General features: G+C 75.0%; 54 protein-coding genes and 1 riboswitch (1 of these 55 only partly in view). Of the genes, 31 read left to right on the top strand and 23 right to left on the bottom strand.

Annotation, left to right across the window (positions count from 1 at the left end; translation table 11 throughout):
- From ACFQ6N_RS16595 to ACFQ6N_RS16585, 3 genes are all read left to right on the top strand, one after another.
- A protein-coding gene (locus ACFQ6N_RS16595; RefSeq protein WP_380649708.1) for a pseudouridine synthase crosses the window boundary here: on the top strand, positions 1-761 show its 3' portion. The gene continues 244 nt to the left of window position 1, outside the view; the window shows 761 of its 1,005 coding nt (coding positions 245-1,005); its start codon lies off the left edge, out of view; it ends in the stop codon at positions 759-761.
- 71 nt (positions 762-832) lie between these two features.
- Positions 833-1,672, top strand: a complete 840-nt coding sequence (locus tag ACFQ6N_RS16590) for an SDR family oxidoreductase (protein ID WP_380649707.1) — start codon at positions 833-835, stop codon at positions 1,670-1,672.
- Entirely contained in the window at positions 1,669-2,736 is a 1,068-nt protein-coding gene (locus tag ACFQ6N_RS16585) for an S-adenosylmethionine:tRNA ribosyltransferase-isomerase (protein ID WP_380649706.1), read from the top strand. The genes ACFQ6N_RS16590 and ACFQ6N_RS16585 overlap by 4 nt, the downstream gene beginning before the upstream one ends.
- Before the next feature lie 9 nt (positions 2,737-2,745).
- Here ACFQ6N_RS16585 and ACFQ6N_RS16580 read toward each other — a convergent pair whose 3' ends face one another.
- From ACFQ6N_RS16580 to ACFQ6N_RS16555, 6 genes are all read right to left on the bottom strand, one after another.
- The gene (locus tag ACFQ6N_RS16580; protein ID WP_380649705.1) at positions 2,746-6,429 is read right to left on the bottom strand and encodes a SpoIIE family protein phosphatase; all 3,684 of its coding nucleotides are present in this window, start codon (positions 6,427-6,429) and stop codon (positions 2,746-2,748) included.
- Positions 6,430-6,509: 80 nt separating this feature from the next.
- The gene (locus ACFQ6N_RS16575) at positions 6,510-6,992 is read right to left on the bottom strand and encodes an Imm21 family immunity protein (protein ID WP_380649704.1); all 483 of its coding nucleotides are present in this window, start codon (positions 6,990-6,992) and stop codon (positions 6,510-6,512) included.
- A 174-nt stretch (positions 6,993-7,166) separates the two neighbouring features.
- A complete protein-coding gene (locus tag ACFQ6N_RS16570; RefSeq protein ID WP_380649703.1) occupies positions 7,167-8,378 on the bottom strand; it encodes an alpha/beta hydrolase family protein in 1,212 nt (403 codons plus the stop codon).
- Positions 8,379-8,463: 85 nt separating this feature from the next.
- On the bottom strand, positions 8,464-9,279 hold the full coding sequence (locus ACFQ6N_RS16565) for a hypothetical protein (protein WP_380649702.1): 816 nt from the start codon (positions 9,277-9,279) through the stop codon (positions 8,464-8,466).
- A 268-nt stretch (positions 9,280-9,547) separates the two neighbouring features.
- Positions 9,548-10,612: a serine hydrolase domain-containing protein gene (locus ACFQ6N_RS16560; RefSeq protein WP_380649701.1), complete on the bottom strand. Its 1,065-nt coding sequence runs from the start codon at positions 10,610-10,612 to the stop codon at positions 9,548-9,550.
- Between the two features lie 158 nt (positions 10,613-10,770).
- On the bottom strand, positions 10,771-11,184 hold the full coding sequence (locus ACFQ6N_RS16555) for an HIT family protein (protein WP_380649700.1): 414 nt from the start codon (positions 11,182-11,184) through the stop codon (positions 10,771-10,773).
- A gap of 183 nt (positions 11,185-11,367) precedes the next feature.
- Between ACFQ6N_RS16555 and ACFQ6N_RS16550 the strand changes: the two genes are divergently transcribed.
- Positions 11,368-11,556 (top strand): YegP family protein, encoded by a 189-nt coding sequence (locus tag ACFQ6N_RS16550; RefSeq protein WP_380649699.1) that lies wholly within the window; start codon positions 11,368-11,370, stop codon positions 11,554-11,556.
- Between the two features lie 162 nt (positions 11,557-11,718).
- On the opposite strand, the gene ACFQ6N_RS16545 is transcribed toward ACFQ6N_RS16550, so the two are convergent.
- On the bottom strand, positions 11,719-12,414 hold the full coding sequence (locus ACFQ6N_RS16545) for an MSMEG_1061 family FMN-dependent PPOX-type flavoprotein (RefSeq protein WP_380649698.1): 696 nt from the start codon (positions 12,412-12,414) through the stop codon (positions 11,719-11,721).
- 179 nt (positions 12,415-12,593) lie between these two features.
- Between ACFQ6N_RS16545 and ACFQ6N_RS16540 the strand changes: the two genes are divergently transcribed.
- Positions 12,594-12,908: an antibiotic biosynthesis monooxygenase family protein gene (locus ACFQ6N_RS16540; RefSeq protein WP_380649696.1), complete on the top strand. Its 315-nt coding sequence runs from the start codon at positions 12,594-12,596 to the stop codon at positions 12,906-12,908.
- A gap of 80 nt (positions 12,909-12,988) precedes the next feature.
- Here ACFQ6N_RS16540 and ACFQ6N_RS16535 read toward each other — a convergent pair whose 3' ends face one another.
- A complete protein-coding gene (locus ACFQ6N_RS16535) occupies positions 12,989-13,237 on the bottom strand; it encodes an SCO4226 family nickel-binding protein (protein ID WP_380649694.1) in 249 nt (82 codons plus the stop codon).
- Positions 13,238-13,520: 283 nt separating this feature from the next.
- Positions 13,521-13,648, top strand: a riboswitch (FMN riboswitch).
- Between the two features lie 218 nt (positions 13,649-13,866).
- Between ACFQ6N_RS16535 and ACFQ6N_RS16530 the strand changes: the two genes are divergently transcribed.
- The 10 genes from ACFQ6N_RS16530 (at position 13,867) to ACFQ6N_RS16485 (ending at position 22,798) form a co-directional block, all read left to right on the top strand.
- On the top strand, positions 13,867-14,586 hold the full coding sequence (locus ACFQ6N_RS16530) for a riboflavin synthase (protein ID WP_380649693.1): 720 nt from the start codon (positions 13,867-13,869) through the stop codon (positions 14,584-14,586).
- Entirely contained in the window at positions 14,583-15,230 is a 648-nt protein-coding gene (locus tag ACFQ6N_RS16525) for a nicotinamide riboside transporter PnuC (RefSeq protein WP_380649692.1), read from the top strand. Before ACFQ6N_RS16530 ends, ACFQ6N_RS16525 begins: the two co-directional genes overlap by 4 nt.
- Positions 15,227-16,498, top strand: a complete 1,272-nt coding sequence (locus tag ACFQ6N_RS16520; protein WP_380649691.1) for a bifunctional 3,4-dihydroxy-2-butanone-4-phosphate synthase/GTP cyclohydrolase II — start codon at positions 15,227-15,229, stop codon at positions 16,496-16,498. The genes ACFQ6N_RS16525 and ACFQ6N_RS16520 overlap by 4 nt, the downstream gene beginning before the upstream one ends.
- A gap of 78 nt (positions 16,499-16,576) precedes the next feature.
- Complete coding sequence (ribH, locus tag ACFQ6N_RS16515) at positions 16,577-17,050, top strand: 6,7-dimethyl-8-ribityllumazine synthase (RefSeq protein WP_380649690.1); 474 nt, start codon at positions 16,577-16,579, stop codon at positions 17,048-17,050.
- A 154-nt stretch (positions 17,051-17,204) separates the two neighbouring features.
- Positions 17,205-17,477, top strand: a complete 273-nt coding sequence (locus tag ACFQ6N_RS16510; RefSeq protein WP_280685086.1) for a phosphoribosyl-ATP diphosphatase — start codon at positions 17,205-17,207, stop codon at positions 17,475-17,477.
- A gap of 112 nt (positions 17,478-17,589) precedes the next feature.
- Positions 17,590-18,438: an ATP phosphoribosyltransferase gene (gene hisG, locus ACFQ6N_RS16505; protein ID WP_380649688.1), complete on the top strand. Its 849-nt coding sequence runs from the start codon at positions 17,590-17,592 to the stop codon at positions 18,436-18,438.
- Positions 18,439-18,610: 172 nt separating this feature from the next.
- A complete protein-coding gene (locus ACFQ6N_RS16500) occupies positions 18,611-19,051 on the top strand; it encodes a PH domain-containing protein (RefSeq protein ID WP_380649687.1) in 441 nt (146 codons plus the stop codon).
- 261 nt (positions 19,052-19,312) lie between these two features.
- A complete protein-coding gene (locus tag ACFQ6N_RS16495; RefSeq protein WP_380649685.1) occupies positions 19,313-20,656 on the top strand; it encodes a hemolysin family protein in 1,344 nt (447 codons plus the stop codon).
- Entirely contained in the window at positions 20,653-21,699 is a 1,047-nt protein-coding gene (locus ACFQ6N_RS16490) for a hemolysin family protein (protein WP_380649684.1), read from the top strand. Before ACFQ6N_RS16495 ends, ACFQ6N_RS16490 begins: the two co-directional genes overlap by 4 nt.
- 112 nt (positions 21,700-21,811) lie before the next feature.
- The gene (locus ACFQ6N_RS16485) at positions 21,812-22,798 is read left to right on the top strand and encodes an NAD-dependent epimerase/dehydratase family protein (RefSeq protein ID WP_380649683.1); all 987 of its coding nucleotides are present in this window, start codon (positions 21,812-21,814) and stop codon (positions 22,796-22,798) included.
- A 70-nt stretch (positions 22,799-22,868) separates the two neighbouring features.
- On the opposite strand, the gene ACFQ6N_RS16480 is transcribed toward ACFQ6N_RS16485, so the two are convergent.
- Together ACFQ6N_RS16480 and ACFQ6N_RS16475 are read right to left on the bottom strand one after the other, a co-directional pair.
- Positions 22,869-24,956: an AAA family ATPase gene (locus tag ACFQ6N_RS16480; RefSeq protein WP_380649720.1), complete on the bottom strand. Its 2,088-nt coding sequence runs from the start codon at positions 24,954-24,956 to the stop codon at positions 22,869-22,871.
- 390 nt (positions 24,957-25,346) lie between these two features.
- Complete coding sequence (locus ACFQ6N_RS16475) at positions 25,347-26,003, bottom strand: uridine kinase (protein ID WP_380649682.1); 657 nt, start codon at positions 26,001-26,003, stop codon at positions 25,347-25,349.
- 210 nt (positions 26,004-26,213) lie between these two features.
- Here ACFQ6N_RS16475 and ACFQ6N_RS16470 point away from each other — a divergent pair, with 210 nt between their 5' ends.
- Positions 26,214-27,374, top strand: coding sequence for an acyl-CoA dehydrogenase family protein (locus ACFQ6N_RS16470; RefSeq protein ID WP_380649681.1), 1,161 nt, complete (start codon positions 26,214-26,216; stop codon positions 27,372-27,374).
- Positions 27,375-27,487: 113 nt separating this feature from the next.
- Here the strand turns inward: ACFQ6N_RS16470 and ACFQ6N_RS16465 are convergent, their stop codons facing one another.
- Positions 27,488-27,991, bottom strand: coding sequence for a hypothetical protein (locus ACFQ6N_RS16465; protein WP_380649680.1), 504 nt, complete (start codon positions 27,989-27,991; stop codon positions 27,488-27,490).
- Between the two features lie 227 nt (positions 27,992-28,218).
- On the opposite strand from ACFQ6N_RS16465, the gene ACFQ6N_RS16460 reads away from it, so the two are divergent.
- From ACFQ6N_RS16460 to fxsA, 5 genes are all read left to right on the top strand, one after another.
- On the top strand, positions 28,219-28,659 hold the full coding sequence (locus ACFQ6N_RS16460) for an Lrp/AsnC family transcriptional regulator (protein ID WP_350524989.1): 441 nt from the start codon (positions 28,219-28,221) through the stop codon (positions 28,657-28,659).
- A 31-nt stretch (positions 28,660-28,690) separates the two neighbouring features.
- Positions 28,691-30,331 carry an amidohydrolase gene (locus ACFQ6N_RS16455; protein WP_380649679.1) on the top strand — a complete coding sequence of 547 codons (1,641 nt, stop codon included), beginning with the start codon at positions 28,691-28,693 and terminating at the stop codon, positions 30,329-30,331.
- Between the two features lie 61 nt (positions 30,332-30,392).
- The gene (locus ACFQ6N_RS16450) at positions 30,393-30,851 is read left to right on the top strand and encodes an N-acetyltransferase (protein ID WP_380649678.1); all 459 of its coding nucleotides are present in this window, start codon (positions 30,393-30,395) and stop codon (positions 30,849-30,851) included.
- Positions 30,852-30,978: 127 nt separating this feature from the next.
- A complete protein-coding gene (gene lnt / locus ACFQ6N_RS16445) occupies positions 30,979-32,619 on the top strand; it encodes an apolipoprotein N-acyltransferase (protein WP_380649719.1) in 1,641 nt (546 codons plus the stop codon).
- A 55-nt stretch (positions 32,620-32,674) separates the two neighbouring features.
- Positions 32,675-33,253 (top strand): FxsA family membrane protein, encoded by a 579-nt coding sequence (gene fxsA, locus ACFQ6N_RS16440; RefSeq protein WP_380649676.1) that lies wholly within the window; start codon positions 32,675-32,677, stop codon positions 33,251-33,253.
- Between the two features lie 201 nt (positions 33,254-33,454).
- On the opposite strand, the gene ACFQ6N_RS16435 is transcribed toward fxsA, so the two are convergent.
- The 3 genes from ACFQ6N_RS16435 to ACFQ6N_RS16425 all read right to left on the bottom strand — a co-directional run bounded on the left by ACFQ6N_RS16435 (position 33,455) and on the right by ACFQ6N_RS16425 (position 36,045).
- A complete protein-coding gene (locus ACFQ6N_RS16435; RefSeq protein ID WP_380649675.1) occupies positions 33,455-33,829 on the bottom strand; it encodes an RNA polymerase-binding protein RbpA in 375 nt (124 codons plus the stop codon).
- 297 nt (positions 33,830-34,126) lie between these two features.
- Complete coding sequence (locus ACFQ6N_RS16430; RefSeq protein ID WP_380649674.1) at positions 34,127-35,731, bottom strand: hypothetical protein; 1,605 nt, start codon at positions 35,729-35,731, stop codon at positions 34,127-34,129.
- Positions 35,732-35,850: 119 nt separating this feature from the next.
- Positions 35,851-36,045, bottom strand: coding sequence for a hypothetical protein (locus ACFQ6N_RS16425; protein ID WP_148646425.1), 195 nt, complete (start codon positions 36,043-36,045; stop codon positions 35,851-35,853).
- Positions 36,046-36,441: 396 nt separating this feature from the next.
- On the opposite strand from ACFQ6N_RS16425, the gene ACFQ6N_RS16420 reads away from it, so the two are divergent.
- The 4 genes from ACFQ6N_RS16420 (at position 36,442) to ACFQ6N_RS16405 (ending at position 39,147) form a co-directional block, all read left to right on the top strand.
- Positions 36,442-36,858 carry an ankyrin repeat domain-containing protein gene (locus ACFQ6N_RS16420; protein ID WP_380649672.1) on the top strand — a complete coding sequence of 139 codons (417 nt, stop codon included), beginning with the start codon at positions 36,442-36,444 and terminating at the stop codon, positions 36,856-36,858.
- Between the two features lie 23 nt (positions 36,859-36,881).
- Complete coding sequence (locus tag ACFQ6N_RS16415; RefSeq protein WP_380649671.1) at positions 36,882-37,412, top strand: GNAT family N-acetyltransferase; 531 nt, start codon at positions 36,882-36,884, stop codon at positions 37,410-37,412.
- A 56-nt stretch (positions 37,413-37,468) separates the two neighbouring features.
- The gene (locus ACFQ6N_RS16410) at positions 37,469-38,542 is read left to right on the top strand and encodes a serine hydrolase domain-containing protein (RefSeq protein WP_380649670.1); all 1,074 of its coding nucleotides are present in this window, start codon (positions 37,469-37,471) and stop codon (positions 38,540-38,542) included.
- A gap of 104 nt (positions 38,543-38,646) precedes the next feature.
- Positions 38,647-39,147, top strand: a complete 501-nt coding sequence (locus ACFQ6N_RS16405; RefSeq protein WP_380649669.1) for an NUDIX domain-containing protein — start codon at positions 38,647-38,649, stop codon at positions 39,145-39,147.
- Between the two features lie 7 nt (positions 39,148-39,154).
- On the opposite strand, the gene ACFQ6N_RS16400 is transcribed toward ACFQ6N_RS16405, so the two are convergent.
- From ACFQ6N_RS16400 to ACFQ6N_RS16390, 3 genes are all read right to left on the bottom strand, one after another.
- A complete protein-coding gene (locus tag ACFQ6N_RS16400) occupies positions 39,155-39,805 on the bottom strand; it encodes a vitamin K epoxide reductase family protein (protein WP_380649667.1) in 651 nt (216 codons plus the stop codon).
- A gap of 125 nt (positions 39,806-39,930) precedes the next feature.
- The gene (locus ACFQ6N_RS16395; protein WP_380649666.1) at positions 39,931-40,746 is read right to left on the bottom strand and encodes a DsbA family protein; all 816 of its coding nucleotides are present in this window, start codon (positions 40,744-40,746) and stop codon (positions 39,931-39,933) included.
- Positions 40,747-40,916: 170 nt separating this feature from the next.
- On the bottom strand, positions 40,917-41,591 hold the full coding sequence (locus ACFQ6N_RS16390) for a hypothetical protein (protein WP_380649665.1): 675 nt from the start codon (positions 41,589-41,591) through the stop codon (positions 40,917-40,919).
- A gap of 145 nt (positions 41,592-41,736) precedes the next feature.
- On the opposite strand from ACFQ6N_RS16390, the gene ACFQ6N_RS16385 reads away from it, so the two are divergent.
- Positions 41,737-42,615, top strand: a complete 879-nt coding sequence (locus tag ACFQ6N_RS16385) for a CHAD domain-containing protein (RefSeq protein WP_380649664.1) — start codon at positions 41,737-41,739, stop codon at positions 42,613-42,615.
- Between the two features lie 50 nt (positions 42,616-42,665).
- Here ACFQ6N_RS16385 and ACFQ6N_RS16380 read toward each other — a convergent pair whose 3' ends face one another.
- Positions 42,666-43,514, bottom strand: a complete 849-nt coding sequence (locus ACFQ6N_RS16380) for a helix-turn-helix transcriptional regulator (RefSeq protein WP_380649663.1) — start codon at positions 43,512-43,514, stop codon at positions 42,666-42,668.
- 118 nt (positions 43,515-43,632) lie between these two features.
- Here ACFQ6N_RS16380 and ACFQ6N_RS16375 point away from each other — a divergent pair, with 118 nt between their 5' ends.
- On the top strand, positions 43,633-44,406 hold the full coding sequence (locus ACFQ6N_RS16375; RefSeq protein ID WP_380649661.1) for an SDR family NAD(P)-dependent oxidoreductase: 774 nt from the start codon (positions 43,633-43,635) through the stop codon (positions 44,404-44,406).
- A 7-nt stretch (positions 44,407-44,413) separates the two neighbouring features.
- On the opposite strand, the gene ACFQ6N_RS16370 is transcribed toward ACFQ6N_RS16375, so the two are convergent.
- Positions 44,414-45,202, bottom strand: coding sequence for a uracil-DNA glycosylase (locus ACFQ6N_RS16370; RefSeq protein ID WP_380649660.1), 789 nt, complete (start codon positions 45,200-45,202; stop codon positions 44,414-44,416).
- A 164-nt stretch (positions 45,203-45,366) separates the two neighbouring features.
- Between ACFQ6N_RS16370 and ACFQ6N_RS16365 the strand changes: the two genes are divergently transcribed.
- Together ACFQ6N_RS16365 and ACFQ6N_RS16360 are read left to right on the top strand one after the other, a co-directional pair.
- Positions 45,367-46,401 carry a slipin family protein gene (locus ACFQ6N_RS16365; RefSeq protein ID WP_380649659.1) on the top strand — a complete coding sequence of 345 codons (1,035 nt, stop codon included), beginning with the start codon at positions 45,367-45,369 and terminating at the stop codon, positions 46,399-46,401.
- Positions 46,402-46,477: 76 nt separating this feature from the next.
- A complete protein-coding gene (locus ACFQ6N_RS16360; protein WP_380649658.1) occupies positions 46,478-46,927 on the top strand; it encodes a CBS domain-containing protein in 450 nt (149 codons plus the stop codon).
- Between the two features lie 106 nt (positions 46,928-47,033).
- On the opposite strand, the gene ACFQ6N_RS16355 is transcribed toward ACFQ6N_RS16360, so the two are convergent.
- Complete coding sequence (locus ACFQ6N_RS16355; RefSeq protein ID WP_380649657.1) at positions 47,034-47,657, bottom strand: TetR/AcrR family transcriptional regulator; 624 nt, start codon at positions 47,655-47,657, stop codon at positions 47,034-47,036.
- A gap of 86 nt (positions 47,658-47,743) precedes the next feature.
- On the opposite strand from ACFQ6N_RS16355, the gene ACFQ6N_RS16350 reads away from it, so the two are divergent.
- Together ACFQ6N_RS16350 and ACFQ6N_RS16345 are read left to right on the top strand one after the other, a co-directional pair.
- Positions 47,744-48,256, top strand: coding sequence for a DUF1453 domain-containing protein (locus tag ACFQ6N_RS16350; protein WP_380649655.1), 513 nt, complete (start codon positions 47,744-47,746; stop codon positions 48,254-48,256).
- A 57-nt stretch (positions 48,257-48,313) separates the two neighbouring features.
- Complete coding sequence (locus ACFQ6N_RS16345) at positions 48,314-48,820, top strand: hypothetical protein (RefSeq protein WP_380649654.1); 507 nt, start codon at positions 48,314-48,316, stop codon at positions 48,818-48,820.
- Positions 48,821-48,873: 53 nt separating this feature from the next.
- Here ACFQ6N_RS16345 and ACFQ6N_RS16340 read toward each other — a convergent pair whose 3' ends face one another.
- The 3 genes from ACFQ6N_RS16340 to ACFQ6N_RS16330 form a co-directional block, all read right to left on the bottom strand.
- Positions 48,874-51,801: an FAD-binding and (Fe-S)-binding domain-containing protein gene (locus tag ACFQ6N_RS16340; RefSeq protein ID WP_380649653.1), complete on the bottom strand. Its 2,928-nt coding sequence runs from the start codon at positions 51,799-51,801 to the stop codon at positions 48,874-48,876.
- Positions 51,802-51,980: 179 nt separating this feature from the next.
- Complete coding sequence (locus ACFQ6N_RS16335) at positions 51,981-52,985, bottom strand: glycosyltransferase family 2 protein (RefSeq protein WP_380649651.1); 1,005 nt, start codon at positions 52,983-52,985, stop codon at positions 51,981-51,983.
- A gap of 248 nt (positions 52,986-53,233) precedes the next feature.
- A complete protein-coding gene (locus ACFQ6N_RS16330; protein WP_380649650.1) occupies positions 53,234-53,902 on the bottom strand; it encodes a transglycosylase SLT domain-containing protein in 669 nt (222 codons plus the stop codon).
- Positions 53,903-53,978: the final 76 nt, after the last annotated feature.

Here is a 53,978-nt window from a genome sequence, read left to right as displayed (position 1 = left end):
GCGACCTGCCGGACGAGGTGCCGGTCCCGTTCGAGCTGGTCGTGCTGCACCGGGACGAGCACCTGGTGGTCGTGGACAAGCCGCACTTCCTGGCCACCACCCCACGCGGCAGGCACGTCACCGAGACGGCGCTCTCCCGGCTGCGGCACGTCCTCGACCTGCCCGCGCTCAGCCCCGCCCACCGCCTGGACCGGCTCACCGCCGGCCTGGCCATGTTCGTCGTGCGCCCCGAGGACCGCGGCGCCTACCAGGGGCTGTTCCACGACCGCCTGGTCCGCAAGGAGTACCAGGCGGTCGCCCGGTACGACCCCGGGCTGAGCCTGCCGCGCACCGTGCGCAGCCACATCGTCAAGGAGCGCGGGGTGATCGCCGCGCAGGAGATCGAGGCGCCGCCGAACAGTGAGAGCCGGATCGACCTGCTGGAGCACCGGGACGGGCTCGGCCGCTACCGGCTGCGCCCGCTCACCGGACGCACCCACCAGCTGCGGCTGCACATGAGCGGCCTCGGACTGCCGATCCTCGGTGACCCGGTGTACCCGGTGGTGCTGCCCGAGCCGGCCCCGGACGACTTCCGCGGCCCGCTGCAACTGCTGGCCTCCGTGGTCGAGTTCACCGATCCGCTGACCGGCCGCGAACGCCGCTTCGAGACCCGCCGCACCCTGACCGCCTGGACCGACCCGCAGGCCTGGGCCGCCGGCCCGGACGGCGGTCCGGGCACTGGCCCGGGCACCGAGTCCGCCCGGGTCGGTCCGGCGGTCTAAGCCCAACGTCCGACCCGGTCCCGGTTCCGGTGGCCGATCCGCCGCCCGCCCGGCGGCGGGATCGTTGCAGCATGAACGCAGCACAGCGAACCACAGCACCGCACGCCGCCCCCGTCGCCCTGGTCACCGGCGCCTCCCGGGGCCTGGGCCTGGCCCTCGCGCACGCCCTCGCCGCCGACGGCTGGCGGCTGGTGATCACCGCCCGGGGCGCCGCCGCCCTCGCCGCCGCCGAGGCCGACCTGGCCGCCGTCACCGAGGTCGTCGCCCTGCCCGGCACCGTCGTCGACGACGACCACCGCGCCCATCTGGCCGAGGCCGCCGAGCGCCTCGGCGGCGTGAGCCTGCTGGTCAACAACGCCGGTACGCTCAACGGCGCCCCGGCGTCCGGGTCCGAGCCGCTGCCCCGGCTGGCCGACTTCCCGCTGCCGGACCTGCTGGAGACCTTCGAGGTCAACGCCCTCGCCCCGATCGCCCTCACCCAGCTGGTCCTGCCCCAGCTGCGCGGGCACGCGGGCGCCGTCCTCAACATCAGCTCCGACGCGGCCGTGGTGCCCTACGCGGGCTGGGGCGGTTACGGCGCCAGCAAGGCCGCGCTGGACCACGCCACCGCCGTACTGGCCCGGGAGGAACCGGAGTTGCGGGTCTGGGCGGTCGACCCGGGCAGCATGCGCACCACCATGCTCCAGGAGGCCGAGCCGGGGGAGGACCTGTCCGGGGAGTCGCTGCCCGAGGAGGTGGCGCCGCTCCTGCTCGGCCTGCTCCGCGACCGCACCCCGTCCGGCCGCTACCGGGCCGAGGACCTGGCCGCCGGGGCTCCGGCCGCCGAAGGCCTGACCGTCGGGGAGCTGACCGCCGAGGAGCTGACCGTCGGCGGCCCGGCAGTCCCGACCGTGCCCGGGGGTGGGCGGTGACCGCCCTCGCCGAGCTCGGCCTCGACCTCGCCGTTCCGCCCGAACTCTCCGCCCGCGCACCGGCGGAGACGCGCGGCACGGCCCGGGACGGCGTCCGGATGCTGGTCGGCCGACGGGCCGGCGGCGGTGTCGAGCACCGCCGCTTCACCGACCTGCCCGAGGTGCTGCGCCCGGGCGACCTGCTGGTGGTCAACAACTCGGCCACCCTCCCCGCCGCCCTGTCCGGCCGGCTGCCCGACGGCACGCCCGTCGCGCTGCACCTGTCCTCCGCGCAGCCGGACCGGCACGGCGCCCACCTGGTCGAGCTGCGCCGGATGGTGCCGGGGGAGGCGGCGGCGTACTACCCGCCGGACCGCACCCCGGCCCGCGCGGGACTGCGGGTCGAGCTGCCGGCGGGCGGCGCGGCGGTGCTCACCGCCGCCTTCACCGCCCGCCTCTGGTACGCCGAACTCGCCCTGCCCTCGGAGCTGTTGGCGTACCTGGCGCGGTACGGCCGGGCGATCCGGTACGGCTACGTGGACCGCGAGTGGCCGATCGAGGCCTATCAGACGGTCTTCGCGACCGTCCCCGGCAGCAGTGAGATGCCCAGCGCGGCCCGCCCGTTCAGCGCGGAGGTGGTGGCCCGGCTGGCCGGCCGGGGCGTGCTGGTCGCGCCGATCACCCTGCACACCGGGGTGGCCTCGCCGGAGGCGCACGAGGCCCCGTACGCGGAGCGCTTCCGCGTCCCCGCCGCCACCGCCCGGCTGGCCGGCCACGTCCGGGCCGACGGCGGCCGGGTGATCGCCGTCGGCACCACCGTGGTCCGCGCCCTGGAGTCGGCCGCCGCGCCGGACGGCACCCTCCGGGAGGCCGACGGCTGGACGGAGCTGGTGGTCACCCCCGAGCGCGGCGTGCGCGCCGTCGACGGACTGCTCACCGGTTGGCACGAGCCCCGGGCCTCCCACCTCCTGATGCTCGCCGCCGTGGCCGGCCGGCCCCTGCTCGCCGCCTGCTACCAGGCCGCCGTCCGGCACCGCTACCTGTGGCACGAGTTCGGCGACGTCAACCTCCTCCTCCCGGACTGAGCGGGGCGTTCAGGCCGCCGGTGCGGCGCCCGGGGGGAGCTCCAGCTCGAACCAGACCACCTTGCCGTCGCCGGTCCGGCGACTGCCCCAGCGGTGCGCGAGTTCGTTGACCAGGTGGATGCCGCGCCCGCCCTCGTCCTCGGCGCGGGCCCGGCGGATCCGGGGGGCCTCGTCCTCCTGGTCGGCGACCTCGACGGTGAGCACCCGGTTGCAGAACAGCCGTAGCTGGGTGGGGGATCCGGCGTGCACCAGGGCGTTGGTGATCAGCTCGCTGGTGAGCAGTTCGGCCCAGTCGGCGAGCGCGCCGAGCCCCCAGGCCTCCAGGGTCTCGCGGGTGAAGCGGCGCGAGTGCGCGACCATCGCGCGGTCGCCGGTGAGCGGCAGGGTGGCGATCCGGTCGGCGCCCCGCGGGCGGACCTGCGCCATGATGACGGCGATGTCGTCCTCGCTGGTGCGGCCGGTGAGCCGGGCCAGGACGGCGTCGCAGGTCTGTTCCAGGGACTGGGCCCGGTCGGCGACCGTGCGGCGGAGCAACTCCAGCCCCTCGTCCAGGTCATGGCCCCGGCGCTCGACCAGGCCGTCGGTGTAGAGCGTCAGGATGCCCTCCTCGGGGAGGGTGAACTCCGCGCTCTCGAAGGGGACTCCGCCGACGCCGAGCGGTATGCCGGTCGGCAGCTCGACCAGGTGGGCCCGCCCCTGGGTGTCCGCGACGACGGGTGGCAGGTGGCCGGCGCTGGCGGCGGTGCAGTGCCGGTCGACGGGGTCGTACACCACGCAGACGCAGGTGGCGAACTGGCCCTCGCCGACGGTCGTGGTGGCCTCGTCCAGCCGGTACAGGACCCGCGCCGGATCCAGCTCCAGGGTGATCAGCGTCCTTGCGGCGGTACGGAGTTGGCCCATGGTCGCGGCGGCCCGGATGCCGTGGCCCATCACGTCCCCGACGATCAGGGCGACCCGCCCGGAGGACAGCGGGACGACGTCGAACCAGTCGCCGCCGACCTCGCTGACCACGCTGCTGGGCAGGTAGCGGTAGGCGATCTCCAGGCCCAGGGTGCGGTGCACCTCCTGCGGCAGCAGGCTGCGCTGCAGGGTGAGCGCGGTGTCCCGCTCACGGCGGTAGAGCCGCCCGTTGTCGATCGCGAGGGCGGTGCGGGCGGCCAGTTCCTCGGCCAGCGAGCGGTCCGCCGGGCCGAACGGCACCGGGTTGCGGGTGCGGACGAACTCCGCGCCGCCCAGCACCTGTCCGCGCGCCACCAGCGGCACCATCAGGTAGGAGTGCACCCCGGCCGCCAGCCCCGGCTGCACCCGGTCGGGGGAGGCGACGATCCGGCGCAGGTCCTCCTCGGTCACCTCGGAGACCAGGATCGAGCGCCGGGTGCGCAGGCTCTGCGCGTACAGCCGGGCGGACTGCGAGGTCTCGCCGACCTGGTCGGCGGCCCCCGTCATGCTGCCGTCCGGGGCCGTCTCGCCGACCGCCACCGCCCGCATCAGCACCCGCCCCTCCGCGGGCACGGGCCCCGGCTCCTCGCCGCTGAGCACCGCCTCGCGCAGGTCCACGGTGACGAAGTCGGCGAAACGGGGGATCACCACCTCCACCAACTCCTGCGCGGTGCGGTGCAGATCGAGCGTGGTGCCGATCCGGTTGCTGGCCTCGTTGAGCAGCGACAGCCGCTGCTGGGCGGCCCAGGCCTCGTCCAGTGCCCGCTGCCGGGCGGCGGCCGCGTCGCGCTCGCGGGTGAACAGCAGCGCGTTGTCGATGGAGACGGCGGCCCGCACCGCCAACTCCCCGGCCAGCGCCAGGTCGTCGTCCTCGTACGGCCGCTCGACCAGGGTGCGGTAGAAGCCGGCGACACCGACCGGGGTGCCGCGCGCGATCAGCGGGACCACCATGAACGAGCGCACGTTCTGCTCCCGGACGGCGGCGGTGCGCACCGGGTCCTCGGCGAACCAGGCCATGCCCTGCTCGTCCATCCGCGGCACCAGCACCGGCTTGCGGTGGGCCAGGCTCCACGCGTACGGCGAACCGGGCCGGAAGCGGTGCAGGTTGCCGGTGCGGGCGATCGGCGCCAGCGTCGAGCCGTGCACCGAGTGGAAGGCCATCCGCCGCAGCAGCGCCGAACCGTCGGCCGGTGCGCGGGCCTCGCGCTCGCCGCGGACCAGGTCCTCCAGCACCTCGACCACCACCGTGTCGGCCAGCCTGGGCGTCGCCACCTCGGCCAACTCCTGGGCGGTCTGGGCGAGATCGAGCGTGGTGCCGATCCGGGTGGAGGCCACGTTGACCAGCGCCAGGCGCTCCTGCGCGGCCTTCGCCTCGCGCAGCGCCTGCTGGCGGGCGAGCACGGTCTGGTGCTGGCGCAGGTACAGCCGGGCGTTGTCGATCGCGACGGCGGCCCGCGAGGACAGCTCGTCGCCGAGCGTGATGTCGGCCTCCGCGAAGGACTCGCGCTCCCCGCGCCGGGAGTACACCACCATCCCGAGCGTGGTGCCGCGCGCCACCAGCGGGGTGATCCGCACCGAGCGCGGCCGGTCGCCGAGGTAGGCCTGGCGGCGGCTCTCGTTGATGCCCTCGCTCAGCATCGGCAGCTCCCAGGACGGCACCACCACCGTCCGCCCGGCGCTCAGCGCGCGGGCGTACGGCGAGTCCGGCGGCAGCTCGTAGACGGCGTCCATCGGCAGCGCCTCGGCCGGGTACAGCGGGTCGGCGGTGGCCAGCGCCAGGCGTCGCACCAGCTGCGGGGAGCCCGGGGCGGGCGGCTCGACGTTGCGGCCGGCCACCAGCGCCTCCAGCGCGAACACCCCGCTGATGTCGGCGACCCTGGGGACCATCGCGTCCGCCAGCTCCCGGGCGGTCTGCCGCAGGTCCAGCGTGGTGCCGATGGACGCGGTCGCGTCGACCAGCAGGGCCAGCCGCTCCTGGGCCCGCGCGGCCCGGGCGTCGGCCCGGAAGCGTTCGGTGATGTCGATGACCGTGGCGCTCACGCCGAGGACGTGGCCGCTGCGGTCCTCAAGCCGGAAGTAGGAGGCGGACCAGGCCCGGTCGTGGTGCGGGTCGCCCGGGGTGCGGCCGTGCGCGCGGGTGTCCAGCACCGGTTCGCCGCTCTCCAGTACCCGGCGCATCACCGCCTCGGACTCGGCGCCGTTGATCCCGGGCAGCACCTCGGTGAGCCGGTGGCCCAGGTGCCGGTCGGCGGCCAGGCCGTTGGTCCGGGCCAGGGCCTCGTTCAGCCGGACGTAGCGCAGCTCGGTGTCGAACACCGCCATGCCGACCGGGGACTGGGTGAAGAACCCGTCGAGGACCGCCAGGTCCGCCTGGATCCGGCGCAGCGTGGTCACCTCGGAGGCGACGGCCAGCACCAGCGGCTCCCCGCCGGGGCCCCGGATCGGGTGGGTGCGGAACTCCAGGTTCACCAGGTGCCCGTCGCGGTGGCGCACCGGGAACACACCGGTCCAGGCCCGGCCCGCCAGGATCTGCCGGAACAGCTGGATCACCTCGGGCCGGTCCTCGTCGGAGGTCAGCAGCCGGGCTGCCTTCGCCCCGACGGCGTCCTCCGCACGGTGACCGAGCAGTGCCTCGGCGTCGCTGCTCCAGTGCAGGATCCGTCCGTCGGCCGCGATCAGCGCGGTGGCGATCGGCACCATCAGCAGGGCGTCCTGCGGCGGTTCCGCCGGGTGCTGCGCATCGTCGTTCACCATGGCCAGAGAACCGTCCCAGAGGCGTCCGGAGATCGTTCCCACCAGCCCTGCCATCTTCGCACGCGGCCCTGGGAGGCCGCTCACCGTGGCAGCAGGCGCTCCAGGAGGAAGTCCGCCCGCGGGCCGGGTCCGGTCACCAGCGACTGGACCAGGTACCGGCCGGGCGGGAGCTCGACGGTCAGGTACTCGCCGCGCTCGACGATGGCCTCGCCGTCGTAGCACACGTCCGTGAGCAGGTACCGGCCGGCGATGAGGTCCAGTACCGGCCCGTCCTCCCACACCCCGGACCGCAGCGCCTCGCGCACCGGCGGCCGGACGTCCTCGGAGCAGTCGAAGTGGAGCGGCCGGACGAACACCCGCTCCTCGGCCAGCCACCCGACCAGCAGCGGTTCCCCGCCCAGCACCAGCACGTCCCCGTGCCCGGGGACCGCGTACCCGGCCGCGTACGCCTCGGCGGCCTCCAGTGCGCCCTCGCCGGTCCACCCCGCCACGGCCCCCTCGGGGCACAGCACGAACCGCCCCGAGTCGGTCCCGTCCAGCCAGCCCTGCTCCACGGTCATCATGGAGGGAATCCTCGCACGTCAGAGCCGGTGGGAGCCGGTGGGAGCCGGTCGGAGCCGGGGGCAGCCGGTGGGAGGCGGTCGGAGCCGGGGGGCAGCCGGTTGGGGCGCCGGTGGTGGGACCGGGGGCGCCGGCGACCGCCGTCGGGCCCGGCGCCCCCGCTCACGCGCCGCCGGTCAGGAGTGGAACCGCACCTCCGGGTCGGCGGCGGTCGGACCGTCCAGCACGGGCTGCGGGATCCCCTTCAGCTGGAGGTCGAAGAACGCGCCGACGTACCGGCGGGTGAGCTCGATGCCCCGCAGGCCGGACAGGGTGGTGCCCGGGTCCTGCGGGAGGCCCAGCTTCTCCATGAACAGCGGGAAGTCGGTGAAGCTGCCGTGGTTGGAACCGTCGAGGGTCAGCCAACGCTTCCAGCCGTCGAGGTTGGGCCAGCTGTTGACCCAGCTGGTGTCCTCGGCGCCGCCCTCCAACGGGTGGCCCATCATCAGGTAGGGCTTGCCGCCGATCCCGGACTCGGGCACCAGGACGTCCATGCTGCCGTCCAGGTCCGCCCCGGCCAGGATCCGGTCGTCGGTGAGCAGGGCCGGGACGGTGGCCGCGCCGCCGGCCGAGTGCCCGGCCATGCCGATGCGGTGGCGGTCGATCATCCGGGCGTAGCGCCAGGCCGGGTGCGGCCGGTCGGTCAGCTGGTCGAGGACGAAGGACACGTCCTTCGCCCGGCTCTCGTCCACGTACTGCCAGTCCTTGGGGCGGCCGCACATCACGCAGGGCAGCGTCTGCCCGTCGGGGAAGGTCGTCCCGGTGTTCTCGTAGGTGTGGTCGACCAGCGCGACCACGTACCCGCGGCTGGTCAGGTCCTCGGCGAGGGCGGTGAGCGAGGTGCGGGGCATGGTGAAGCCGGGCGACAGCACCACGAGCGGGTAGTGGCCGCCCTGCGGGCGCGCGCCGGACTCCGCCCAGGTCCGGGCACCGGCCACCGCTTCGGTCGGGACGGTGTTGCCCGGCAGCTTGGTGTCCAGCAGGGCCCGGGCCGCCCCGTCGGTCATGTACGGGGCCGGGCTGCCCGTTCCGGCGTGCGCGGGGTAGTACATCGAGACCATCAACTGGCGGGGACCGGCGGAGGGCACCCACGGGTCGGGCCGGTTCCGGTCCACCAGGTGCAGGACCTCCTGCCCGACCGCGTACGGCCCGGTCGGACGCGGCAGTTCGATCCGGGCGGCGGCCGGAGTGGTCGACGGGGCCGTCGACGGGGTGGTGCCGGGTGCGGTGGCACCGGTCAGCGCGGGCGCGGGCACAGGTGCGGCCAGGGCCGGTACGGCGGCGGCGAGGGACAACGGCAGCGCGAGCAGCAGGGCTGCCGCGGCAGCGGTGGTGCGGAGTCGGCTCATGCCGAAGACCGTAGGCCGCGGGCAACGGAGTTGACGTCCGCTCAGCGGCGTACTGATCCCCTCCGGGAAGGCCCCGTCGCGTCCCCTAGGGGGCCGCGGCCCGCAGCTCCTCCAGGAAGCCCGCCGCCGCGAGCGCGTTGGGCACCGGGAGGGTGAGCGGCAGGCCGGCCCGGTGCGTCCGGATCTCCAGCTCTCCCAGCTCGGACATCCGGGCCGACTCCACCTCCGCCCACCGGTAGGCCTCCTTCGCCGCGAGCGGGTGCGGCGGCCGGTGCAGCAGCCCGCCGGCCGTCACCGTCAGCCGCCCGCGCGCGAACCGGACGCTGCCCTCGGTGCGCAGCGTCTCGTGCAGCGCGGCCCGGAGGCCGGGGGAGAGGCGCTCCTCCAGCTCCCGGAACAGCCCGCCCAGGCCGCCCGTCCCGCGCAGCTGCGCCAGCACCACCGGCTCGTCCGCGCCGACCGGCCATATTCGCCCCTGCTCGTACTCCCCGCGCGGCCCGCCGGGGCAGTACTCGGTGGCCTCCACCGCGCTCCACGGCAGCGGGCGCTCGGTGCCGTCCGCCGCGACCAGGGCCAGCCCGCCCTCGTGGACCCGGACGGACCGCAGCCCGGGCACCGGCCGCAGCCAGCCGAACCCGCTCGCCAGCACCACCGCGACGGCCCCCAGCACGGGTGCGGGCCACCACTCGCCGAGCGCCAGGCAGACCGACACCGCGACGACCGCCGTGCAGGCGTCCACCCCGGCCCGCGCCCGCCAGGGCACCGGCCGGAACCGCCGGTACACCCGCACCACCGGCCCGAGCCGGTCGGCGGGACCGTCAGGACCGGCCGACCCGGCCGGCGCGGCCGGTCGTACCGGCTGCACCGGCTGCACCCGCGTCGGCGACCACACCACCGCCACGTCGGCCCCCTTTCACTCGGCGGCCCGTTGCGGAACCGCGTCTGCCGAATCCCCAGCATCGACCGTCAGTTGCACCCGGCAACAGTGCCAATCGGCACCTTTTGGCCTGATACGACCCGGCCATCATCGCGCCCCGCCCGGAGCCCGCCGAGACCGGGGGTGCAGATCGGCAGGGGGCGGTGCCCCGACTCCTGCCTGCGGGAACGCCTCACCCGGCCCCGGCCCCCGCCTCACCCCCACTCCGCCCCCACTCCGCCCCGGCCCCGCCTCACCCCGCCGTCGCGAAGTCCTTCTGCAGCGTGCGCAGCAGCGCCGTCCCGACCGGATCGGCCGACCGTCGGGTGTTGGCCAGCACCACCACCCCCACCCGCTTCTCCGGATCGAAGGCCACGAACGAGCGGAAGCCGCCCGTGCCGCCGTTGTGCCAGATCTGCAGGTGCCCGCCCTGCTGGGTGTGCAGCCGGTGGCCGAGCCAGCCCAGGTGCGTCCAGGCGAACGGGTTGACCCGGTGCCGGGTCTCCCGGGTGAGCGTGATCGCGGGCGCCAGCGGCGCGTCCGGCTCGCGGTCGGCGGCCAGTTGGGCCCGCAGGAGGATCGCCAGGTCGGCGGCCGTCGACCGGAGCGCGCCCATGCCCGGCAGGGCCGCCAGGTCCCAGTACGGCACCGGTCGGCCGCCCGCCGTGTGCCCGTGCGCGAGCCGCCCGGACTGCTCGGCGCCCGACCGTACGCAGGTGTCCGCCAGGCCCAGCGGCTCGCAGACCTCACGCGCCACCACCTCCTCGTACCCGGCGCCGGCCCGGTGCGCGAGGGCCAGGCCGAGCAGCCCGGCGCCGAGGTTGGAGTAGCGGAAGCTGCGGCCGGGCGCGGCCCGCAGCCGCGTCCGGGCGAGCCCGCCCAGCACGTACTCGGCGCTGCAACGGGCGTACGGGTCGGGGTCGTTGGGTATCAGCAGCGCCCTGGTGAACAGGCCCCGGGGGAGCCGGGGCAGCCCGGCGGTGTGGGTGGCCAGGTGCCGCAGGGTGATCGGCTCGCGGCCCCTGGCCGGGACGACGGCGGTGCCGCCCCGCGCCCCGGCGAGCACCTCGGCCAGCGGCTCGTCGAGCCGCACCGAGCCGTCGAGCACCAGCCGGGCGAGCACCAGCGAGGTGAACACCTTGGTCACGGAGCCGATTTCGAACAGCGTGTCCGGCCCGGGCTCACCGCCGCCCGGCCCCGTGCGCCCCACACCGCGGATCTCCGTGTCGCCGCCGGCCAGCCCGGCGACCACCGCGCCGACGTGCCGGCCCGCGAGCCGGTCGGCCGACTGTTGCACGACGCGCGCGAGTTCGTTCATGCCAGCGACCCTAAGTGCCCCGACCAGCCGGATCATCCGCCCGGGAAACGATTTCGGCCGCCCCTGATGCCCCTCCGGGAGTACGTCCGGCCGCGCCCGGCACGGTATGGCCCGGCATGGCATGGCATGGCATGGCACCGGCTCGGCGAACGACCGGCTCAGCCCGCCAGCGCCGCCCGCAGCCGGGCCGCGACCTCCGCCGCCCGTGCCTCGTCCGGGTACGTCCCGCGCGGCCAGAAGAACCCGCGGAGCCCGTCCTTGGGATTGCGCGGCACCACGTGGACGTGCAGGTGCGGCACCGACTGGCTGATCCGGTTGTTCGCCGCCACGAAGGTCCCGGCGGCGCCGAGCCCGTGCTCGACGGCCGCCGCCACCCGCTGCACCCGGAGGAAGAACGGCCCCACCTCGGCCGTCGGCAGGTCCGCCAGCGTCCGGTGGTGGGCGCGCGGCACGACCAGGACGTGCCCGGGGAACAGCGGCCGGCGGTCCAGGAAGGCCACCGCCGCCTCGTCGTCCAGCACCCGGTGCGCGGGCTCCTCGCCCGCCACCACCGCACAGAAGACGCAGTCCATCCGTCCATTCAAGCCACCGGAGGCCGCTCCGGCACCCCGGCAAACCCCGGTGCGCCCGGCGTCACCCGACCGGCCGCCGACGGGGTGCGCCCGACCGGTCACCGGGCGCACGGTGCTGCACGGGGCCCGATCAGCGGCGCGTCCCGCGCCCACGAGGATGCGCCCCACGAGGAGGTGGCCCGGATGTCGGGCAAGTTCGAGGTCTACCAGGACTCCGGTGGCAAGTACCGGTTCCGGCTCAAGGCGGGCAACGGCGAGATCGTCGCCACCGGCCAGGGCTACGCCAGCAAGGACGCCGCCCACAAGGGCGTCGAGGCCGTCCAGCGGGCCGCCGACGGCGCGGCCGTGGTGGACGTCCCCAAGGCCGCCTGAGCGCACGGGGCCCGGCGGGCGGGGGGCAGTCACCGCCGCCGGCCGGGCGCCCCGGCCCGAACCGCCCAAGCCGCCAGGCTTCCCGAGCCGCCCGAGCCGCCCGAACCGCCCGAGCCGCCCGAAACCCGCCGGCCAACTCCGGGCGGGCAGCGCCACCCGGCCTCACTCGTACCGGTACAGCAGCGCCTCCCGCTCGGTCTGTTCGATCGCCTCGATGGTCAGCGAGTCGTCCCGCAGGTGCGAGAGCGTGACCTCCGCCGAACTCGGCTGGGCGTCCTTGGCGAGCCAGTTCTCCGGCTTCCACGCCGAGCTGCGCAGGAACGCCTTCGGGCAGTGCGCGTACACCTCCTCGACCGCGACCACGATCGCGCTGCGCGGCGGCTTGCCGACGGCGGTCAGCTGCCCCAGCAGCTCCGGGTCGGTGGAGACGCAGGCCCGTCCGTTCACCCGCAGCGTGGTGTCCCGGCCGGGGACGACGAAGAGCAGCCCGACCCGGCCGGTCTCCAGGATGTTGTGCAGGGTGTCCAACCGCTTGTTGCCGGTGGCGTCCGGTATGGCCAGGGTGTACTCGTCGAGCACCGAGACCAGCCCGGCCGGCCCGCCGCGCGGGGAGACGTCGCAGTGCCCGGCGGCGTCGGAGCTGCCGACGAGGACCAGCGGGGAGCAGGCGATCAGGCTCCGCGCGACCTCGTGCAGACGGTCGACCTGCTTGCGCCTCGCGTGGTCGCTGGGCTGCTCGTAGACCTCGCGCAGCTGGGCGGGATCGGTCAGGGCTCCCGCGCTGAGCGCGTCGAAGAGGCTGCTCGGCCGGTTCGGACCGGTGCTTGACGGAACGACAGCTTCGGGTGTGGTGGTCATGTCCGGAATCTAGCCGACACCCCTCGACGCGCCAGGGGCCCGCACGTTCCGTACCCGTGCCCGTACCTGTGCCCGTACCCCTGCCCGTATCCCTGCCCGTGCCCGTGCCGGCACCCTCGCCACCAGCGGTTTTCCGCTGATAATGGGGCCATGGTCCCCGACAGCCGGAGGTGGTGGTCGTGATCGTCAGAATCTGGGCCGGGCAGGTGCTGGCCGGTCGGATCGAGGAGTTCTGCGCCCACCTGGCCGCCCAGGTGATCCCGGAGCTGGGGCGGACGGACGGGTGCCTCGGCGGTGAGCTGCTGCGCTCGGTGTCGGAGGACGGGCACCGGGTGCTGGTGGTGAGCCGCTGGCGCGACGAGGCGGCCCTGCGCGGTTACGCCGGGCCGATGTGGCGGATCCGGCCGGTCTGGTCGGAGGGCGAGCTGCGCTACCTCGCCCACCCTCCGGAGGTCACCCACTTCCTGCAGATCAACGCCCCCGCCGTGCTCTGAGCGCCCCCGCCTCACGCCCCGGGCGCCCCGGACCCGTCGTCCCCGGGCGCCCCGACCCCTTCGTCCCCGGGCGCCCCGCCTCACACGGTCAACGGCACCGGGTGGATCTCGTCCGCCGGGTGCCCGCTGCGGCTGTGGACCCGCTGCACGGCCTCCTTGGACGGCGCGTCGGAGAGGCAGTACACCGTTCCCGAATCCGGGTCCGCCCACGCCTGTTCGAACTGGACGCCCTCCTCGCCCTGGACCGCCAGGTCGGCCGCGTGGGCCTGCCTGAGCTGCTCGGCCGTGATCCCGGCCATCCCGTGATGGACGTCCATGAACTTCGCCATCGCCCTCGCCTCCGTAGCCTCGGTGTCATCGGCAGGGCCCCTTCTCCAGCCTCGCCCCCGCCGACCGCCCGCGCCACCAGGCCGGTTGCGGCGGGCGAAGCGTCGGCCGCACCGGCCGCCCGGACCAGGCGGAGCCGACAAACAGGACAAGCCGGACAACTCGCGGCGGGCGCGTAGCACCCCGCCGCGCATTCCCCGCAAGTCCGTGAAACAGGCCACAGCGAAAGCCACTCCCTGCCCTTGCGTCGACCGTGGCAGAATGACGGCAACAGCAGTGACGTTCAGCGCACTCCGGGGTCGGTGAAAATCCGAACCGGCGGTTACAGTCCGCGACCCGTCCGCAGCCAGCGGCCGGTTGACCAGGTGAAATTCCTGGACCGACGGTTAAAGTCCGGATGGGAGGCGTGCGCGGGCGGACGAAGAGCAGTACCCGTGGTCCATCACTACCGGACCGGACCGCGGTCAGGTGAGCGCCGGGAGAGCAGTGTCTCCCGGGCCGGGCGAGCGATCTCCCGGCGGCCTCGGCAACCCCGGCGACGGGTGGTGCCGTCGGCTCGTGCGCCGTTGCCCGTCCGTGTCATCTCCCATGCCGCCCCGGAGTCCGCGCCCCAAGCGCGAGGAGAACCCGGGTGTTCACCGGCATCATCGAAGAGCTCGGCGAGGTCGTGTCGATCGAGGAGATCGGCGACTCCTCGCGTATCCGCCTGCGCGGCCCGGTGGTCTGTGCGGACGCGGGTCACGGCGACTCCATCGCGGTCAACGGCGTCTGCCTGACCGTTGTCGACAGCCCGGACGAACTGGCCGCGGGCACCGGCGAGTTCAGCGCCGATGTGATGGCCGAGACGCTGCACCGTTCCAGCCTGGGCGAGTTGAAGCCCGGCTCCCGGGTCAACCTGGAGCGCGCCATGGCGCTCGGCGCCCGGCTCGGCGGCCACCTCGTCCAGGGCCATGTCGACGCCACCGGGCGGCTGTTGAGCCGCGAGCCCGGCGAGCGCGACGCGGACGGCAACCTGCGCTGGGAGGTGCTGCGGTTCTCGCTGCCCGCCACCATCTCCCGCTACCTGGTGGAGAAGGGCTCGATCACGGTCGACGGGGTCAGCCTCACCGTGGTGGAGGCCGCCCGGGACAGCTTCACCGTCAGCCTCATCCCGGCCACGCTCGCGCTGACCACGCTCGGCGGCAAGACCGAGGGCGAGAGCGTCAACCTGGAGGTGGACGTGCTCGCCAAGTACGTCGAGCGCCTCCTGGAGTCCCGCACCCTGCCGAACCTGCCGAACCTGCCGAACCTGCCCGGCCTCTCGGACCTCGCGGGTCTGCCGGCCGCCGAAACCCCGGGGGAGTCCCAGTGAGCTGGCTCAGCGGAGAAGCGTTCACCGTCCTCGGCGAACACGTGAAGTGGGCCGACATGTTCGGCAACCTGCTCGGTTTCGCCGGCCTCGCCCTCGGCTGGCGCCGCTCGGTCTGGAGCTGGCCGGTCCAGCTGCTGTCCGGCGCGGTGCTGATCACCGCCTACCTCGGCGGCCACGTCCCCGGCCTGATCGGCAAGCAGCTGATCGTGATCGCCACCGCAGCCTGGGGCTGGGACCGTTGGCGCCGGGGCCGGCAGGACAGCGGCTCGATCGCCGTCCGGTTCGCGAGCTGGCCCGAGCGGCTCGCGCTGGCGGCCGGCACGGCCGCGGGCACGGTGGCGCTCGCCCTGCTCTTCACGTCCTTCCCCAGCCTGTCCTGGAGCCCCTGGTCGGACGCCTACATCTTCGTCGGCACGCTGGCCGCGATGGTGGCCCAGGCGCGCGGCTGGGTGGAGTTCTGGTTCGCCTGGATCGCGGTCGACGCGGTCGGCGTCCCGTTCGCCTTCAACAGCGGCTACACCTTCTCGGGCCTCACCTACTCCGTCTACTTCGTCCTGGTGCTGCTCGGCCTGCGTTCCTGGTGGCTGAGCACCCGTGAGCCGCGCACCACGTCCGCCACCGTCCCGCAGGGAGCCACGGCATGACCGAGAACCAGTCCGACAAGGGCAGCACCGGGGTCGAGCTCGTCCTCGACCCGGTCGAGCGGGCGATCGCCGACATCGCGCTCGGCCGCGCGGTGATCGTGGTCGACGACGAGGACCGCGAGAACGAGGGCGACATCGTCTTCGCCGCCTCTGCCGCCACCCCCGAGCTGATGGCCTTCACCATCCGCTACAGCTCCGGCGTGATCTGCGCCCCGATGACCGGCGAGGAGCTGGACCGCCTCAAGCTCCCGCCGATGACGCAGGTCAACGAGGACCGCAAGGGCACCGCGTACACCGTCTCGGTGGACGCCCGGGAGGGGGTCGACACCGGGATCTCCGCCGCCGACCGCGCCCGCACCGTCCGGCTGCTCTCCTCCGCCGGCACCGAGCCCGGCGACCTCACCCGCCCCGGGCACGTCTTCCCGCTGCGCGCCGTCGAGGGCGGCGTGCTGGTCCGCCCCGGTCACACCGAGGCCGCCGTCGACCTGGCCCGGCTGGCCGGGCTGGCGCCGGCCGGCGCGATCGCCGAGGTGGTCAACGACGACGGCACCATGGCCCGGCTGCCCGAGCTGGTCGCGTTCGCCCGCGAGCACGGCCTCGCGATCATCTCCATCGAGGACCTGATCGCCTACCGCCGCCGCACCGAGCTGCACGTCGACCGGGCCGCCGCCACCGCCCTGCCCACCGTGCACGGCGAGTTCACCGCCGTCGGGTACCGGGGCACCATCGACGGCGTCGAGCACATCGCGCTGGTGGCCGGCGGCCTGGGGGCCGACGGGCGGCTGCCGGACGGCGAGGACGTCCTGGTGCGGGTCCACTCCGAGTGCCTGACCGGCGACGTCCTCGGCTCGCTGCGCTGCGACTGCGGCCCGCAGCTGGAGGCCTCGCTGCGGCGGGTCGCCGAGACCGGCCGGGGCGTGGTGCTCTACCTGCGCGGGCACGAGGGCCGGGGGATCGGCCTGGCCCACAAGCTGCGTGCGTACGCGCTGCAGGAGCAGGGGCGCGACACCGTCGACGCCAACCTGGAGCTCGGCCTGCCCGCCGACGCCCGCGACTACAGCATCGCCGCGCAGATGCTGGTGGACCTCGGCGTCCGCTCGCTCACCCTGCTCACCAACAACCCGCTGAAGCTGACCGCGCTCACCGAGCACGGCCTCAAGGTGAAGGGGCGCGAGGCCGTCGAGATCGCGCCCGGTGAGCACAACCTGCGCTACCTGCGCACCAAGCGCGACCGGATGGGCCATGACCTGCCCGGCCTCGGTTCCTGACGCGCCCTGCCGACACCCCTCACCCACCCGGTCGACCACCGATCCACCCGACCCGACCACGACGAACGGACAGAGAACATGAGCGGCCACGGAGCCCCCGAGCTGACCATCGAAGGCGCCGCCGACCTCAAGGTCGCCGTCATCGCCGCCCAGTGGCACGACACGGTGATGAACGGCCTGCTGGACGGCGCCCACCGCGCGCTCAAGGAACTGGGCATCGCCGAGCCGACCGTCCTGCGCGTCCCCGGCACCTTCGAACTGCCGGTCGCCGCCAAGCGCCTCGCCGAGCGCGGCTACGACGCCGTGGTGGCCCTCGGCGTGGTGATCCGCGGTGGCACCCCGCACTTCGACTACGTCTGCCAGGCCGCCACCCTCGGCCTCACCCAGGTCAGCGTCGACACCGGCGTCCCGGTCGGCTTCGGCGTGCTGACCTGCGACAACGAGGAGCAGGCACTCGACCGCGCCGGGCTGCCGGGCTCCGCCGAGGACAAGGGCCACGAGGCCGTCACCGCCGCCGTGGGCACCGCCGCGGTGCTGCGCGCCGCGCGCTGAGGGCGGCGCGCGGTCCGGCCGCCCGCCGGTCCCGCACAGCTCCCGCACGCCTCCCGCACGCCTTCCGGTCCCGGACGGTGGACGTCCACCGGACTGTCCACCGTCCGGGACCGTTTACCGCCCGTAAGCCCGCACGCCGTAAGGTGGCCCCATCATGGCTTCGAAGACATTCGAGGAGCTCTTCGCCGAGCTCCAGCAGAAGGCCGCCACCGGCGACCCCTCGTCCTCCCGTACCGCGCAGCTCGTCCAGCAGGGCGTCCATGCGATCGGCAAGAAGGTCGTCGAGGAGGCCGCCGAGGTCTGGATGGCCGCCGAGTTCCAGTCCGACGAGCAGACGGCGGAGGAGGTCTCCCAGCTCCTCTACCACGTTCAGGTGATGATGATCGCCCGTGGGCTGACCCTCGACGACGTCTACAAGTACCTCTGACAGCACCTCCGGACGCAGGGCCGCACGGCCGGCGTCCCGACCGGCACACCCGGACCGGTGCATCCCCGGACCGGCACACCCCACCTCCCGACAGGTAAGGAAGCAACCTCCCATGCTGCGCATCGCCGTCCCCAACAAGGGTTCGCTCTCGGGTCCCGCGGCGGAGATGCTCCATGAGGCCGGCTACCGCCAGCGGAAGGACCCCAAGGAGCTCGTCCTCGTCGACCCGGACAACCAGGTCGAGTTCTTCTTCCTGCGCCCGCGCGACATCGCCGTCTACGTCGGCTCCGGCCGGCTGGACGTCGGCATCACCGGCCGCGACCTGCTGCTGGACTCGCACTCCAACGCCGAGGAGGTGCTCGCCCTCGGCTTCGCCGGGTCGACCTTCCGCTTCGCCCGCCCCGAGGGCGTGCAGGTCGAGGACGTCAAGGGCCTGGAGGGCCTGCGGATCGCGACGTCGTACACCGGCCTGGTCGAGCAGCACCTCGCCGACCACGGTGTGAAGGCGACGGTCACCAAGCTGGACGGCGCGGTGGAGACCGCGGTGCAGCTGGGCGTCGCCGACGTGATCGCCGACGTGGTGGAGACCGGCACCAGCCTGCGCAACGCGGGTCTGGAGGTGTTCGGCGAGCCGATCCTGGTCTCCGACTCCGTGGTGATCCGGCCCAAGGGCGCGGGCGAGGACCCGCGGGTTGAGCAGTTCCTGCGCCGCCTCCAGGGCGTGCTGGTGGCCCGCCGCTACGTGCTGATGGACTACGACATCCGCGCCGAGAACGTCAGCGCCGCCGTCGGGCTCACCCCGGGCCTGGAGTCGCCGACCGTCTCGCCGCTGCACACCGAGGGCTGGGTCGCGGTCCGCTCGATGGTGCTCCGCAAGGAGGCGCAGCGGATCATGGACGACCTGTGGGGCATCGGCGCCCGGGCCATCCTGGTGACCAACATCCACGCCTGCCGCCTCTGACCCGCCCGCGGTGACCCGCCCGCGGTGACCTGCTCGCCCGCCCGCGAGTAAAGAACGGTTCAATGGGGCGGGGACGCCGACCGGCGTCCCCGCCCCGCGCCGTCGGGCCGCCGGACCGGCGCCCCCGTCCCACCCCGCGCCGCCGTGACCAGAACCACCCCGGAGACCCCACGTGACCACGCCGCCCGTCGAGTTCCCCGTCACCTGGGCGCCGCGCCGCACCCGCGTCGTGCTGCTGCCGGTCTGCGTCCTGCTGGTGGTGCTGTTCGCCGTGCTGGCCGTGCTGCTCCCGGAGAACTGGCAGCTCAACGACCGGATCATGATGACGGGCAGCGGGGTCCTGTTCGCCGCCGTCGGCCTGATGCTGGCCCGCCCCCGGGTGAGCGCCGACGCGGACGGTGTGACGGTGGTCAACTTCGTCCGCCGCCGCCGGCTCGCCTGGGCCGAGATCGTCCGGGTCAACTTCCGCCAGGGCGACCCGTGGGCCACCCTCGACCTCGCCGACGGCACCTCGCTCGCCGCGGTCGGCATCCAGTCCGGCGTCGGCAAGGACCAGGCGATCGCGGACGCCCGCGCGCTTCGCGACCTGGTCGAGCAGCACGCCGCGGCCTGACGCCGCCCGGCCCCCGACCTGCGGTTCCCGGCCCGCCCGAGGCCCGCTCCGGGCCGGTTCCGGACGTCCCCCGGCGGGCCCGAACACGCTTCCTACACTCGGCCGGATATGGTCTACGCTGGTAAAAGCAGGGCAAAGTGCGCCCTGTTCCCCCAACGACCGCCCGCACCGACCAGAGGAGTGACACTCCCCCTCGATGGACGATCCGTCCGGTAGTACCTGCGCCGCCCCACTTCCGATCCCCGGAAGGCAGGCGGCACTGTGATCACCGCCTGGCTGCTGTTGTTCGCAGCCGTTCTCCTGATCCTCGCCAACGGCCTGTTCGTGGCCGCCGAGTTCGCCTTCGTGACCGCCGAGCGCGGCGCGGTGGAACGCTCCGCCGCGACGGGCGACGCCAAGTCCGCCCGTGTCGCCAGGGCCCTGCGCAACCTCTCCTTCGAGCTCTCCGGGGCCCAGCTCGGCATCACCGTCACCTCGCTGGTGGTCGGCATGCTCGCCCAGCCGGCCCTGTCGACGCTGCTCTCGCCCGTGATGTCCGCCCTGGGCGTGCCGGACACGGCCACCCGCGGCGTCGCCGTGGTCGTCGGCATGGTGCTGGCCACCGTCGTCCAGATGGTGATCGGCGAACTGGTCCCGAAGAACTGGGCGATCTCCCGCCCGCTCCAGGTGGCCCGCGCGGTCGCCGCCCCGCACATGGCCTTCTCCTTCGTCTGCCGCCCGCTGATCAGCTTCCTGAACGGCGCCGCCGACCGTACGGTCCGCGCGTTCGGGATCGAGCCGCAGGAGGAGCTGGGCCACGCCCGGACCCCGGCCGAGCTGGTCTCGCTGGCCCGGCACTCGGCGAAGGCCGGCGCGATAGACGAGGAGTCGGCGACCCTGTTCGTCCGCACCCTCGGCCTGGGCGAGCTGACCGCCGAGTCCGTGATGACCCCGCGCATCGACGTGGCCGCGCTCCAGCGCGACGCCACCGCCTCCGACGTCATCAACCTCACCCGGGCCACCGGCCTGTCCCGCTTCCCGGTGTACGCCGACAGCCTGGACGAGGTCACCGGCATCGTGACGCTCAAGGACGCCCTCGCCGTCCCGGCCGCCCGGCGCGGCCTGGTGCGCGTCGACGAGCTGTCCTCGCCGCCGCTGCTGGTCCCCGAGACCCTGCCCGCCGAGCGGCTGCTCGACCGGCTGCGCCGCCTCCAGCCGATGGCCATCGTGGTCGACGAGTACGGCGGCACCGCCGGTGTCGTCACCGTCGAGGACATCGTCGAGGAGATCGTCGGCGAGGTGCAGGACGAGCACGACCCCGACGACCACCCCGAGCTGTTCCCGCTGCCGCCCGTCGACGGCCTGCCGGCCTGGGAGGCCGACGGCCGCGCCCGGACCGACCAGCTGGAGGCGATCGGCCTGATCGCCCCGGACGGCCCGTACGAGACGCTGGCCGGCCTGGTCGCCGACCTGCTCGGCAAGCTCCCCGAGGTGGGCGAGCAGGCCGAGCTGCCGGGCTGGCGCCTCACCGTGACCGGTGTCGACCGCCACCGCACCAGCCGGGTCCGGGTGCAGCGCACCAGCGCGCCGGCGATGTTCGGCGAGGACGGGGAGAACGCCCGATGACCGTGCTCCAACTGGCCGTCGCCGTCCTGCTGCTGCTCGGCAACGCCTTCTTCGTCGGCGCGGAGTTCGCCGTCGTGTCCGTGCGCCGCAGCCAGATCGAGCCGCTCGCGGAGGCCGGGCACAAGCGTGCCCGCACCGTGCTGCACGCGCTGTCCAACGTGTCCGCGATGCTGGCCGCCGCCCAGCTCGGCATCACCGTCTGCTCGCTGGGCCTCGGCGCCCTCGCCGAGCCGACCATCGCCTCCCTGCTGGAGGGCCCGTTCCACGCGATCGGCGTCCCGTCCGGCCTGATGCACCCGCTGTCCTACGGGATCTCGCTCGCCGTCGTGGTGTTCCTGCACATGGTGATCGGCGAGATGGTGCCGAAGAACATGGCCATGGCGGGCCCGGAGAAGGCCGCGCTCTGGCTCGGCCCGCCGCTGGACCGGCTGGCCCGCTGGCTCGCCCCGGTGATCCGGGTGCTGAACGCCCTGGCCAACGGCATCCTGAAGCTGTTCCGGGTCGACGCCAAGGACGAGGTCGAGTCGGTCTTCACCACCGAGCAGCTGATGTACCTGCTGGTCGACTCCCGGGACGCGGGCCTGCTCGACGAGGGGCGCCAGGAACGGCTGGAGGACGCCCTGGAACTGGGGCACCGCCCGGTCACCGAGGTGCTGCTCAAGCCCGAGCAGCTGGTCACCGTGGACACCAAGGCGACCGCCGCCGAGGTCGAGGAGCTCGCCCTGCGCACCGGCTTCTCGCGCTTCCCGGTCACCGACGGCGACCCGGCCGGCCACGGCTACCTCGGCTACCTCCACCTCAAGGACATCCTCGACGTGGAGGACCGCTCGGCGCCGATCCCGGCCCGGCTGTGGCGGCCGATCACCGTGCTGCGCGGCGGCCTCCCGCTGGACGACGCCCTCGGCGCGATGCGCCGTGCGACCTGCCACCTGGCCGCCGTGCTGGACCAGGACGGGCGCACGCTGGGCGTGGTCATGCTGGAGGACGTCCTGGAGGAACTGGTCGGCGAGATGCACGACCCGGACCACCGCGCCACCGCGTAGCGGCCGGTCCGGGCCGGTCGCGGCTCCCGTCCACGGCGTGTCCGCCCACGGCGATTCTGCCCAGAGCATGCAGCCGTTCCATGCCGGCCACCCTCGGAGGAGAGTGGCCGGCATGAGACTTCTCCTGCTGGGTGGAACCAAGTTCGTCGGACGGGTCGTCGCCGAGGAGGCGTTGGCCCGGGGCTGGGAGGTGACGGCCCTCAACCGCGGCACGCAGCCCGCGCCGGAGGGCGTCCGGATGCTGACGGGCGACCGTACGGCCGCGGACGGCCTCGCGGCGCTCGGCGCGCAGGAGTGGGACGCGGTGGTGGACACCTGGTCCTGGGCCCCGGCGGCGGTGCGCGACAGCGCCCGCGCGCTGGACGGCCGGGTCGGCCACTACGCCTACGTCTCCAGCCGGTCGGTGTACGAGTACCCGCTGGTCGCGGGCGCCGCCGAGGCGGCCCCGACGGTGGCCTCCTCGCCGGACCCGGCCGGCGAGGTGCCCTACGCCGAGGCCAAGCGCGGCGCCGAGCTGGCCCTGGAGGCTCGGTTCGGCGGCCGGGCCCTGCTGGTGCGCGCCGGACTGGTCCTCGGCCCGTACGAGAACATCGGCCGGCTGCCCTGGTGGCTCGACCGGATCGCCCGGGGCGGCCCGGTGCTCGCCCCCGGCCCGCGCGGGCTGGCGCTCCAGTACATCGACGTCCGCGACCTCGCGGCCTGGACCCTGGACGCCGTGGCCGCCCGCCTCGGCGGCCCGTACAACGTGGTCAGCCCGTCCGGGCACGCCACCATGGGGGAGCTGCTGGAGGCCTGCGTACGGGCCACCGGTTCGGACGCCGACCTGCGCTGGACCGAGCCCGAGCGGATCCTGGCGGCGGGCGTCGAGCCGTGGACCGAACTGCCGGTCTGGCTGCCGCCGGGCGAGCTGTACGAGTTCCTGCACACCGGCTCGGTCGAGCGCGCGGTCGGCGCCGGGCTGCGCTGCCGCCCGGTCGAGGAGACGGTCGAGGACACCTGGGCCTGGCTGCGGGCGATCGGCGGCACCGCCCCGCAGCGGGCCGACCGGCCGGCGGTCGGGCTCGACCCCGAGCGTGAGGCGGCGCTGCTCAGGGGGTGAGTCCGCCCTCCGGGCCCGGGAGCCGGTCCCGGCCGTCGCCGGCTCCGGCCGCTGTCAGCTCCGGCCGCCGTCAGCTCCGGCCGTCGATCAGCTCCCCGTACGCCTGGACGAGGTCCGGCAGCCGCAGGGTGGCCAGGTCCTCCCGGCCCGGCGGCTCGCGCAGCAGCGACAGCCGCAGGTCCCGGTAGGCGCAGGACTTCTCGTACAGGGTGCGGATGAACCGGCCGTTGCCCAGTTCGTCGATCCAGCCCTCGCGGACGACGTGGGTGCAGATGCTGGCCAGTTCCTCGGCGGCGTCCTCGTCCCAGCCGTCGCCGTCCCGGCCGGCCAAGGCGGCGCCGATCGCGGTCAGCTCGCCCGGGCGGTAGCTGGGGAAGTCGACCCGGGTGGTGAAGCGGGAGTTGAGGCCGGGGTTGGTGGCGAGCAGCCGGTTCATGCCCTCGGGGTAGCCGGCCAGGATCACCACCAGCCGGTCCCGGTTGTCCTCGGCGCGCTTGAGCAGCACCTGGAGGGCCTCGTCGCCGTACGCGTCGCCCTTGGTGTAGCCGGAGTTGGAGAGGCTGTACGCCTCGTCGATGAACAGCACGCCGTCCAGCGCGGAGTCGATCAGGTCGTTCGCCTTGACCGCGGTCTGGCCGAGGAACTCGCCGACCAGGTCGGCGCGTTGGGCTTCCACCAGGTGGTCGCCGGAGAGCAGGCCGAGGGCGTGGAAGACCCGGCCGAGGATCCGGGCCACGGTGGTCTTGCCGGTGCCGGAGGGGCCGGAGAAGACGAAGTGACGCTTCGGCGGCTGGACCGGCAGGCCCTGCGCGGCCCGCAGCCGCGACATCCTCAACTGGGCGGACAGCGCCCGTACCTGGCGCTTGACCGGCTCCATGCCGACCATCAGCGACAGCTCGGCCAGGGCGGCGTCCAGCTCGCGCTCGTCGCCGTCCGGCCGGGGCGCGGGCGCACCGGCGGCCCGGGACTGCGCCTGGCCCCGGGAGGGCGGCGGCGACGCGGCGGGGCCGGCCGGGGCGCCCGAGCCGGAGCGCTCCCCGGCGGCCTGCGGGGCGCCGCCGGGGGGCCCGTCGACCGGGCCGCCGTCGACCAGGGCGCCCTCCGGCAGGGCGCCCTCGGGCAGCGCTCCGCCCAGCAGGGGCCCGTCCACCAGGCCGGCGTCCATCGAGGGCACTCCGCCCGGCATCCCGCCCGGAACCCCGCCCGACAGGCCGCTCGGCAGGCCACCGCCCGCCGGCCCGCCGCTCAGCACACCGTCGCCGGCGACGGTCGCGCCGCCGGCCCCGGCTCCGAAGCCGTCCCCGAACCCCTGGCCCACGGCGAACCCGTCGTCGTCCAGGAAGCCCGCCTCGATGCCCGCCCCGCCGCCGGCCCCGGCGCCCTCGGCCCCGCCCGGGCGCCCGCCCGTCAGCAGTCCGTCGGTCAGTCCGTCGGAGAGTCCGTCCGCGAGCCCGTCCTCGGCCGAGATGGCCGTCAGCCGCGCCGCGGTGTCCATGAACGCCGGGTCCGCCCGGTGCACCGCCCGGTAGAGCGGGAGCGCCGCCGCGCTGCGCCCGGCGCCCTCGTAGGCCCGCGCGAGCCAGTAGCGCAGCTCCTTGCGCTGCGGCTGCTCGGAGCGGCAGCGCGCGAGCGAGGCGGCCAGCGGGGCCTGCGCCTGCGCGCACATGTCCAGCCGTACCCGTGCCATGCCGGCGAACAGTCCGGCCTCGATGCCGAGCAGCGGGTCGTCCAGCAGCCGGTCGGTGTCCCGGATCAGCTGCTCCCAGTCCTTGAGGAGGTAGGAGCGGCAGGCGTACAGGAAGCGGGCGGACGGGTCCTCGCTGGGCGCCGGACACTGCTCCAACGCCCGGTCCAGCTCGGCCAGGTGGCGGCCGTCCAGCCAGTGCGAGGCGTGCGCCAGCGCGAGGTCGCGGGCGTCCTCCAGGACGGGCTGCACCCACCAGCCCAGCCAGTACCAGGAGCCGAGCGGCCGCCGGTGCAGCCGCCGCTGCTCGCCGAAGCGCTTCTGGTGGCGGTACATCGCGAGCAGCGCCGCCGAGGTGTCGCTGCGCAGTGCGTGCAGGCCGAGCCAGGCGTCGGCCATGCCGGGGTCCAGCCGGACGGCCGCGCGGAACTCCTCCTCGGCCCGGGCGTACGCGCCGGCCGTGTAGGCGTCCATGGCGCGCAGCCAGGCCCGGTCGGCGAGTCGGTCCGGGCCGCCCGCCGTGCTGTCGGAACTGTCCACCGTCGTCACTCACGCCCCCCGCGGTGTGGCCCGGGGCTCGGCCGGCGCGTCGCTGGTGCACACCCTGGCCGGTGGTCGTCGAGCCCCCTGCGGCGCATGTGCGCCTGCCAGGAATCGTACCGGCGCCGGGCTGATCCGGAAGGGTGCCGAACGGGGTCAAATGCGATCGCGCGAGCGGCCGTTGAGCGGTCCGGGGCCGGAACGGGCGGCCGGGGAGCGAGATTCGGAAAGGGACCGGACGGCGCCCCCGGCTCACGGGGGAACAAGCCGGGGACGCCGGGTCCGAGGCGGCCGGAAGCTTTCGTTCCGGCGGCTGTGGAGAACCTAAGTCCTGGCGATGTCGCAGGTCAAGGCACTAGTTGAAGGTTCACCCACGGTGCCCGGCGCGATCCTGCCGGTCACCCCGTCGACCCGCGTCGCGGCGTACGGACGGCTCGGGTCGGCGGCGAAATGCGCCGATTCGGCCCGGGCCCAGCCCGCCCAGAACTCGGCCAGATCAGGACCGTCCCGCTCCTCGCCGCGCCGACGGGCCGCGTCCGCCTCCAGCTCCATCCAGACCACCCGGGCCAGCCACGGCCGCACCGCCCGCCGGCCCGCCCCGACCCCCTCCACCAGCACCACCGGGGCGACCGGTACCGCGGCCGTTCCCGCGAAGCGCCGCAGCGTCCAGTCGTACACCCGGTAGGAGGCGTCCCGGCCGGCCGCCAGCGGCTCCAGCACCTGCTCGCGCAGCCGCCCGGTCCAGCCGAAGGGCTCGTCGTGGGTGGCCAGGTCGTCGAGGTGGACCACCGGGGCCCCGCCCAGCGCCGCCGCCAGCCGCCCGGCGAAGGTCGTCTTGCCGGAGCCCGCGTGCCCGTCCACCGCGACCAGCCGCACCGGCCCGCAGGAGGGCGGGAGGGCGCGCAGCTCCGCCGCGAGGGCGTCCGGACCGTCGCCGGGGGCGGGCCGAGCACAGGAGCGGAGGGTTTCGGAAGCAGCCACAACGTCAACCCTACGGTGCCGTATCCCACCACTGCGGACAGTTCATCTGTGCAGGTCGTGACGGCAGCGCGGGTTTCGGGCATACTCGCTTCGCCACGACTGTGAACGGCCGTTCACCGCAACCCGGTGCCGGTCGGTCCGACCAGCCGCACCCGCGCCGGACCCGCCGACACCTCGGTCCGGCGCCCGATCGAGGAGGCGACCGCCGCCATGACCCCCTCCCCTGTGAAAGCCGTGGAGCGCCAGCTGCCCAGTGAGGAGGCCCGCGAGCTGCTGAGCCTCACCCGGGACCTGGTCGAGCGGGAGCTGCGTCCTCGCGCGGCGGAGGACGAAGCCGCCGACCGCTTCCCGCGGGACGTCTTCCGCACCCTCGGCGAGGCCGGTCTGCTCTCCCTCCCGTACGACGAGAAGTACGGCGGCGGCGAGCAGCCCTACGAGGTGTACCTCCAGGTGCTGGAGGAGCTCGCGTCCGGCTGGCTCGCCGTCGGCCTCGGGGTCAGCGTGCACACCCTGTCCTGCCACGCGCTGGCCGGCTTCGGCACCGACCGGCAGCGCGACGCGTGGCTGCCCGGCATGCTCTCCGGCGAGCAGCTCGGCGCCTACTGCCTGTCCGAGCCGCAGTCCGGCTCCGACGCGGCCGCGCTGCGCACCCGCGCCGACCTGGACGGCGACGCGTACGTCGTGAACGGCACCAAGGCGTGGATCACCCACGGCGGGCAGGCCGACTTCTACAGCGCCCTGGTGCGTACCGGCGGCGAGGGCGCCAAGGGCATCAGCTGCCTGCTGGTCCCCGGCACCCAGCAGGGCCTCTCCGCGGCCCCGCCGGAACACAAGATGGGCATGCGCTCCTCACCGACCGCCCAGCTGCACTTCGACGGCGCCCGGGTCCCGAGCGAGCGGCTGATCGGGGAGGAGGGGCAGGGCTTCCAGATCGCGCTCGCCGCGCTGGACTCCGGCCGGCTCGGCATCGCCGCCTGCGCGATAGGCGTCGCCCAGGCCGCGCTCGACCTCGCGGTCGACTACGCGGGCACCCGGCGCCAGTTCGGCCGCCCGATCGCCGACTTCCAGGGCCTGTCCTTCATGCTCGCCGACATGGCCACCCAGATCGAGGCCGGGCGCGCGCTGTACCTGTCCGCCGCGCGGCTGAAGGACGCGGGCCGGCCGTTCTCCAAGGAGGCGGCGATGGCCAAGCTGTTCTGTACCGACGCCGTGATGCGGGTGACCACCGACGCCGTGCAGGTGCTCGGCGGCTACGGCTACACCCAGGACTTCCCGGCCGAGCGCTACATGCGCGAGGCGAAGGTCCTGCAGATCGTCGAGGGCACCAACCAGATCCAGCGCCTGGTGATCGGCCGCCACCTCACCAAGTGACCCCCGGGCGTCCGGCGCCCCCTCACACGGCCTCCGGCCGTCACTCCAGGGTGCGGAGTGACGGCCGGAGGCGTTCCGGTCGAAGCTTCGACCCGCCGGCGCGGTGGGGGAGTTCAGCGCCGGACGAGCCGGCGGCGCTGCTCCGGGATGGCGCACAGCGCGGCGACCGTCGGAGCCGAGGCGATCGCGGGCAGCGCCGGGCTCACCGCCGCCATCCGCACCGGGCAGTGCGCCACCGCGTGCGAGAACGGCTGGGTCCGCCAGTCCAGCCCGTTCGGGAGCTTGAACAGCGCCTCGAACCCGGCCGGTTCGGCGTCCTCGGGCTCGTCCACCTCCGCCAGGTCGTCCGTCGGGGCGCCCGAGCCGGGGCAGATCGCGGGGGCGAAGGGGTTCCAGGCGGTCGGCAGCAGGGCGTGCTGCGGCAGCCGCTCCTCGTCCGCCACCAGGGCGATCGGGCGGCGGCACTCGGGGCAGTTGACCCGGAAGATGTCCCAGGTCTCGGCGTCGCCGGGGTCGGTGCCCGGCGCGTGGTCGACCGCGAGGCCGTCGCGGCCGGTCGGATCGTCGGTGTCGTCGGTCTCGTCGGCGCCCAGCACGCGCTGGTCAGTAGCAGGCATGAGGATCCCCCTAGGATCGGGCCCGGCGGTCGTCCAGGGCCACAACCAGCACTTCCCTGTGATCCGGACTCATAATCCTGCGGTGTTGTGCACCGCGATGCACCGGGTGTGTCCTTGGCCACACCGCTTGCCACATTCACCCGGCATGTGCCCGTCCGACACCTGCGATCTCTCCCCGTGCCACCTCGTGCGCCCCCCGTGCGCCCGACCGGGTAGGTTTGCCGACTGTGGAGGATCTCGACCAACGCATTGTCCAGCTGCTCCTGGAGGACGGCCGGATGAGCTACACGGACCTGGGCAAGGCCACCGGCCTGTCCACCTCGGCGGTGCACCAGCGCGTGCGCCGCCTCGAACAGCGCGGGGTGATCCGCGGCTACACGGCGATCGTCGACCCCGACGCCGTCGACCTGGCACTGACCGCGTTCATCTCGGTCAAGCCCTTCGACCCCAGCGCCCCGGACGACACCCCCGAGCGCCTGGCCGGCCTGCCCGAGATCGAGGCCTGCCACAGCGTCGCCGGCGACGAGAACTACATCCTCAAGGTCCGCGTGGGCGCCCCCGGCGACCTGGAGGACCTGCTCGCCCGCATCCGCAGCGCGGCCGGGGTGTCCACCCGCACCACCGTCGTCCTGTCCACCCCGTACGAGGCACGGCCCCCGAAGCTCTGAGCCCGGACCGGTGGGGTGCAGACTTGGCCGCATGACCGAACGCACCCTCCCTTCCTGCCCGCCCTCGGGCGGGAAGGGCCCCCGGACCGTCCTGCTGCGCGGCGGCGCCGTCTACAGCCCCGCCGACCCCTTCGCCACCGCGATGCTCGTGGAGGGCGAGCACATCGCCTGGGTCGGCAGCGACGGCGCCGCCGAGGCGTACGCCGCGACCGCCGACGAGATCGTCGAGCTGGGCGGCGCCCTGGTCACCCCCGCCTTCGTGGACGCCCACGTGCACGCCACCGCCACCGGCCTGGCGCTCACCGGCCTCGACCTCACCGGCAGCCCCTCGCTGGCCGCCGCCCTGGAGGCCGTCACCGCCTTCGTCGACGCGCGGTCCGAGCCCGGCGGGGTGCTGATCGGCCACGGCTGGGACGAGAGCGGCTGGCCGGAGGGCCGCCCGCCCACGCTCGCCGAACTCGACGCCGCCGCCCGGGGCGCGGCGCTCTACCTCTCCCGCACCGACGTGCACTCGGCACTCGCCACCACCGCGCTGCGCACCCTCGCCGAGGGCCTCGCCGGGCGGCCCGGGTACGACCCCGAGGGCCCGCTCACCAAGGACGCCCACCACGCGGTCCGGCGGACCGCGCTCGCCCGCCTCACCCCCGAGCAGCGCCGCCACGCCCAGCGCGCCACCCTGGCCCGCGCGGCCGAGCTCGGCATCGGCGCACTGCACGAGTGCGCCGGTCCGGAGATCTCCTCGGAGCAGGACCTGGCCGCTCTGCTGGCCCTGGCCGCCGACGGCGACGGGCCCGAAGTCTTCGGCTACTGGGGCGAGTTGGGCGGGATCGAGACGGCCCGCCGAGTGGGCGCGGCGGGCGTCGGCGGCGACCTCTTCGTGGACGGCGCGATCGGCTCGCACACCGCCTGCCTGCACACCCCGTACGCCGACGCCGAGCACACCGGCACCGCCTACCTGACCGCCGAGCAGGTCGCCGACCACGTCGCCGCCTGCACCGAGGCCGGACTCCAGGCCGGCTTCCACGCCATCGGCGACGCGGCCGTCACCGCCGTGATCGAGGGCGTCCGGGCGGCCGGGGAACGGGTCGGCACCGGCCGGGTCAAGGCCCTGCGCCACCGCGTCGAGCACGCCGAGGCACTGGACGAGGCGTCGGTGTCCGCCTTCGCCGAACTCGGCCTCACCGCCTCCGTGCAGCCCGCCTTCGACGCCGCTTGGGGCGGCCCGGACGGCATGTACGTCCAGCGCCTCGGGGCCGAGCGGGCCGCCGCCCTCAACCCCTTCGCGGCGCTGCTGCGCGCGGGCGTCCCGCTGGCCTTCGGCTCCGACGCCCCGGTCACCCCGCTCGACCCGTGGGGCACCGTCCGCGCGGCGGCCTTCCACCGGACCCTGGACCACCGGATCTCGGTCCGCGCCGCCTTCACCGCCCACACCCGCGGCGGCTGGCGGGCGATCGGCCGCGACCAGGACGGAGTGCTGGTGCCCGGCGCGGTCGCCAGCTACGCGGTCTGGGCCGCCGGGGAACTGGTCGTCCAGGCCCCCGACTCCCGGGTGGCCGGCTGGTCCACCGACCCGCGCTCGGGCACGCCCGGCCTGCCCGACCTCACCCCCGGCCACCCGCTGCCGACCTGCCTGCGCACGGTGGTCCGCGGCCGCACCGTGCACCTGAGGTGACCGCCGCCCGCCGGCGGTAAAACAGGTGAGACGGCCGGTCACCGGCCGTAGGTTGATCACCATGACCGCCGACCCGCTGGTACCCGCCGACTTCACCGTCCCGCGCGAGCTGCTCGCCCCGGAGTTCCGCCTGGAGCCCCTGGGCGAGCAGCACAATGCCTCCGACCACGCCGCCTGGACCGACAGCATCGGGCACATCCGCGCCACCCCCGGCTTCGTCGGCGGGAACTGGCCGCCCACCGACGGGATGCCGGCCGAGCGCAACCTCGCCGACCTGCGCCGCCACGCCGCCGACTTCGAGGGCCGCCGGGGCTTCACCTACACCGTCCTGGAGCCGGCCGGGGACGAGGTGATCGGCTGCGTCTACATCTACCCGGACCGCGAGGATCCGTCGGTGGCCGCCGTCAGCTCCTGGGTCCGGGCCGACCGCGCCCACCTGGACGCCCCGCTGTACCGCGCGGTCTCCGCCTGGCTCACCGGGCACTGGCCGCTCGGCCCGGTCCGCTACGCCGAGCGCTGACCACCCGAGCGCTGACCACCCGGGGGAGGCCCTCGCACCCTCACCTCACGTCCCACGGACCTTCCGGGGTACCTTCTTCGCACAGCGTCCGAACAGCAAGCCCCAGGAAGATGGTGCGCCGGTGGCCATTCCCGTCACCCAGGAGCGGTCGGAGACCGCGCCCGAGCCACAGGAACCGGCCCCCCGCCCGGGCCGCGGCGCCCTCGTCCTCGCCAGGATCCGCACCGGACTGCCCCGGACCGGCCTCGCGGCCCTGGCCGGCCTGCTGCTCGCCGCCGCCTTCCCGCCCTACGACCTCTGGCCGCTGTCGCTGCTCGGCGTCGCCGCGCTCTCGCTGCTCACCGTGGGCCGCACCTTCCGCCAGGGCCTGTGGACGGGCTTCGCCTTCGGCCTGCCGTTCTTCCTGATGCTGCTCAGCTGGCTGCGGGTGGTCGGCTGGGACGCCACCGTCGGCCTGTCCGTCGTCGAGGCGCTGTTCCTCGCCCTGCTCGGCGGCGGGCTGGCCCTCACCTCCCGGCTGCCCGCCTGGCCGCTCTGGGCGGCCTGCCTGTGGATCACCCAGGAGTGGGCCCGCGACCGGCTGCCGCTCGGCGGCTTCCCCTGGGGCAGGCTCGCCTTCGCCAACACCGCGACCCCGTACACCCCGTTGGCCGCGCTCGGCGGCGCGCCGCTGGTGACCTTCGCGGTCGCGCTCTCCGGCGCGCTGCTGGCCTGGGCCGCGCTGCGCCTGCGCGGGCCGGGCAAGGCCCCGAAGGCCGCCGCCCTGGCCGCGCTCGGGGCGGTGGCCGCGCTGCTGGCCGGCTACCTCGTCCCGGTGCCGACCGCCGCCGCGGACACCGTGAAGGTGGCCATCGTCCAGGGCAACGTGCCCAACCCGGGCATGGACTTCCTGGGCCGCCCGATGATGGTCCTCAACAACCACGCCGCGGCGACCGAGCGCCTCGCCGCCGACATCGAGGCCGGCAAGGTCGAGCGCCCCGACGTCGTGATCTGGCCGGAGAACTCCTCCGACCTCGACCCGTTCAGCGACCCGCTGGCCCGTCAGCGCATCGACGAGGCCGTGCGGGCGATCGGCGTGCCGACCCTGGTCGGCACCCTGGTGGACGGCCCGGACGCCCAGCACGTCCAGAACGAGGGCATCGTCTGGGACCCGAAGACCGGCCCCGGCGCCTCCTACACCAAGCAGCACCCCGTCCCGTTCGGCGAGTACGTGCCCTTCCGCGCCCAGCTGATGAAGGTGATCACCCGCCTCCAGCGGGTCGCCCGGGACTTCTACCCCGGCGACCACAACGGCGTCATGCAGCTCGGACCGGCCCGGATCGGCGACGTCATCTGCTTCGAGGTGGCCTACGACGAGATCGTCCGCGACACCGTGGACAGCGGCGCCCGGGTCCTGGTCGTCCAGACCAACAACGCGACCTACGCCAAGACCGGCCAGCCCGAGCAGCAGCTCGCGATGAGCCGGCTGCGGGCCGTCGAGCACGGCCGGGCGGTGCTGATCGCCGCCACCAGCGGCATCAGCGCGGTGATCGCCCCGGACGGCACCGTCGAGCAGCGCACCGAGGAGCTGACCCCGGCCGAGCTGTCGGCGACCGTCCCGCTGCGCGACGGCACCACGGTGGCCGACCGGGTCGGTGCCGTCCCGGAGTGGACCCTGGCCGTCGGCGGCCTGCTGGCCTGCGGCGCCGCGCTGCTGGTCGGACGCCGGAGGAAGCCCGCCGCCGGAACACCGGCGCGGCCGGAACCGTTGGACCAGGTGGTGCCGTAGCCGGCCCGGACCTCCCGTGCGGCGCGCCGAGCACCGCTGGGAGTGGATCAGTACCGTGACGCAGCAAGCTACCCCCACCCGTCCGGCCCCGCGCGGAAGGCTCCGCCGGGTCCTGCCGCTGCTGATGACCGCCTGGCTGGTACTGGAGATCTGGCTGCTGGTCCAGGTCGGCTCGTGGCTGGGCGGCCTCACCGTCCTGCTGCTGCTGGTCGCGGGCGCGCTGATCGGCGGCTCGCTGATCAAGCGGGCCGGGATGAAGGCGCTGTCGGCGGCGATCGAGCAGAGCAAGAACCCGCAGTCCGAGCAGCCGCAGACCGGCACCAGCATGACGGTGCTGGCGGGCCTGCTGCTGATCGTCCCGGGCTTCCTGTCGGACCTGGTGGCCCTGACCCTGCTGTTCCCGCCCACCCGGGCGCTGTGGCGGGCGGCCGGGCGCCGGGTCGCCGACAAGGCGCTGCGCAGCACCGCCACGGCCGGGGCCGCCCCGTTCGCGGACGCGGTGCGGCTCCAGGAGCAGCTGCGCATCCACCGCCCGGACGGCAAGGTGATCCAGGGCGAGGTCGTCGAGCCGGAGGCCGGCCCGCGCGGCCCGCAGGGCCCGGACACCGGCTACCGCCCGCCGATCTCCGGCTGACCCGGCCGGGGCCCCGCGCGGGCCCCGGCAGCCCTCCGCCCGTGCGGCCCCGGCGGCCCCCGGTCCCGACGGCCCCCGGCGGCCCCAGCCCGGGGCCGCTTCGGAGGGACCGGCCCCGGCCGACCGGGAACGGACAACGCGAAAGGGACCCTGGAAACCAGGGTCCCTTTTCGCGTCCTCCCGCTCGCGGCGGGAGCGAGGTCAGGCGCTCTTACGGGTGTCTCGCGGGTGTACCGCGAGGTTCATCCCGCCGGAGCGGAGCACGGCCAGCCGTTCGGCCAGCACCTCCTCCAACTCCTCGCGCGTCCGGCGCTCCATCAGCATGTCCCAATGGGTGCGCGTGGGCTTGGTCTTCTTCTCTTCCGGCTCGTCGCCGTTGAGAAGCATCGCCTCCTGGCCACAGAAACGGCATTCCCAGGTCGCGGGGATCTCCGCCTCGACCGAGAAAGGAACCTCGAATCGGTGTCCGTTCTGACATGCGTACTCGACGGTCTGGCGGGGAGCCAGATCGATACCGCGGTCGGTCTCGTAGCTAGTGGCCCCGAGTCGCGTGCCGCGGAGAGCTCGCTCGCTCATGAATCGTGCCTCCCGGGCTTATGGCCCACAGGACTAGTGGTCGCTGTTCTTCGTCGTTCGGTCAACGCTCGGCTTCCGACGAAGATTCCCGTCCCGGGACATGCGTCGTCTGTAGTGCCGCCCCTGTTTGTACCCACCTGCGCCCGATTTGTCACATCTGGCCGGTGATATCACTCCAGGTGTCACCCATTTCACATCTGGTGATCGTGCGGACTTTCTGTGACGAGCGTACCGGGGCGGCTTCCGGCGGCCCGCGCCGACCCCGGTCCGGAGCCCGGAGCGGGCTCAGGGGCGGGGTCAGGAGATCGGGCGCGAGCGGATCAGCGGCTCGCCCTTGGCGAGGTCGACCGGGCGGGCCGGGTCGACCGGCGCGACCAGCGGGGGGCGCTCCGGGCGGGGCGGGACGGCCGCCGCCTCGGTCCGGCTGTCGCGGTGCGGCAGGAGCGCGATCACCGCTTCCCGCAGCCGCGCCGGGGCCTCCTCGTCCAGCGGGTCGACGGTGGCGGGCACCTGGAGCCGGACCGGGGTGCCGTTGCCGATCCGGGCGTAGCCGCGGCCGACCGGGGCGTGCGCGGCCGGCACGATGTCCAGCGGCGCGCCGAGGGCGGCGCGGCTCTCGTCCGGGCCGGCCGGGCCGAGCACGACGCGGGCCCGGGTGGTGGCGCGGACGGTCGGGGAGATCCGGTCCAGGGCCTCGATGTCGTCGGCGACCACCACGGTGACCCGGGCGGCCCGGCCGTGCCGCAGCGGCAGCTCCAGAAGGTCCTGCGGGTCGGGCCGGCCCTCGGCCTGGGCGAGCTCGCTCAGTTCGGTCGGGTGGTCCAGCAGCAGCCACAGCGGCCGGGTGACGTCCTCGGGCGGGGCGGAGCCCGCGTGCCGGGCGGCGTTGAGCGCGGTGAGCCGGCGGTCGGTCTCCTGGACGGTCCACTCCAGCGCGGCCAGCGCGCCGTGCAGGCTGGTCTCCACGGTGTGCACGCCGGGCCGGTTCACCAGGCAGGCGTGCTCCCCGGTGCCGGCGCCGTCGACCACCACCAGGTCGGCGTACGGGAGGGCCTGCAGCGCGATCGAGCGGAGCAGGCCGGAGCCGCCGTAGCCGGTGACGCCGAGCGCCAGCAGGTGCGGCTCGGAGGAGCGCGGCCCGGTGCGCCAGACCACCGGCGGCCGCTGGACGGTCGTGCCGCCCTCGGCGACCGGGATGGTCCGGGCGGTGCCGTCCTCGTCGGTGAAGCCCAGCACGATCTCGCCGGGCGCGGCCACGAAGCGCTGGGCGGCGACGTCGGTGGGCAGCGGGGCCAGTGCGGCGATCCGCAGCCGGTTGGACTCCTCGTCCCAGTCGAAGCGGTACTCCCGGGCCCGGCCGGCCTTGCCCTGGACGACCTGCTCGATCCGGGCCCGGGCGGCCGGCTCGGTGTCGGTGAAGTACGCGGGGTAGCTCAGCTCCAGCCGGGAGAGCCGGCCCTCACCGTCGAACTCCCAGGAGCCGAAGGCGCTCTTGTGGCTGCCCTCGAAGTGGTACAGCGGGTTGGGGTCCTCGGGGCCGCACAGGTAGGGCGTCAGCGCGGCGTACAGGGCGCTCAGCTTGGTGTCGGCGACGTCCGGGGCGGGCGGGGCGGGCGCGGCCCTGGGCGCCCGCCCGGCCCACGCGGCGCTGGCCATCAGGGCGACCAGGGCGAACAGCAGGCCGTGCGGCAGCAGGTAGATGCCGACGAGCATCGCGGCGGCCAGGAAAAGCGTCGGGCCGCGGCGCTCCTTGGGGGTGGCCTGCCAGCGGTCCTTGGCCCAGGCCGTGTGGTGGCGCATGCCGCGGCCGATGACGGAGAGCGGGGCGAACATGTCGGAGGCGTGGTCCCCGGCGGTCCGGGCGATCTCGCGGCCCTTGCTGAGGTGGCGGTGGAGCGGCATTCCTTGACTCCCCGGGCGAGTGGGACGGGCGGGACGGGTGCGGGTGCGCGGTGGGGTACGACGGGGCCCGGGGCGGTGGGATCCGCGCCCGGGCCGGTACGGCAGGGGAGTGGCGGCGGCTAGAACTTGATGCCGCCGAGCAGGCTCGCGAGGCTGGCGCCGCCCGCGGTGATGCTCGGGGCGATCGACGAGCCGGCGATGTAGAAGCCGAGCAGGGCGCAGACGATGGCGTGGGAGACCTTTAGTCCGTCCCGGCGGAAGAAGAGAAAGGCGATGGTGCCGAACAGGACGATGCCGGAAATCGAGAGGATCACGATCCGCTCCTCGGGAGGGGGGACAAGCGGGGGTGTTACGGAAAGTGCATTAATCGTGACAAAAAGTAATAGATGATGGAACGGTGCAAATGGGTGGTTGTGCCGCTCGATACCGATCCGTAGGCCGGACGGCGGTATGCGAACCGGCCGGGGTGGGGGCCGGTCGCCACGGGGATTCGGTGTGCCGAGGCATTCCCCGGAAGCGGGCGGGAAGTTTCCGGGGGGTCCCGGAAGTTCGCTCGAATGGCTGCGCGACCGGTGCGGCCGTGTGTCGACCGGGGCACGGGCCGTCATCCGGATCACGGACACCGGGTGGCCCGCTCCGGCACCGGCCGCTACCGTGCCCTGGGCGCAGCCCGCGACCACCCGACGAACCGACCGGAAAGGCCGCCCGCCATGACCGACGCCACCAGCCAGCAGCCCGCCGACGCCCCCGACGCCGAGGTGATCGCCCTGGCCGGGAAGCTCTTCGACGCCGCCCGCGCCGGGGACACCGACACCCTGGCCGCCTACCTGGACGCCGGGGCCCCGGCCGACCTCACCAACGACCGCGGCGACACCCTGGTGATGCTCGCCGCCTACCACGGCCACGCCGCCACCGTCGAGGTGCTGCTCCGGCACGGCGCCGACCCGGACCTCGCCAACGACCGGGGCCAGACCCCGCTGGCCGGCGCCGTCTTCAAGGGCGCCGAGGACGTGCTCGCCGCCCTGCTGGCCGGCGGCGCCGACCCGCAGGCCGGCACCCCGAGCGCCCTGGACACCGCCCGGATGTTCGGCAAGGAGGACCTGGTCGCCCGGTTCGAGGTCCGCTGAACGGGGACCGTAGGCTTCCGACCATGGACAACACCGCCACCCAGGACACCGGCACCCAGGACACCGGCACCGTCGAGTTCCGCGTCACCGGCTACGCCCACCCCGACGCCCAGGCCCTGTCGGCGGAGGTGCAGCAGGAGTACGTCCGGCGCTACGGCGACCCCGACTTCACCGAGATGCGCCCCGAGCACTTCGAGGCCCCGGCCGGGCTGTTCCTGATCGCCTACCTGGACGGCCGCCCGGTCGCCTGCGGCGGCTGGCGGGCCAAGCAGGCCGGCCCGGACGGGCTGCGCGACGGCGACGCCGAGCTGAAGCGGATGTTCGTGATCCCCGAGGCCCGCGGCCGCGGCCTGGCCCGGGGCGTGCTGCGCCGCCTGGAGCAGACCGCGGTCGAGGCCGGGCGCACCCGGTTCGTCCTGGAGACCGGCACCGAGCAGCCCGAGGCGATCGCGCTCTACGAGTCCGAGGGCTACACGGCGGTCCGGAAGTTCGGCTTCTACAAGGACCACCCGCTGAGCGTCTGCCTCGGCAAGGAGCTCGTCCCGGCGGTCTGAAGGCCCGCCCCGCCGGGTAGGCTCCGGTCGCCCTGACGACCGGCCCTGGGGGCGGGATGAACCACCGAGCACCCGGAGCCGAGCGGCTCCCCGCCCTGGCCGCGCCCGGCGGGGAGCTGGACCGGCTGGTCCGCGACGGCGTGTCCGCCGTCGGCGCGGGCGCCGTCTGGGCCGTCGGCGACGCCGGGGGCACGCTCGGCGGCGGCAGCCACGGCGTGCTCGGGCAGGGGCCGTACGCACGGCTGGCGCCCGGGCCGGACACGCTGTACGACCTGGCCAGCCTCACCAAGATCGTCGCGCTCTGGCCCTGCGCCGGGGTGCTCCGGCAGGACGGGCGGCTGCCGCCGGACGAACCGCTCGGCCGCTGGTGGCCGCCCGCCGCCGGCCGCCCCGTCGGCGCGGTGACGGCCCGGCAGCTCCTCGCCCACACCGCCGGGATGCTCCCGTACACCCGCTTCGAGCGGCTCTACGGGCGCGACCTCGCGGCGATCCGGGCCGGGGTGCTCGCGGCGCCGCTGCACGGTGCGCCCGGCACGGCCGTCGAGTACACCGACCGCGCCGCCGTGCTGCTCACCTACCTGGTCGAGGACCTGGCCGGCGCGCCGCTGGACGAACTGGCCGCGCGCTGGGCCTGGCGCCCGCTCGGCATGACCGACACCCGGTACGGGCCGCTCGGCGCCGCGCTCGCCGACCGCACGGCGCCCACCGAGTACGACGAGCCGACCGGCGCCCACCTGCGCGGCGTCGTCCACGACCCCTCCGCCCGGCTGCTCGGCGGCGTCTCCGGCAACGCCGGCGCCTTCTCCACCGCCCGGGACCTCGCCCGCTTCCTCACCGCGCTGCTCGACCCGCCGCCCGGACTGCCCTGGGGCGGGGCCTGGATCGACGCCTCGCTGCGCGAACAGACCGGCGGACTGCGGCCCGCCCGCGGCCTGTCCTGGCTGTGCGCCCCCGGCACCGAGCCCGCCGAGGGCACCTTCGTCCACTACGGCTTCACCGGCACCGGGTTCTGGGTCTCCCGCCGGCTCGGCCGCTGGGCGCTGCTGCTCACCAACAAGGTGCACTACGACCGGGTCACCCAGTCGCTCACCGACCTGCGCAACGCCTACCGGCGGGCCGTGTTCGGCTGAGCGGCCGGGAGCACTCGTTCGGGTGATCGGATACGCACCACCGTTTGCGGGCCGGTGATCGCGGCAGAGTGTCCTCGGGGAGGGAACCCGACGGAGGAGGCGCGATGACGGACACCTGGGCACTCTCGGAGGAGGAGTGGCTCGCCGGGCTGGTGCGCGCCTACGTCGGCTGCAGCGTGCTGCTCACCGACGAGGCGGGCCGGGTCCTGCTGCTGAAGGCCGGTTACCGCGACCAGTGGCAGTTCCCCGGCGGCGGGATGGACCGCGGGGAGGGGCCGGCCGAGTGCGCGGCGCGGGAACTGCGCGAGGAGACCGGGCTGGCCGCGGGCGAGCTGCGGCTGCTCGTCGTGGAATGGCGCGAGGAGATCCCCGACCAGGGCGAACACGCCCACCCCGCCGTGCAGTTCATGTTCGACGGTGGCACGGTCGGGGCGGGCGCGGTGGTCCGGTTGCAGGCCGAGGAGATCGCCGACTACGGGTACTTCAGCCCCGCGCGGGCCGCCGCCCTGCTGAACCCCGGCGCGGCACGCCTGCTCACCGGGGCCCTGGAGGCCCGGCGGACGGGCACCGCCGCGCTGCTGCACTCGGCGGGGTACGTGGGGTGACGGATGGTCAGAGCAGGGTGCTCCAGTAGTACCAGAACCGGTTGAGGACCAGCAGGGCGATCACCGCCGCCCACAGCACCGGCAGCGCCCAGTGGTAGCGCGCCGCCTCCCTGGCGACCACGCGCAGCCGCGGGCCCGCCGGGATCACCCCCGTCCGCAGGTTGTGCAGCGTCGTGTACCAGAACAGCACCACCACCGTCGCCCACACCACCATGCAGTACGGGCACAGCGCGCCGATGTCGTACAGCGCCTGCTTGACCAGCCAGTGCACGAACACCACGCCCAGCGCGGTGCCCGCGTGCAGGCCCAGCCAGAACCAGCGCCGGTACGCGGCACCGGCGAGCAGCCCCGCCCCGATCGCCGCCAGCGCGCCGAAGGCGGCCAGGCCGAGCAGCGGGTTCGGGAAGCCGAAGACCTCCGCCTGCTCGGTGCGCATCACCGAACCGCAGCTGATCACCGGGTTGAGGTTGCAGCTGGGGACGTAGGAGGGGTTCTCCAGGATGCGGAGCTTGTCGAAGGTCAGGACGGCCGAGGCGGCCAGCCCGACCAGCCCGCCGAGGAACAGCAGGATCGCGTAGGCCCGGCCCGCCCCGATCGGGGCACGGCCGGCGGTGTCGGGGGCGGGCCCCGACCGGTGCACGGTGGTAGCGGCGGACATGGCAGCACACTCCGGTGGCTGGGAGGAGCCGGCCCGGCCGGGAGTTCGGCCGGGCCGGTGGTGCCGTGCGGTGCGGTGAGGGTGCGGTGCGGTGGGGCCCGGGCGCGGGGCCCGGAGGCCCGGGCCTACTGGAGGCCGGCGGCCTGCTTGACCTGCGCGGTGAACTGCTCCGGCGAGACCACGGCGTTGCCGCTGAACAGGGTCACCGTCTTGCCGTCCACCTTGACCGTCGGGGTCCCGGTCACCCCGCTGTCGTTGAACGCGTCGGCGACCTTCGCCGCCCACGGCGCGTAGGTCCGGTCGGTGACCGCCTTCACGAAGGCGTCCGTCTTCAGCCCGGGCACCTGGCCGGCCAGGTCCAGCAGGTGGTCGACGTCGCCGAAGCCGTCCTCGCGCTCGTCCGGCTGGTTGGCGTACAGCACGTCGTGGAACTGCTTGAACTTGTCCACGCCCTCGTTCAGGGCGGCGCCGGCGGCGGCCAGCGCGGTGCGCGAGCCCTTGCCGCCGAGGTTCTTGTCCAGGAAGGCCGCCAGGTGGAACTCCACCTTGACCTGGCCGTCCTCGGTGAGCTTCCTGACGGCCTCGCCGTTCGCCGCCTCGAAGTGCTTGCAGACCGGGCAGCGGAAGTCCTCGTAGACCTCCATGGTGTGCGGGGCGTCGGCCTTGCCGTAGGTGATCACCGTGCCGTTCGGGCCGCCGGCGTTGGCCGGCACGACCAGCGGCGCCGAACTCGCCGCCGAGGCCGCCTTGTCGTCCTTGCCCGAGGCCGAGTTGATCGCGACGGCGACACCGCCCGCGAGGGCCAGCACGACGACGGCCGACACCGTCACCACGATCCGCTGACGGCGCTTGGCGGTCTGCTGCTCGCGGCGCTGCGCCTCCTGGATCCGCTCACGGGCACTGATGCGCTTGGCCTGCTGCTTGCTGGGGGCCTGAGCCATGGAAGTCAACTCCTGTACGCGGCGCGCGGGTGCGCGCGGGAAACCGCACCGGGTGCGGCGGGATCGGTGAACGCGGGAGTCGTGCGCACTGCCTGCGGGCGTACGGGGGCCGACGTACGGCCGGGTACGGGGATGACCGGCGTCCGGGGGGTGACCCGGTACGGAAACGGTCAGCAGGCAGGCGCGAAGGCCGGCGGGCCACGCCGGGGGGCCGGGCTCAGCACCACGTCCTCGCGGCGCGGCCGCACGTGGTCCGACACCGGCAGCGGCACCCGCAGTACCGGACGCACCGGCGCCGGGAGCAGCAGGACCAGCAGGGCGCGCAGCGGCCGGGCCAGCGAGGCGCGCAGCGCGTGCAGCGCCCGGGCCAGACCCGAGAGGGCCGCGTCGCCCAGCCGCAGCCAGGCGGCGGCGGCCAGCGCGATCACCAGGTGCACCAGCAGGAGCAGCAGTTGGGTCGCGGCGGGCGCCAACTGCCCGGCGTGGCCCAGCGGGCCCGCGAGCAGCGACCCGTCCATCGAACCGCCGCCGCAGACCAGCAGGTTCACCCCGCGGGTGGGCACCTGCCCGGACAGCACCGGCCCACAGCCGGCCTGGCCCAGGTTGAACGTGGTGTTGAGCAGCAGCTCCACCGGCACCAGCACACCGGAGATGTGCAGCATCCGCCGCTCCCCGCCGGCCAGCGCGGCCGCGAGCAGGAAGACGACGGCGCACGCCCAGGCCACCAGCGACAGCGGCAGCGGGCGGCCGGTGATGACCACCTGGCCCAACGCGGCCATCGGCACGGCGAGCGCGGTGAACACCGCGGCCCGCAGGGCCCTGGTCGCATGGGAGGAGGTCGTCACGCTCCGGAGTATGCCATGAGGCTCACACCCGGCACGAGGGCACATCGGCCCTTGCGCGGGCTGATGCCGCCTCACCGGACACCGGGTCGACAGACGTCCTAACCTGGATAGCGTTCCGGCGGCCCCGACGAGGGGATGAGTGCGCATGGCGAAGCCCGAGACGACGGTGGGGCAGGTGCTGCTCGCCCGGATCGCGGAGCAGACGGCGGTGCTGGCCGGCCTGGACGACGCGGTCCGGGCCGACGAGCCGGACGCGGTGCACCGGATGCGGGTCGCCTGTCGGCGGCTGCGCAGCGCCCTGCGGACCTTCCGGCGGCTGTTCGCCCCCGGTACGACGGAGGAACTGGTCGGCGAGCTGCGCTGGCTCGCCGCCGCCCTCGGCGGCGCGCGCGACCGCGAGGTGCTGGCCGAACGCCTGGCCGCGCAGGCCCGCGAGCTGCCCGCCGAGTGCGGGCCGGAGCGGATCGCCGCCGCCCTGGAGCGCTGGGGCGAGGCCGAGTACCGCCAGGTCTGGCCGGAGGTGGTCGCCGCGCTGGACAGCCCCCGCCGCCGGGCCGTCGGCGACGCCCTCGCCACCCTCCTCGCCGACCCGCCGCTGCGCCGCCGTGCGGCCCGCCCGGCCGTCCCCGAGCTGTCCCTGGTCGCGGCCCGCGAACAGCGCCGCACCGGCGACCGCGTCCGGGCGGCCCTGGCCGCCGCCCCCGGGGACCGTGACCGTGCCCTCCACGAGGCCCGCAAGGCGGCCAAGCGCGCCCGCTACGCCGGGGAGACGGCCGTCCCGGCGGCCGGTGCCAGGGCCGAGCGCTACGCGGCGCGGATGAAGGCCGTCCAGGAGGTCCTCGGCGAGCACCAGGACGCCGTCGTCGCCGCCGCCACCCTGGCCGGGCACGCGGCGACCGGCGGCGAGCCCTTCGGCTACGGCGTCCTGTACGGCCGCCAGCTGGCGGCGGAGGCGGCGGCCCGGGAGCGGCTGCCGCAGGTGTGGAAGCGGGCGCGCCGGGCGGGCACGGCGCGGTTCCGGTAGCGGCCCCGGCGGCCGGGTGTCCGGCCCGGGGCCGGACCCGGTCGGCGGAGCTACGGGAGCGGCTGCCCCGGGCCGGCCCGTCCGGCGGCGGCGAACGCGCGGCGGGTGGGGCTGTCGGGCGGGGCGAGGCAGGCGAAGAGGTGGCGGCCCTCCTCGGGCAGCGGGAGGACGGTGTAGTCGAGGGCGGTGGTGGCCAGGGCGGGGTGGCGGAAGTGGAGGCGGCCGGGCCGGGGTGGCGCGGCGCGGTGGTGGTCCCAGAGGGCGGCGAAGGCGGGGCTGTCGCCGGACAGCCGGTGGACGAGGGCGTGCAGGGCGCGGTCGCGGGGCCGGTCGGCGTGGTGGGCGCGCAGCGAGGCGACCAGGTCGGCGCCGATCGAGCCGTCGGCGGCGACGTTCCCCGCCGAACGGTCCCGGTAGGGGCAGCAGAACACCTGCCAGAGCAGGTTGCGTTCGTGCGGTGGACGCCGTTCGGGCCCGGCCAGCAGGAGGGCGGCGGGACGGTTCCAGGCCAGCAGGTCGAAGGTGGGGCCGGTGACGAAGGCGGGGGCGGCGTCCAGGGTGTCCAGCAGGGCGAGGGTGGTCGCGGGCAGGGCCGGTGCGTCGGCGGGCGGCGGGGCCGGGCGGCCTCGCTGGGCGGCCAGCCGGTGCAGGTAGGCGCGTTCGGACCCGGCGAGCTGCAGGGCCTCGGCGAGGCCGTCGAGGACCGGGCCGGTGGGCACCCGCTGGCGGCCCTGCTCCAGGCGCGCGTAGTAGTCGGCCGAGATCCCGGCCCGGGCGGCGACCTCCTCGCGGCGCAGCCCGGGCGTCCGGCGGCGCCCCGCGGTGGGCAGGCCCGCGTCGGCGGGCACGAGTCGGGCGCGGCGGGCGCGCAGGAAGGCGCCCAGCGGGGTCTCGGGCATGCGGGACACGCTGCCACAGCCGCGCCGCGACAACCAGGACCTGGCTGTCCCAGGCAGGCCGCTCCCGGGGAACGCCCGGCCGCTGGTGGGCCGGCGGCCCCGGCGGCAGGCTCGCCGCATGGGACTTCTCGATGACAAGGTCACGATCGTCACCGGCGCCGGCCGCGGCATCGGCGCGGCCGCCGCCCGGCTGTTCGCCCGGGAGGGCGCGCTGCTGGTGCTCGCCGCCCGGTCCGCGCCCGAGGTGGAGGCACTGGCCACCGAACTGCGGGCCACCGGCGCCGAGGCGGTCGCGGTCGCCGCCGACCTGACCACCGCCGACGGTGCCCAGCGGACGGTGGACGCCGCGCTGAAGGCCTTCGGCCGCCTGGACGCGGCCTTCGACAACGCGGGCAACGGCCCGGCGCCCGCCCCGCTCGCCGAGCGCTCGGAGGCGGAGTGGGACGACGCGCACGCGCTCAACCTGCGCGGCAGCTGGCTCTGCCTGCGGGCGCAGCTGCGGGTGCTGGCGGCGGCCGGGCGCGGCGGCGCGGTGGTGCTCAACTCCGGTGTGGGAGCACTGGTCGGGGGCTTCGGCGACGGCGCCCAGCAGGCCGCCAAGCACGGCCTGACCGGCCTGGTGAAGGCGGCCACCGCCGACTACGCCCGGCACGGCATCCGGGTCAACGCCGTCGCGCCCGGCGTGGTGCGCACTCCCGGGACGGAGGCGTTCTTCACGGCGGGCCCGGAGTTCGGCGCGCTGGTGGCCCGGTCCACCCCGCTGGGCCGGCCCGGTCTGGACGACGAGGTGGCCGAGGCGGCGGCCTGGCTGCTGAGCGACCGGGCCTCGTACGTCGCGGGCGTGACGCTGCCGGTGGACGGCGGGATCACGGCCACCCGCCGCTTCGACTGAGGCCCCGCTACCGGGGGCTGAGCCCCGCCGAGCGGGCCGCGTCGCGCAGCAGGCCGGTGAGCATCGCCGTGGTCAGCCGGCCGGTGTTCGTGTTGCGCGGGCTCACGTGGTAGCAGCCGTACAGCCGCAGCGGCGGGCCGCCGTCCCGGGCCGGGAGGGTGACCCGGGCGTCGTGGCCGAAGGCGGGGCGGGGGCGGGGGACCTCCCAGCCGGCGTCCGCGACCACCGGGAGCAGCGCCTGCCAGGCGAAGCCGCCGAGGGCGACGACGGTCCGTACGGTGGGGCGCAGCAGCCGGAGTTCGCGGGTGATCCAGGGGCGGCAGGTGTCGCGTTCGACGGTGCTGGGCTTGTTGTCCGGCGGGGCGCAGCGGACCGGGTCGGTGATCCGCACGCCGTACAGCTCCAGGCCGTCGCCGTGGCGGACGGACTCGGCGCGGTTGGCGAGTCCGAGGTCGTGGAGGGCGGCGTACAGCAGGTCGCCGGAGGGGTCGCCGGTGAAGATCCGGCCGGTGCGGTTGGCGCCGTGGGCGGCGGGGGCGAGGCCGACCAGTACGAGCGGCGCGTCGGGCGGGCCGAAGCCGGGGATGGGACGGGCCCAGTAGTCCCAGTCCTGGTAGGCGCGGCGCTTGGTCCGGGCGGTCTCCTCGCGCCATTCGACCAGGCGGGGGCAGGCCCGGCAGTCGGTGACGACGCGGTCCAGGTCGGCGAGTCCGGTGGCCCGGGCGGCTGCCTCGGCGGGGTGGCGGGGGTCGCCGGGGTCGTCGGCGGGGGGCTGCGGCGTGGCCGTGCTCGGCATGGCCCGATCCTAGGGCGTCGGGGCGTCGGGGCGTCGGGCTCAGGCGAGGGCTTGTATCCGCTTGTCACCGCTTCTGTCCCGTTCTGTTCGGGTTCGATCCGGCCCGGGCCGGGCAGACGTAGCGTGGAAGCAGTTGTGCGCGCGCAGGCCGCGAGGAGGCCGCGATGATCGTCGATGCGGTGCTGGGGGCCCTCGGGGGGCTGGCCGGGCTGGGGGCGATCTGGGCGGGTCTGAGCCTCAGGGTGGTGCAGCAGTTCCAGAAGGGCGTGGTGTTCCGCTTCGGCAGGGTGCGCTCGGAGGTCCGCGAGCCCGGGCTGGTGGCGCTGATGCCGATCGCGGACCGGCTGCGCAAGGTGAACGTGCAGATCGTGACGATGCCGATCCCGGCCCAGGAGGGCATCACCCGGGACAACGTGACCGTGCGGGTGGACGCGGTGGTCTACTTCCGGGTGCTGGACCCGGTGAAGGCGACCGTCAACGTGCAGGACTACAACTTCGCGATGTCCCAGGTCGCGCAGACCTCGCTGCGCTCGATCATCGGCAAGAGCGAACTGGACGACCTGCTGGCCAACCGCGAACCGATCAACCAGGGGCTGGAAGTGATGATCGACAGCCCGGCGCTGGGCTGGGGCATCCAGATCGACCGGGTGGAGATCAAGGACGTCGCCCTGCCGGAGTCGATGAAGCGGTCCATCGCCCGGCAGGCGGAGGCCGAGCGGGAGCGGCGGGCGCGGATCATCACGGCGGACGGCGAGTTCCAGGCCTCGGCACGGCTGTCGGAGGCGGCAGCGGTGATGAGCGCGACCCCGGCCGCGCTCCAACTGCGCCTGCTGCAGACCGTGGTGGAGGTCGCGGCGGAGAAGAACTCGACGCTGGTGCTGCCCTTCCCGGTGGAACTGCTGCGGTTCCTGGACAGCGCGACGGAGGTCCAGCAGCGGAACCTGCTGACGGCCGCGGCGGTCGCCGCCGGGGCGAAGGCCGCGGAGGCGGCCGTGGAGAGCGGGGAGATCCCGAAGGAGGAGCTCGACCAGGAGCCGGTCAGGCATGAACTCCCGGGCCTGGAGGAGCTGTTGGGGATGCTGCCGGAGCCGGACGGGCTGGAGGGGCTGGACGGGCCGGACGGGCCGGACTCACCGCACTCGCCACCGGATTCACCGGCCGGGCCGGCCGGCGGCGCACCGGCGGCGCCGGAGCGCTGAGCGGTGCCCGGTGGCGTCGGCCACCCGGGCGGACCACGATGGACTGGGGGGCGGAAGCCAGGTCAGGAGGCGGACCATGACCAGAGCCAGCGACATCATGCACCCGGGCGCGGAGTGCATCCGCGAGCACGAGACGCTCGCCGCCGCCGCCCGGATCATGCGGGAGCGCGGGGTCGGCGCGCTGCCCATCTGCGGGCCGGGCGACAAGCTGCTGGGCATCGTGACCGACCGCGACATCGTGCTGCGCTGTGTGGCCGAGGGGCGCGATCCGGCTTCGGTGACGGCGGGCGAGCTGGCGCAGGGCCGGCCGATGACGGTGGAGGCGGACGAGGACTGCGAGCAGGTGCTGCGGGTGATGGAGCAGTACCAGGTGCGGCGCCTGCCGGTGATCAACCACCCGGAGCACAAGCTGGTCGGCATGATCAGTGAGGCGGACATCGCGCGCGGTCTGCCGCAGGCCCGGGTGGCCGAGTTCGTCTCGGCGGTCTGTGCGCAGGAGGCGCCGGCGGCGGCCGCCCAGGGCTGACCGCTGGGGCTGACCGCCGGGGGTGAGGGCCGTCGCGCCGTAGTGCCCGGGGCCGGCCGGCGCGGTGCCAGGAAGCTGTCAGGGCGTCCGGGTCAGGGCGTCCGGGTCAGGGCGTCGGGGTCAGGGTGTCCAGGTGGCGGCGGAGTACCGCCCGGAGTTCGTCCGGCCCGACCAGGTCGGGGTGTTGGACGGCCTGGAGGGTGAGGCCGTCCAGCAGGGCGGAGAGGCGGCGGGTCTCGATGTCGAGGTCCAGGCCCGGGGCGAGGCCGCCGGAGTGCTCGGCCTCGGTCAGGACGTGCCGGACCAGCGCGTCCAGGCCGCTCTGCATCTCGGCGGCGCGGGGCCGCAGTTCGGGCCGGGTGCGGGCGGCGGTGACGAAGGAGAGCCAGAGCGCGGACTCCTCCCGGCGTTCGGCGTCGAGCGGGAGGATCTCGGCGAGCAGCCGCGCGCTCTGCTCGCGCCGGTCGGCGCCGGGGGCCGGGCCGGGGTCCAGCAGGTCGCGGGCGCGGGTGTGGATGCGGGCGTCGATCCGGCGGGCCAGCTCCCGCATCGCGAAGATCATCAGTTCGGAGCTGCCGGCGATGTAGTGCCGCACCGAGCCGATCGCGAGTCCGGCCTCCTCGGCGACGTTGCGCAGTGAGGCGTGCTCCAGCCCGTCCCGGGCCGCGACGCGCAGGACGGCGTCCGCGACGGCTTGGCGGCGCTCCACGGGGTCGACGATCTTCGGCATGTTGCCGTTATAGCACGGGCGAGCTAAATTGCTGATTTAGCACGGTCAGGCTATAAAAAGGTGGGGCAGGGGAAGTGGGGGCAGGGATGAGTGGCTGGGTGTACGTGGTGCTGATCGCCGTCGTGGTGGTCGTGGTGGTGGTCCGGCGGCTGCGCGGCGAACCGCTGAACGCCCGGGACCTGTTCGGGCCGCCGGTGGTGCTCACCGGCCTCGGTCTGTGGGCGCCGTGGCAGCGCCACGGCCTCGGCGCGGGGGACGCGGCCTGGGTCGTGACGGGTGCCGTGCTCGGTGCCGCGCTGGGGGCGGTACGCGGCGCCACGATCCGGGTCTACGAGCGCGAGGGTGTGCTGTGGCAGCGCTACACCGGTCGGACCTTCCTGGTGGCGGTCCTGTCCCTCGCGGTGATGGCCGGCTTCGCCGCGCTCGCCGCGCACTTCGGCCTCGCCGCGGACGCCCGGCCCGTCCAGCTGTCCATCGGTGTCGGCTTCCTGGGGGAGGCGCTGGTGGTCGGGTGGCGCGGACTCGCCTCCGGTATTCCGTTCGCTCCCGAGCGGCGGGGCCTGAAGCTGCCGCTCGGCTCGGACCGGTTCCGTCGATAGCATCAAGGGTGGTAACTTTGGTTGTCGAACCAGATCTCGTTAACTATGGTTGTCATTATGACGACAGTGGAGATCACCCACGAGGAGCAGGCCGAGCTGGCCAGGGCCCTGCTCGACGCGCTCGGCCCCCTCGCGACCGCCGTCCGCTCCCGGGTGACCGGCCTGCCCCGGGAGCGGATGTGGAACGCGGAGCCGGCCGAGGTCGCCCTCTCCGTCCTGTCCGCCTGGAAGCTCGTGGACGCCGAGGTCAAGCGGCTCACCGCGGTCGCGGCCGGCACCGCCGGTTCCTACGGCGCCAGTTACGAACAGCTCGGCGCCGCCTGGGGCATCACCCGGCAAGGCGCGCGCAAGAAGTGGCCGGAGGCCGTCAGTCGTCCGGCGGCCCGGCCGGGGGTGCTCGAACTGTTCGGCGGAACAGCGGAGTTGTTCGAGGACGAGAAGGCCGGCGGCTGGCGCTGGACGGCCACCGGCGCGGACGGGGAACGCGGCGGAGCCGACACCGGGCACCCGAGCAGGGAGGAGGCCGCGGCCCACGCCGGAGCCTTCCTGGCCTCCCACCCGTAGGGCGCCTGCCCCGCAGGGCTGTTGATCCGTAGGACTCCTGCTCCGCGGGGCTCCTACGCCGACGGCTCCCGCAGGGCCCGGGCGATCAGCTCCGCCAGGTGCAACGCCTGCCGCCCCTCGGCGAGTTGGGTGATCTGGGTGCGGCAGCTGAAGCCGTCCGCCAGCACCACCGTGTCCGGCCCGGCGGCCCGGACCTCGGGGAGCAGGACGCGCTCCGCGATCGCCTCGGACACCTCCAAGTGCCCGCGCTCGAAGCCGAAGTTGCCGGCCAGTCCGCAGCAGCCGGAGTCCAGCACCCGGTTGTGCAGCCCGAGTCGGGCCTCCACCCGGCGGTCGGCGGCGCTGCCGAGCACCGCGTGCTGGTGGCAGTGGGTCTGGGTGACGGCGTCCAGCGGGATCCGGGGGAGCGGGGCGTCCGGGGCATGCTCGTCGATGAACTCGGCGAAGGTGCGGGTGCGTTCGGCCAGCGGGCGGCCGTCCGCGCCGAGCAGCCGGGGCAGGTCCTCGCGCAGGGTGGCGGTGCAGCTGGGCTCCAGGCCGACCACGGGGGTGTCGGCCGGGAGCCCGGTTGCCGTCAGAGTCCGCAGACTGCGCCGCAACACCCGGCGGGCGGCGCCCAGTTGGCCGGTGGAGTACCAGGTGAGGCCGCAGCAGACCGGGTCGTCCGGCAGTCGGACGTCGAAGCCCAGGTGTTCCAGCACCTCGACGGCCGAGCGCAGTACGCCCGGCTGGAGGTGGTCGGAGAAGGTGTCCGGCCACAGCAGGACCGGCCGCCCGCCCGCCGGGGCCGGGTGCGCGGCGCGGTGCCGCCGGAACCAGTCGGTGAAGGTCTCCGGCGGGAACACCGGCAGCACCCGGCGCGGGTCGATCCCGCCGAGCCGCTTGAGCGGGCCGCCGAGCGGGGAGCGGGCCAGCGCGTTCGCGGCCCCGGGGGCGAGCGCGGCGGCCCGCAGCCAGAGCGGCAGCCGGCCCATCGAGTAGTGCGAGCGGGGGCGCGGCCGGTGCCGGTAGTGCTGGTACAGGAACTCGGTCTTGTAGGTCGCCATGTCGACGTGCACCGGGCAGTCGCTGGCGCAGCCCTTGCAGCTCAGGCAGAGGTCCAGCGCCTCCCGGACCTCGCCGGACCGCCAGCCGTCCGGGACGGCGTCCCCCCGCAGCATCTCGGCGAGCAGCCGGGCCCGGCCCCGGGTGGAGTGCCGCTCCTCGCCGGTGGCCATGTAGCTCGGGCACATCACCCCGGTGCTCGGGTCCACGCACTTGGCGACGCCCACGCAGCGGTGCACCGCCGTGGCCAGGCTGCCGCCGTCCTGTTCGTACGGCAGGGCCAGCGGCAGCGGGCGCGGGGCGGTGACGAAGCGCAGGTCGGCGTCGAGCGGCCGGGGGTCGACCAGGGCGCCCGGGTTCAGCAGGTTCTCCGGGTCCCAGATCCGCTTGAACTCGCCGAACAGCGCGATGACTTCGGGCGGGTACATGCGCGGCAGCAGCTCCGCCCTGGCCTGCCCGTCGCCGTGCTCGCCGGAGAGCGAACCGCCGTAGGAGACCACCAGGTCGGCCGCCTGCTCCAGGAACTCCCGGAAGGCCAGGACCCCGTGGGGCCGGTCCAGCGGGAAGTCGATCCGCAGGTGCACGCAGCCGTCGCCGAAGTGCCCGTACGGGATGCCGCGCAGCCCGTGCCGGCGCAGCAGGGCGCGCAGGTCCCGCAGGTAGTCGCCGAGCCGCTCGGGCGGGACGGCGGAGTCCTCCCAGCCGGGCCAGGCCTCGTCGGCCCCGCCGGCCGCCGGACCGGCGGCGGCCCCGGCCGGTTCGCGCGGCAGCCGGGTGACGATCCCGGCGCCGGCCTCCCGGACCGCCCACAGCTGGCGCTGCTCGGCCGGGTCGGTGACCAGGGCGACGGTGGCCGAGCGCTCGCGGCGCACCGCGTCGGCGAGCTCGCGGGCGGCCTGGTAGGCGGCCCGCGGGGTGGCGCCGCCGGTCTCGAGGAACAGCCAGCACGCGCCGGCGGGCAGCCGGTCCAGGGCGGGTGGGCGGGGCCCGGCGGCGAGCAGCGCGGCGATCAGGTCGGCCGCCATGCCCTCGGCGGTCAGCGGTCCGAACGGCAGCAGCGCGGGGACGGCGTCGGCGGCGGCGCCCTCGTCGGGGTACCCGGCCACCACCAGGGCCCGCGCGGGCGGCTCCTCGACCAGCCGGACGGTCGCGCCGAGCAGCAGCGCGCAGGTGCCCTCGGTGCCGGTGAGGGCCCGGGCGAGGTCGTGGCCGTGCTCGGGAAGCAGGGCGTCCAGCGGGTAGCCGGAGGTGCGGCGCGGCAGCCGCGGCATCCCCTGCCGGATAGTGGCGAGGTTGCGGTCGGTGAACTCCTGTAGCCGGGTGTGGAGTTCACCGGCCCGGCAGGGTGCGGAGCGCAGCTGCGCCCGCTCCTCCGGGCCGGTCCGGCCGCCGACGGTCAGCTCGGTGCCGTCCGCGAGCAGCAGCTCCAGCCGTTCGACGTTGTCGGCGGTGCGCCCCCAGGCGAGCGAGTGCGAGCCGCAGGAGTCGTTGCCGATCATGCCGCCGAGGGTGCAGCGGCTGTGCGTGGACGGGTCCGGGCCGAAGCGCAGCCCGTACGGGCGCGCGGCGCGCTGGAGGTCGTCCAGGACGGTGCCGGGCAGGACCCGCGCGGTGCGGGCCTGCGGGTCGACCTCCACCCCGCCGAGGTGGCGGCGGAAGTCCAGCACCACCGCGCCCGGGCCGATCGCCTGCCCGCCGACGCTGGTCCCGGCCCCGCGCGCCACCACCGGCACCCGGTACGCGCGGCACAGCGCCAGGGCCGTGCGCACGTCGTCGGTGTCGGCGGGCTTGACCACGCCGAGCGGCAGCTGCCGGTAGTTGGACGCGTCATGGCTGTAGACGGTCCGCTCGGCCGCGTCGAAGCGGACCTCGCCGCGCAGCACGGCGGCCAGTTCACGGGCCAGTTCGGCCCCGGGTACGGCGGACGGACGGCTCACCAGGGACCTCCCGGGGGGACACGGCTGCGGCTGGGCCGATCATGGCAGCCCCGGCGCCCGGGGGGTACCGGGCACGACGGGGGTACCGCCGACGGGGTGTCCGGTGGCGCGCTCGGCCGTCCGGCGGCCCCGGGCCCCGGAGCGCTCCCGGAGCTCCCGGGCCGCCGCAGCCGCGGCCGCTACTTCCGCCCGGTGAGGGTGCCGCGCGCGATGTGGGAGAGCTTGGCGACCTCGAACGCCGGGTAGGCGCCGCCCGCGAGCAGCGAGAACTTGATCCCCTCGCGTCCGCCCGGCCGCCGGTGGCCGGGCGGCTGGAAGCGGCGGTGGTGCTCGGCGGCCCGGTGGAAGAACTGCGGCCGCTCGGCGCGGGTGACGCAGCCCGCGAGGTCGAAGACGAACAGGTAGTGCCGGACCATCCGGACGAACAGCGCGTCCCGCACCGCGTACAGGTGCGGCTGGTCCTCCAGCAGGGCGAAGCTGCGCTCGTACTGCTCGAACAGGTCGAAGACGCTGCTGCCGGGCCCGCTCGCCGGGTGGACGGTCTCGCGGCGCCGGAGCTGGACGCACTCGCGCGCCAGCACGGCGGCCTGCCGCGCGCCGAGCAGGGCCGCGTGCACGACCGGGACCTCCTCGTAGCGGCCGGTCGGGAAGGCGAGCCCCAGCTCCTCCCAGTGGCCGCGGCGGATCAGCCGGTCCCAGGCGAGCGGCGGGGCGCCGAACAGCGCGGGCCGGTCGAAGGGGGCGAACGCCTCGGGGCCGGCCTCGGCGAGCAGGGCCTCGGCCCCGCCCGGCCAGTCCCGGTCCTGGTGCCGGCGGGAGTGGCCGAACAGCAGCACGTCCACCGGTCCGGTTTGCCGGAGGCGGTCGGCGAGGGCCTGGAGCGCGTCCCGGGGCAGCAGGTGGTCGGCGTCGAGGAACAGCAGGTAGTCGCCGGTCGCCCGCGCGGCCCCCGCGTTCCGGCTCACCCCGACCCCGACGGCGGCGTTCAGGTGCAGCGCGGACACCCGGGGGTGCCGCGCCGCGTAGGCGTCGGCGAGCCCGCCCGCGGTCTCGGGGGAGCGGTCGGCGACCACGATCACCTCGACGTCGGCCAGGGACTGCGCGAGCAGCGAGTCCAGGCAGTCGGCGAGCTGTTCGTGCCGGTCGTAGGCGGGGAGCACGACGCTGATCAGGGGTGAGGGCATGACGCCGGAGCGTAAGAGGGACCGCGAACCGTGGCAAAGCCCTGACGGCCCGTAATTCCGAGCAATTGGCGTCAAATCGTACGACCGTACGCCATATCTTCACGCCGCCTTCCGGGCGTGTACACGCCGGACGGCGGGCCGGGCCGGAGCCGGGCGGCAGTGCGCCGTAGGCCGTCCTGCCTGGTGGGAGCGCGACGGGGCCCGCGACGCGGCAGTGCGTCGCGGGCCCCGGCCGAGCGGGGGTCGGCTCAGTACCAGTGGTGCGACTGCCAGAACGACCAGGCGCCGCAGGGGCTGCCGTAGCGGGTGTTCATGTAGTCGAGGCCCCACTTGATCTGGGTGGCCGGGTTGGTGCGCCAGTCGGCTCCGGCGGAGGCCATCTTGGAGCCCGGCAGGGCCTGGACCAGGCCGTAGGCGCCGGAGGAGGAGTTGACGGCCATCGGGTTCCAGCTGCTCTCGCGGAACACGATGTTGCTGAAGCACTGCAGCTGGCCGGCCGGGACGATCTGCGCGGCGATCTGCTGCGGGGTGCCGGAGTAGGTGGCGGCGGCGAGGTTCTGGCGCTCCTGGGAGCGGGACGCGGCGGCGTCGGCGTCGGCCTTGGCCTTGGCGTCCGCCTGGGCCTGCGCCTGTGCCTGCGCTTCGGCCTGGGCCTGCGCCTGGGCGGCGGCCTCCGCCTCGGCCCGGACCTGGGCTTCCTGAGCGGCCTGGGCGGCCTGCTGGTCGGCGGCGGCGGTGTCGACCTGGAGCTGGTCGGCGACCGGCTTGCCGTCCAGCGAGACGACGGCCGCGGGGGCGGCGGCCTCGACGGTGTTCCCGGCCTGCGGGATGGCGAGGGCGGCGGTGGCCGCGCTCGCGACCACGAGGGTGGCGACACCGGTGATCAGGGAGTTGCGGCGGGCATGGCTGAGCTGCATGAAGCGGGCGTTCCTTCTCCGTCGGGGCCGTGCCGGTGTGCCGGACACGGGGCATCGCGCGGGCTCCGGGGGAGCG

This window comes from Kitasatospora sp. NPDC056446 (genome assembly GCF_042796115.1).
Taxonomy (GTDB): domain Bacteria; phylum Actinomycetota; class Actinomycetes; order Streptomycetales; family Streptomycetaceae; genus Kitasatospora.
The sequence above is the reverse complement of the archived record's forward strand: the minus strand, read 5'-3'. Positions and strand labels throughout refer to the sequence as shown.

What these genes read in the sequence shown, in the direction of transcription:
- ACFQ6N_RS16590 (WP_380649707.1), top strand. Translation starts at nt 833, where the DNA reads ATGAACGCAGCACAGCGAACCACAGCACCGCACGCCGCCCCCGTCGCC.
- ACFQ6N_RS16580 (WP_380649705.1), bottom strand. Translation starts at nt 6,429, where the DNA reads ATGGTGAACGACGATGCGCAGCACCCGGCGGAACCGCCGCAGGACGCC.
- ACFQ6N_RS16575 (WP_380649704.1), bottom strand. Translation starts at nt 6,992, where the DNA reads ATGATGACCGTGGAGCAGGGCTGGCTGGACGGGACCGACTCGGGGCGG.
- ACFQ6N_RS16570 (WP_380649703.1), bottom strand. Translation starts at nt 8,378, where the DNA reads ATGAGCCGACTCCGCACCACCGCTGCCGCGGCAGCCCTGCTGCTCGCG.
- ACFQ6N_RS16560 (WP_380649701.1), bottom strand. Translation starts at nt 10,612, where the DNA reads ATGAACGAACTCGCGCGCGTCGTGCAACAGTCGGCCGACCGGCTCGCG.
- ACFQ6N_RS16555 (WP_380649700.1), bottom strand. Translation starts at nt 11,184, where the DNA reads ATGGACTGCGTCTTCTGTGCGGTGGTGGCGGGCGAGGAGCCCGCGCAC.
- ACFQ6N_RS16550 (WP_380649699.1), top strand. Translation starts at nt 11,368, where the DNA reads ATGTCGGGCAAGTTCGAGGTCTACCAGGACTCCGGTGGCAAGTACCGG.
- ACFQ6N_RS16545 (WP_380649698.1), bottom strand. Translation starts at nt 12,414, where the DNA reads ATGACCACCACACCCGAAGCTGTCGTTCCGTCAAGCACCGGTCCGAAC.
- ACFQ6N_RS16535 (WP_380649694.1), bottom strand. Translation starts at nt 13,237, where the DNA reads ATGGCGAAGTTCATGGACGTCCATCACGGGATGGCCGGGATCACGGCC.
- ACFQ6N_RS16520 (WP_380649691.1), top strand. Translation starts at nt 15,227, where the DNA reads ATGACCGAGAACCAGTCCGACAAGGGCAGCACCGGGGTCGAGCTCGTC.
- ribH (WP_380649690.1), top strand. Translation starts at nt 16,577, where the DNA reads ATGAGCGGCCACGGAGCCCCCGAGCTGACCATCGAAGGCGCCGCCGAC.
- ACFQ6N_RS16510 (WP_280685086.1), top strand. Translation starts at nt 17,205, where the DNA reads ATGGCTTCGAAGACATTCGAGGAGCTCTTCGCCGAGCTCCAGCAGAAG.
- hisG (WP_380649688.1), top strand. Translation starts at nt 17,590, where the DNA reads ATGCTGCGCATCGCCGTCCCCAACAAGGGTTCGCTCTCGGGTCCCGCG.
- ACFQ6N_RS16490 (WP_380649684.1), top strand. Translation starts at nt 20,653, where the DNA reads ATGACCGTGCTCCAACTGGCCGTCGCCGTCCTGCTGCTGCTCGGCAAC.
- ACFQ6N_RS16485 (WP_380649683.1), top strand. Translation starts at nt 21,812, where the DNA reads ATGAGACTTCTCCTGCTGGGTGGAACCAAGTTCGTCGGACGGGTCGTC.
- ACFQ6N_RS16480 (WP_380649720.1), bottom strand. Translation starts at nt 24,956, where the DNA reads ATGGACGCCTACACGGCCGGCGCGTACGCCCGGGCCGAGGAGGAGTTC.
- ACFQ6N_RS16470 (WP_380649681.1), top strand. Translation starts at nt 26,214, where the DNA reads ATGACCCCCTCCCCTGTGAAAGCCGTGGAGCGCCAGCTGCCCAGTGAG.
- ACFQ6N_RS16465 (WP_380649680.1), bottom strand. Translation starts at nt 27,991, where the DNA reads ATGCCTGCTACTGACCAGCGCGTGCTGGGCGCCGACGAGACCGACGAC.
- ACFQ6N_RS16455 (WP_380649679.1), top strand. Translation starts at nt 28,691, where the DNA reads ATGACCGAACGCACCCTCCCTTCCTGCCCGCCCTCGGGCGGGAAGGGC.
- ACFQ6N_RS16450 (WP_380649678.1), top strand. Translation starts at nt 30,393, where the DNA reads ATGACCGCCGACCCGCTGGTACCCGCCGACTTCACCGTCCCGCGCGAG.
- ACFQ6N_RS16435 (WP_380649675.1), bottom strand. Translation starts at nt 33,829, where the DNA reads ATGAGCGAGCGAGCTCTCCGCGGCACGCGACTCGGGGCCACTAGCTAC.
- ACFQ6N_RS16430 (WP_380649674.1), bottom strand. Translation starts at nt 35,731, where the DNA reads ATGCCGCTCCACCGCCACCTCAGCAAGGGCCGCGAGATCGCCCGGACC.
- ACFQ6N_RS16420 (WP_380649672.1), top strand. Translation starts at nt 36,442, where the DNA reads ATGACCGACGCCACCAGCCAGCAGCCCGCCGACGCCCCCGACGCCGAG.
- ACFQ6N_RS16415 (WP_380649671.1), top strand. Translation starts at nt 36,882, where the DNA reads ATGGACAACACCGCCACCCAGGACACCGGCACCCAGGACACCGGCACC.
- ACFQ6N_RS16410 (WP_380649670.1), top strand. Translation starts at nt 37,469, where the DNA reads ATGAACCACCGAGCACCCGGAGCCGAGCGGCTCCCCGCCCTGGCCGCG.
- ACFQ6N_RS16405 (WP_380649669.1), top strand. Translation starts at nt 38,647, where the DNA reads ATGACGGACACCTGGGCACTCTCGGAGGAGGAGTGGCTCGCCGGGCTG.
- ACFQ6N_RS16400 (WP_380649667.1), bottom strand. Translation starts at nt 39,805, where the DNA reads ATGTCCGCCGCTACCACCGTGCACCGGTCGGGGCCCGCCCCCGACACC.
- ACFQ6N_RS16395 (WP_380649666.1), bottom strand. Translation starts at nt 40,746, where the DNA reads ATGGCTCAGGCCCCCAGCAAGCAGCAGGCCAAGCGCATCAGTGCCCGT.
- ACFQ6N_RS16385 (WP_380649664.1), top strand. Translation starts at nt 41,737, where the DNA reads ATGGCGAAGCCCGAGACGACGGTGGGGCAGGTGCTGCTCGCCCGGATC.
- ACFQ6N_RS16380 (WP_380649663.1), bottom strand. Translation starts at nt 43,514, where the DNA reads ATGCCCGAGACCCCGCTGGGCGCCTTCCTGCGCGCCCGCCGCGCCCGA.
- ACFQ6N_RS16375 (WP_380649661.1), top strand. Translation starts at nt 43,633, where the DNA reads ATGGGACTTCTCGATGACAAGGTCACGATCGTCACCGGCGCCGGCCGC.
- ACFQ6N_RS16370 (WP_380649660.1), bottom strand. Translation starts at nt 45,202, where the DNA reads ATGCCGAGCACGGCCACGCCGCAGCCCCCCGCCGACGACCCCGGCGAC.
- ACFQ6N_RS16365 (WP_380649659.1), top strand. Translation starts at nt 45,367, where the DNA reads ATGATCGTCGATGCGGTGCTGGGGGCCCTCGGGGGGCTGGCCGGGCTG.
- ACFQ6N_RS16360 (WP_380649658.1), top strand. Translation starts at nt 46,478, where the DNA reads ATGACCAGAGCCAGCGACATCATGCACCCGGGCGCGGAGTGCATCCGC.
- ACFQ6N_RS16355 (WP_380649657.1), bottom strand. Translation starts at nt 47,657, where the DNA reads ATGCCGAAGATCGTCGACCCCGTGGAGCGCCGCCAAGCCGTCGCGGAC.
- ACFQ6N_RS16350 (WP_380649655.1), top strand. Translation starts at nt 47,744, where the DNA reads ATGAGTGGCTGGGTGTACGTGGTGCTGATCGCCGTCGTGGTGGTCGTG.
- ACFQ6N_RS16345 (WP_380649654.1), top strand. Translation starts at nt 48,314, where the DNA reads ATGACGACAGTGGAGATCACCCACGAGGAGCAGGCCGAGCTGGCCAGG.
- ACFQ6N_RS16335 (WP_380649651.1), bottom strand. Translation starts at nt 52,985, where the DNA reads ATGCCCTCACCCCTGATCAGCGTCGTGCTCCCCGCCTACGACCGGCAC.
- ACFQ6N_RS16330 (WP_380649650.1), bottom strand. Translation starts at nt 53,902, where the DNA reads ATGCAGCTCAGCCATGCCCGCCGCAACTCCCTGATCACCGGTGTCGCC.